We start from the raw sequence: 57,671 nt of genomic DNA on the forward strand, positions 1-57,671 counted from the left end.
GATGCCTCCTGGTGGGCGATGTTTGCTCTGTCGATCCCTGTATTCCTGGCTTCCGGTAACATTTTTCGCACGGTGAAGTGGCCAGCAGGCGCACGGCCGGTCAATCTTGCTCTCGGCATGATGCTGGTCGGGTTTGCAGCACTCGGACTATTTACTGCCATGGCCGGTATCCCCGTTGTGCCCGGCACCTGGTCACTGGAGGCCACTGGCCTGCTGGCAGCCCAAATAACGATATTCGCTTTTCAGTACGGGCTGTATTTTCGCCTGCAGCACACAGCCGGGCCTGTCTATCTCAGCCAGATAGGCTCCGTTGCCGCGGTGATTGGTCTTGGCCTTGGATATCTCGCCTTTGGTGAAGTGCCAAACTTGGCGAAACTGGCGGCCGTCGCAGCTGTCGGGGCAGGGATTGTGCTCGTCAGCAAAGGGCGCGGCGCTGGAGCTAAAAAGTCAGGCTAGTCTTGCCATACCCCTAAGAACCGATCCCGCAACTCGCGGGATCGGTTTGTCGTCTTTGGGTTCCAGGTGATTTCTCACCCCCAGAGCCAGGCTGCTCCCCGCACACCAGAGCTGTCGCCGTGCATAGCCTTGCGGATCGGTGTCTCGAAGGTATCGGAGAAAATGTAAGGCGTCATCGCGGGCGGAAGGTCGGCATAAAGCTCGTCGATATTCGACATGCCACCACCCAGGACGAATACATCCGGATCGAGCAGATTAGCCGACATTGCAAGCGCACGGGCAAGACGGCTGACATAAGCCTCGTAGACGGCGGTTGCCACCACGTCGCCGGAACGTTTCAGCGCCATGATCTCATGGCCTTTCAGCAGCGTTCCGGTCCTGTCCTTGTAGTCAAGCTGAAAACCCGTTCCCGAACACCAGCGATCGATGGCGCCCTTGTGGCCGATCCAGCTGTCGGGACCCGGATACTCCTCCGGCTTTAGCCAGGGCACGGTGATCGCTCCCCATTCGCCACCGATGCCGTTGGCACCAAGATGGGCCTTCGCGTCGATGGCAATGCCCGAGCCGCTGCCTGTACCGATGATGATAGCGTGAACGATATGCGCTCCAGCACCTGCGCCATCGGTCGCTTCGGAAACAGCCAGACAGTTTGCGTCATTCTGGATACGAACCGGGCGGCCAAGGACCCTCTGCAGGTCCTGGTCCAGGGGCTTGCCGTTCATCCAGGTGGAATTGGCGTTCTTGACCAGGCCTGTCTTGGGGGAAAGCGAACCGGGAATTCCAAGACCGAGCGTTCCCGTCTGTCCAGTTGCCTTTTCGGCCGCCTCGACCAGAAAACGGACTGCTTCCAGACAACCTTCATAGTCGTCCCTGGGTGTGTCGACCCGTTGCCGGAACAGTTCCTCGCCCTCGTTGGAAAGAGCGATGATTTCGATCTTGGTTCCACCCCAGTCAATTCCCAGCCGCATTTTCAGTCCATCCGTCTTGGCAGTTCGAAGGCAGCTGTCTGGCCGTCTTCAAGTTCGCTTGTTTGTTTTCCGTAGGTTTTGAATTTTTTCAAGATTACGGTCATTTCCTCCGCATCCAGTATCACAGGTTCACCCAGGATCAGGGCTGATAGATACTGGTCTGCCAGATCTTCCACGCCTTCCGCGGTCGACAGCGCCTTCTGCAAGGTTGCTCCACCGGCGATCTGCCCATGATTTGCAAGCAGGCAGGCGTTTCTGTCGCCAAGTGCTGAAATCATTGCCTCGGACAATCCGCGGGTGCCGAAGGTGGCGTAATGGGCGCATTCGATACGGTCGCCACCGGCAAGCGCCACCATATAGTGAAATGCAGGAATACCGCGCCGGTGACAGGACAGGGCGGTCGCGCGAGGACTATGGCAATGCACCACCGCGCCGCAATCCGGCTTCGCCAGATAGAAGTCAAGATGCATCCGCCATTCGGAAGACGGTAGTGTCTCGCCGCGGTAGCAGCCCTCCCAGTCAAGCGCGACGATCTTGTCTTCAGTCAGATTTTCGTAAGGCGTTCCCGACGGCGTCACCAAAAAACCGGATTCGGTGCGTGCACTGACATTTCCTGACGTGCCCTTGGTCAGTCCGAGACGAGGCAAGGCGCGGGCTGTCTCGATGATCGCACGGCGCAGGTCAGGTGTGTCACCTGGAAAGGTGGGCATTCGGGGCCTCTTTGGTTCTGGTTCGGGTGCGAGCGTTACGTTTGGCTGCGCGACCGTGGAAGCGGCGCTTACATGACAGGTATCCGGTTGCCTTTTCAAGGTATTGGTTTGATAAATCCCGTGCCCTTGACCACTCGGTTGAGGATCGCGGTGTTAAGGGACTGAATGGCAGGTTTCGCAGACAAGCTCAGGCATTTGCTTGGATCGGCTGCAATGTCGGCAGACCGGACGGGCAGGGGAGCGCAATCCAGTTCGAGGCCGGGGCACCGTTCCAGGGGCCCGCGCTGGGCCGAGCCGGACATGGAAACTCTGTCTGAAGGAGGCGAGCCCAGGAGGCCCGGCCTGCCAACCCGCGCGTCCAGATCTCGTAAACGTGCTCAGGTGACGCCGTACTACATCTGGGGAACCCTGGCGTTGCTGGCTGCCGGTTTCGCCGTTGGCGGCCTGTTCCTGCACCTTGCCGGGCAAGGGAGTGAGGAAAGCGTTGCAACCGCCCCCTTGATGCCTGATCCGCTTTCTTCCCTGCAGTCTCCGGCCAAGCAGGTGCTGCTGGCTCCCGAACCGGAACTGTCCGCGGAGCTGAAACGCAGCTTCCTGGGTCAGCCGGATCAGCTATGCGACGAATTACGGTCTCTGGGGCTCGGAAATCCCGGCTGGAGCCGGGCACCTTTCAGTGAAGGCCGCTGGCAATGTGCATCCGACCTGGTGCCCTTGACCACACCCAGCGTCGACTACGGCTCGACAACCCTTTTCTTTCTGCTGCGCGGCCCATCGGAAAAAAGCATCGATTATCTGCGGCTGAAGCTGGTGGTGGAGGATCCGCGCCAGATGCAGATCGGCCTTGATGCGGTCTGGCTGGTGATCGACGCCCTCTCGCTTCGGTATGGCTGGACGGTTCCGGAAGTGTTTCGCGAGGCGGTTTCCGGGTTCAGGCAACTGGAGACGACACACCGGGGCGTGCGGCTGTCGGTTTCGCCGGAAGATCCAAATCTGACGGGGGACCCGCTGGCAAGCCAACGGCTCAACATCATTCTAGACTTTGGCGAGCCGGACCTTATCCGGCCCGCCGACAGGTTCGAAAAAGCACCGCCACTGGAAAGCGGCTGGAGTGTCAGGGCCCCGGACGGTCAGGCAAGGGAATAAACTCTTCCGCATCGCCGGGTACCGTATCGAAACGGCCAAGACGCCAATCTTCCTTGGCCTGCTCGATGCGCTCTTTCGATGAAGACACGAAGTTCCACCAGATATAACGCCGGCCGTCCATCGGTTCGCCGCCAAGCACTACGAAACGGGCCGGCACGGGAGACGTGTTTTCGATCACCAGATGATCACCCGGCTTGAACACCAGCAGCTGGGCCGGATCGAAATTCTGGCCGGCGATGGTGATCTGGCCCGAGACCGTGTAAAGGCCGCGCTCTTCCCACCCGGCATCCAGCGGGATCTTCGCTCCCGGTTCCAGCGTGATATCGGCATAGAACATGTCGGACGCTGTCTTCACCGGTGCCTTGTGGCCATAAAGCTCGCCCGCGATAAGTTTGACTGAAGCGCCCTTGTCGGCAAATTCCGGCTGTTCTTCTGTGCCGTGGTGCTGGAAGGTCGGGTCAGTCTCTTCCAGGTGTTTGGGCAGGGCCACCCAGCTCTGCAGGCCGAACAGGGGACGTTTTTCCTGCAGGCGTTCCGGCCTCTCACGTTCGGAATGCACGATGCCCTTGCCGGCGCTCATCCAGTTCAGAGCACCGGGGGCAATCGCAATCTCCGTTCCAAGGCTGTCACGATGATACATCTCTCCTTCGAAGAGATAGGTAACTGTCGCCAACCCGATGTGAGGATGCGGGCGAACGTCGATACCGCCGCCGACCAAAAGTTCTGCCGGGCCCATCTGGTCGAAGAAGATGAACGGGCCAACCATCCGCCGCCTGGCAGACGGCAAGGCACGTCTTACCGAAAATCCACCGAGGTCGGATGTCCGCGGTACGATGATCGTTTCAATCGGGTCACAGCTTGCAGCATTTCCCGGTACGGGATCAGGGCAATTCAACCAGCTCATCTGCCTCTCCATCAAAGAACATTCTGTCTTGCAAACTAGATAGGGCCAGCGAAGCCGAAGTGTCCATTGAACAGTCTGTTTCGGGTTTTCATCCCCTGCACAATCTGTATAACGACCGGCCCTTCCTTGCTTTTGTTTGGTGCGACATGAAACGCGTGATGATCGTTGGCGGCCCGGGGTCGGGCAAAAGCACGCTTGCCGTTGCCCTTGGGCGGAAAACCGGACTGCCGGTCTATCATATGGACAAGATCCACTACCGCTCCGGTTGGAACGAGCGGACGCGGGAAGAGAAAGACCAGCTGACGCATGAGGTCCATCTGAAGGATGTGTGGATCTTCGAGGGCGGTCATTCAAGCACCTATGCGGAACGTATCGAACGTGCCGACACTTTCATCTGGCTCGATGTTCCGGTAATGCGCCGCATATTTCGAGTGTTGAAACGGTCGGTGAAATACAATGGGCAAAGCCGTCCGGATCTGGCCGAGGGCTGCCCGGAGCAGTTCAACTGGCAAACTGTTGAATTCCTGAGGTTCATCTGGCGAACGAGACACTCCGCCAGAGCCAAGCTGGAGCACATCTACCGCGAACCTCCGGACCATCTGAAAGTCTATCGGTTCAGCACCCTTGCCGAAATCGACGACTTTCTGGCGCGCCCCTGGCAACAAGGATGAAGGCTCATCCTGTCTCTTGACAGGTGCACCTGACGGGCGGCACAACAGGGGTTCACCCGGGGTGCCTCCAGAAGAGGCTGAGATACTGCTGGCGCACTTGCGCAGTGCAGGGACCCGACGAACCTGATCCAGGTCATGCTGGCGAAGGGAAGGTGTTCTCGGCCAGCTGCGTTCGCCACGGCAATGCTCCAACCCGGCCACCTTTCCAAGCCGAATGTCCGAAATGCGGGACCTTTTCCGGTCCTTGCGGAGATCCGTTGAATGCAAGCGGGCTATCAGACATTCCGTGATGTCGAACGACTGACGTCCACCCTGGCAGGTGAGGCGGAATGAAGGTCGGTATCAAAGGGGCGGGTGTCGCCGGTCTGGCACTGGCACATGAGCTTGTCTCGGGCGGTGTGCGGGTGGAGCTGCTGGAAAAACACAAGGATCTCACCGCCAGTGCCTCCTGGCTGGCAGGCGGCATGTTGGCGCCATGGTGTGAGCGGGAAAGTGCCGAGGAAGATGTTCTGCGGCTCGGGCAAGCCTCCATTGGCTGGTGGAGCAAGGTCCTGCCGGGACAGGTCCGGCACAATGGCACGCTGGTTGTTGCCGCGCCGCGCGATACCGGCGAGTTAAGTCGCTTTGCTTCTCGAACCAGCGGCTTTGTCTGGCTCGAAACTGACGCGCTGGGCGCACTCGAGCCGGACCTCGCAGGCCGATTTGCAAAGGGGCTCCATTTTGCCGCGTAAGCCCATCTCGATCCGCGGCAGGCCCTCACGGCATTGCGGGCAAAGGTGTCTGAAAGCGGTGCCAAGGTGAGGTTAGAGGCGCAGCATTTCACCGCGGCGACCGATCTTGTCGCCGATTGTACCGGCATGGCCTCGCCGGATCCGCATTTGCGTCCCGTACGCGGTGAAATGCTGATCCTCCACGCGCCGGATGTCTCCCTCTCGCGGCCGGTGCGTTTTCTGCACCCGCGCATCCCGGTCTATGTGGTGCCTCGTGACAACAGTGTCTTCATGGTCGGGGCAACCATGATCGAAAGCGGTGACCAGGGAGCGGTCAGCGTTCGGTCCACCATGGAACTTCTAAATGCCGCCTACAGCCTGCATCCGGGATTTGCCGAGGCAAAGATCATCGAAACCGGGGTGGGCCTCCGCCCGGCATATCCAAACAATCTTCCTCGTCTCACGTTTACCGGCAACACGTTGTCAATGAACGGATTCTACCGGCACGGCTTCCTGCTTGCTCCGAATTTTGCCATGGAGGCGGCAGACAGGATCATGCAACACCTTCAGGAGAAGTCCCTTGAAGCTAACCATTAACGGCGAACCTCAGGAAGTTGTCAGCGCGACGCTGGCTGCGCTTCTGGACGAACTGGCCTATGACCACGAGTTTCTTGCAACGGCACGCAACGGCGATCTGGTTTGTGCTGAAGAACGAAGCGTTTGCGTCCTTCAAGCTGGCGACCGTATCGAGATCCTGTCGCCGATGCAGGGAGGATGACGCCCATGTTTGAAGTTTATGGCGAAAGCGTTGCGTCGCGTTTCCTGCTTGGAACTGCCCAGTACCCATCACCCCAAATTCTGTCGGACGCGGTGAAGGTATCTGGGGCTGAAATTCTGACGGTGTCCCTTCGGCGCGAAACGGCAGGAAGTGGCGGAGGCGGCCGGTTCTGGGACCTGATCCGGGAACTGAACGTCAAGGTGCTGCCCAACACTGCGGGATGTCATTCGGTGAAGGAAGCCGTCACCACCGCAAAAATGGCACGCGACCTTTTTGGAACCGACTGGATCAAGCTGGAAGTGATCGGTCATCATGACAGCCTGCAGCCGGATGTCTTTGGCCTCGTGGAAGCCGCACGTATCCTGAGCGATGACGGCTTCAAGGTGTTTCCCTATACGACGGACGATATTGTCGTCGGCGAACGGTTGCTTGAGGCGGGGTGCCAGGTGTTGATGCCCTGGTGTGCGCCAATCGGTTCGGCGAAAGGGCCGGTCAATCCGGATGCCCTTCGTGCCTATCGCAGTCACTTCAAAGGCATCCCACTTGTTGTGGATGCCGGTCTTGGCAGACCGTCCCATGCGACCGCTGTTCTGGAACTCGGTTTCGATGCGGTGCTGCTGAATACGGCTGTGGCAAAGGCCGGAGACCCTGTCGCAATGGCTAAAGCCTTTGCAGTTGCAATTGAGGCCGGTCGCCTGGCCTATGAAGCTCAACCCCTGGAACCTCGCGACATGGCGGTTCCTTCTACCCCGGTTCTCGGAATGGCGGTGTTTGAATGAAGCTCGATCCCTTTTACCTCATCGTCGACAGTTCCGACTGGATCGAGCGGCTGGTTCCGCTTGGCGTCAAACTGGTTCAACTGCGCATCAAGGACGCTAGCGACGAAGTCCTGCGCAAGGAAATCGCAGCATCCAAGAGCGCTTGCGAAAAGCACGGCTGCCAACTTGTCGTGAACGACTATTGGCAGCTCGCGATTGAACTGGACTGCGACTTTGTCCACCTTGGTCAGGAAGACCTTGTTGATGCCGATGTGGCGGCCATTCGCAAGGCGGGTCTGAAACTTGGCGTTTCGACCCATGACGGAGAGGAACTGGAAATCGCTCTTTCTATCGAGCCCGATTATGTCGCGCTGGGGCCTGTCTATCCGACGATCCTGAAAGAAATGAAATGGGCGCCCCAAGGCGTTGAAAAGGTCGGTCGGTGGAAGCGGCAGATCGGCGAATTGCCGCTGGTTGCTATTGGCGGCCTCAATCCGGAACGTCTGCCGGGTGTGTTCGAGAACGGCGCAGATATCGCAGCCGTTGTCACCGACATCACCCGGAATGCCGACCCGGAAGCGCGCACCAGGGAATGGATAATGGCGACAGATCCCTGGCGGTAGGTTGGGTGCGTTTCGCCTTCGGCCTGGTTAAACGAAAATCGCTTTATCGCGCGCGACTTGGTCGCGCAGAAAATCCTGTGCCGTGGCAACATGGCGGAGAGGGCGTGAACTTTCATGTGTCACCATCCAGTAGGCCCGGTGAAGCTTTATCTCCGGGAGAACGGCGATCAGGTCGGCATTGTCGCGCGCGATAAAATCGTGAAGGATGCCGATACCGGCGCCGGACCTGACTGCTTCGGTCTGGCCGAGTGCGGAGGCGATTTCAAATCGCGCGGTCCAGTCTTTCAGGATCTCGGTGCCATAGTTCAGCGATGGCGAATAGAGCAGGTCTTCCACGTAGCCAATAAGATCGTGGTCGATCAGATTGCTTGCGGAGGCAGGCGCTCCCCGGCTTTCCAGATAGGTTTTTGACGCATAAAGGCCGAGCGAATAGTCGACGAGCTTGCCGGCAACCAGCCTGCCTGTTTCCGGCCTGTCTATTGTCACGGCGATATCAGCTTCACGGCGCGAGAGCGAGAAGGAGCGGGGTACGGGAACGAGCTGCACCGTCAGTCCGGGATGTTTTTCCGTGAGCTTGCCAAGCCGGGGCGCAAGATACGCAACACCGAAACCATCGGGCGCACCGATGCGAACGGTTCCGGAAATTTCCGGCGTATTGTTTGTCAGGTCGGCTTCCGCTGCCACCGCCTCGGCTTCGATCCGTTCTGCCCGGTCAAAGAAGCGGCTGCCGGCTTCCGTCAGAAGGCAGCCGGATGTTGATCTGTCGAAGAGGCGTGTGCCGATGCTGTCTTCGAGACTCGTCAGCCTGCGCGCCACCGTGGCGTGGTTGAGGCCCAGACGGCGCGCTGCCGCCAGGATTTGTCCTGTTCGAGCGATCGCGAGAAAGATGCGGATGTCGTCCCAGTTCATGTCGATTTGCTTTCCGCGATGACCAGCCACTCCGTTTTGTTTTTTCAGCTGATGTCAGATACCAGGCACGATGGCCGCCGCGTTCATGGTGGTGAGTTCACGCCTTGCTGCACACCGGCTTTTGGTAAAGTTTCAGCCGGGATGACAACCGAGGGGGAATGGACCTATCGTTTGTCTCAAACGCTTCGTGGCGTTTTATTGCATAACTTCGAAAAACGCACAACGGGTCCGGAAATCTGGTTCTTGTTTGTAGCAAAAATAAAAGTCAGAAAGACATCATCTCGGACGCTCGCCCAAAATCCTTTTGGCTGGTGTCAGGACATATTGGGAGAAACGCGACATGCGGAAGATCGGTCATTTTATCGGCGGCAAGTACGTGGAGGGAACCTCCGGCCGCTTTGCAGACGTCTACAACCCGGCAACCGGTGAAGTCGAGGCGCAGGTCGCCCTGGCCAGCCAGGCCGAGATGGACGCGGCAATTGCCAATGCTGCTGCCGCACAGCCTGCCTGGGCTGCCACCAACCCGCAGCGTCGCGCTCGCGTGATGATGAAGTTCGTAGATCTTCTCAACCGCGACATGGACAAGCTGGCTGAAGCTCTTTCCCGCGAACACGGCAAAACGATTCCGGACGCCAAGGGCGACGTTATCCGCGGTCTGGAAGTCGCCGAGTTCTGCATTGGTGCGCCGCATCTCCTGAAGGGTGAATTCACCGAAGGCGCCGGTCCTGGCATCGACATGTACTCCATGCGCCAGCCGCTTGGCGTCGTTGCCGGCATCACGCCGTTCAACTTCCCGGCCATGATCCCGATGTGGAAATTCTGCCCGGCGATCGCTTGTGGCAACGCCTTCATCCTGAAGCCGTCCGAACGCGATCCGTCCGTGCCGATCATGCTTGCTGAACTGATGATCGAAGCCGGTCTGCCGGAAGGTGTTCTGAACGTCGTCAACGGCGACAAGAGCGCGGTCGATGCAATCCTGGACGATGAAACCATCCAGGCTGTCGGCTTCGTCGGTTCCACGCCGATTGCCCAGTATGTCTATGCCCGTGCAACTGCATCCGGCAAACGCGCCCAGTGTTTTGGTGGCGCAAAGAACCACATGATTATCATGCCGGATGCCGACCTTGATCAGGCGGCCGATGCTCTGATCGGTGCCGGTTACGGCGCGGCCGGCGAGCGTTGCATGGCTGTTTCTGTTGCCGTGCCGGTTGGCGAAAGCACTGCAAATGCACTGATCGAGAAGCTTGCGCCGAAGGTGGAAGCACTGAAGATCGGGCCGTACACGGCTGGCAATGACGTCGACTTCGGTCCGCTGGTGACCAAGGAAGCGCTTGCCCGCGTAAAGGGTCTCGTCGATCAGGGCATCAAGGAAGGTGCGAAGCTGGTTGTCGATGGCCGCGATTTCTCCATGCAGGGCTATGAGAACGGCTTCTTCATGGGCGGCTGCCTGTTCGACAACGTCACCAAGGACATGGACATCTACAAGACCGAAATCTTCGGTCCGGTCCTGTCCGTGGTTCGCGCAGAGACCTACGAAGAAGCTCTCGATCTGCCGCTCAGCCACGAATACGGCAACGGCACTGCGATCTTCACCCGTGACGGCGACACCGCCCGCGACTTCGCGTCCCGCATCAACATCGGCATGGTTGGCATCAACGTGCCGATCCCTGTGCCGCTCGCCTACCACACCTTCGGCGGCTGGAAGAAGTCCGGCTTCGGCGATCTCAACCAGCATGGTCCGGACGGGTTCAAGTTCTACACCCGCACCAAGACCGTGACCTCCCGCTGGCCGTCAGGTCTGAAGGACGGGGCCGAGTTCGTGATCCCGACGATGAAGTAATTCCTCCCGGACCAAGTCCGGTCTGGCGCTCCCGGCTTCGCCTGGAGCGCCTCTTTTTTGTCTTGTAAAATGATAAAAGATGAATTTTATTATTTATTATGAAGTGCGCTTGGAGACCTCTCATGCCTCAGATAATTCCGCCTGTCCTTTTCGGCCTGTTCCTGTTGTTGATGGTCCCGGTTACGATATTGTCTCCCGGTTCGCCCATGCTTCCTGCACCGTTCCAGTGGACCGGTTTGGTAGTTGTCGCTCTGGGATTGTTTTTCCTCAAAAAGGGGCATGGCACTTTCCTTTCGCAAGAAACGGAAATCCATACGTTCCGACAACCAACCCGCTTGGTCACCTCCGGCATCTACGCGCTTTCGCGCAATCCGATGTATCTTGGGTTTTTGTTGATGCTGCTCGGGGTCGCTGTCTGCACCAACGAAGCATTGAACGTCCTTTTCGCAATCGTCTTTTTTCTGGCCGCGCAGTTTTGGTATATCCCGATTGAGGAGCGGAACGCCGAGAAGACGTTTGGCCAGCCTTACCTGGACTACAGAAAAAATGTGAGGCGCTGGCTTTAGAAATGGCAAGACCGAAGGTTGAAAACGCCGAAATCCGGGAGAGTCTGCTGCAGGCTGCGGAACACCGCTTGCGGCGGCAAGGTTCGCCGCGCTTTTCCGTGACTGATCTGGCGGCCGATTGTCGGATGTCGCAATCGAATGTCTACCGGTTTTTTCCCAACAAGGCGGCTCTCATGGCCGGCTTGGCGGAACGCTGGTTCGCAGACGTGGAAGTTGCGCTTCAGGTGGAAATTTCAGCTGCGGAAAGCTGGCAATCAAAATTGGCAGCTTTTGTCAGGGTGCAGCTCGTAATCAAGTCAGAAAGGTTTGACGACGATCCGGACCTGTTCCGGGCCTATCTGACACTGGCTGGAGAGCATCCCGAACCTGTCACCATCCATGTGAGCAGATTACGGAAAATGCTGGAAGGGATCCTCGGCGCCGTATTTGAAGGATGCGAGCTGAAAAGGGCGTGCGAATTGGTTGAAGACGCAACGCAACTGTTCAGGGACCCGTTTCTGATTGCCCGCCTTAGGCCAAGGTGCACGGAAGAACGCGCCGAAGCGGTTCTCGCCGCGGTGCTTTCCGAATTGGAGCATCGTCTCGTGCGATAGCTGTCACCGCGAACCTCCGCTAAAGGCACTGGCTGTTAGACGCAGCAGCTGCCTTTTTCGGGCGTTTGTTGGAAACAAGGCCTTCACAAAGCTGTCTTCTGGAGTTTCAGGAGATGATTTCATGAACGAAGATCTCACAAGCGTCCTGAAAACCTCTTGTCAGGATTGTGCATCCGGTGAAAGAAAATAGGCATCTGCTGGCGCAGTACTGCGCCGATACCGGTCGCCCTTGCATGGCATTCCCGTTGCCACCGTGGCAATCTGCCTCTTGAATTTGGGCGGACGGGGCGACACTAAACGGCTGGTGACAATAAAAAGGGAAAAGATCGGGACGGTGGCTGAGGGTGAGGGGCAGGACAACGGAGCAGCAGCTGCTTTCGGCTGGCCGGACAAAGGAGAAAGCCGCAGCTTGAAACGGGCTGGTCGGCTTCTGGCCGTATCCGATCTGCTGTGGATTGCACAGGCCGGATTGATTTCCTGGGCGCTCGGATCGCTCCCCATGATGTTTACCGCCGCAGATGACGGCCAGGTTATCGAAGGCGATCTGACAAGCTTGGCTTTCCAGGCTGCCGCCGGCATCGCACTGGTTGCTGTGTTGAGAGTGTTTCTGCAAAACCGAGCCGAAACGGTTGCCCGGCAAACTGCCCGTGCAATCCAGAGCAGGGCACGTGCAGAGCTGCTTTCCGTTGCCGCCAGAACGTCGCCATCTGCAGAATTCCCATCTTCCGGTGCCTTTGCCGCCCATGTTACCGAACAGGTCGACCTGCTCGGACCGTACTATCGGAATTTCGAACCTCAGAAGGTTCGGCTTCGTCTTGTGCCCCTCGGGATCGTTGCCGCCACTGCCGTGTTCAGTTGGGTCGGCGCGCTGATCCTGGTAGTCTGCGGGCCGCTCATTCCTGTTTTCATGGCGCTGATTGGTATGCGTGCCAAGGCTGCGAGCGAGACGCAACAGGAGGAACTGGTGCGGCTGAGCGGCAGTCTGCTGGACAGGATCAGGGGCCTGGAAACACTGACCTTGTTTGGCGCAATCGAGCGTACCCAGCGGCAAATCGCTGACGCGGGCGAACGGTTCAGAACCGGCACCATGCGCGTCCTGAAGATCGCATTCCTCTCCTCAACCGTTCTGGAACTCTTTTCAGCACTCGGAATAGCCTTCTGCGCGGTCTATGTGGGGTTTTCGCTATTGGGTGAAATCCAGGCTGGAACCTGGGGCGGGGCCCTGACCTTTGCGCAGGGCCTGTTTATTCTGCTGCTCGCACCGGAGTTCTTTGCCCCCTTGCGTGCCTATGCGGCAGCCTATCATGACCGGGCAGGCGGACTTGCCGCGCGGAAGAAGCTGGCGACACTTTTCCCGTCGCAGGAAACCCCCGGAAACCCTAAGCGCGCTGAACGATCAGACGAGCCGGTCGGTTCCATTTCACTTTCAAACCCGCCCGCTATTCAGTTCAGGTCTGTCGGCATTTCCCACGATGAGCGCTGTGTCTTCAAGGAGTTCGATCTGAGGATTGAGCCGGATGAAACGCTTTTGGTCGAAGGGCCGAGCGGCAGCGGCAAGACCACACTGATTGACGGGATACTGGGCTTCCAGGAGCCTGATTCCGGCGAAATTCAGGTGAATGACCTTACTGCAACCGCGATTGCACCGTTGCTGCGTCGAAAGGTTATATGGCTCGGCCAGTCGCCGAGGCTGTTTCACGGCAGTCTCAAGGCCAACCTCCTGAGAGCAGTTGATACATCTGCAGCGGTTACGGAAGACGATCTCTGGCAAGCCCTTCGCCTTGCCGGGGCCGAAGCGCTCGTCCAGCGCTTGCCTCGTGGTCTGGAAACACCTTTGGGAGAAGACGGTTTTGGCCTCTCGGTTGGGGAGATCCGCCGGGTGGCTCTCGCGAGGGCGGCAATGCGCAAGGATGCGGTCCTGCTGCTGGCGGACGAACCAACAGCCTCGCTGGATGAAGAAACAGCGGCGGATGTCATAGACGGATTGCGGAAACTTTGCGATGGCCGGACCGCCGTGATCGCCACACACGACCCGGCCCTTCGGAAAATCGCCTCGCGGCGGATTGACCTGAAGGCGCTCGGTTTCCTCGCCGAAGGGGAGGTGTTCGCGTGAGGTCTGTCTGGCATATCATTCGCACCCAGCACCGGTACGACAGCTTTCATTTCTGGCTTGGCATTCTCGTGGCATTACTGCCTGCGGCTGCCGGGCTTCTTCTGCTCGGCGTTTCCGGCTGGTTCATCACCGCCGCGGCTATTGCGGGTTTAAGTGGCGCGTTCTTGAACATCTTTGCGCCAAGCGCGCTCATTCGCGCTTTTGCGATTGTCCGTACCGCCGGCCGTTACGGTGAAAGGGTCCTGACACATGACGCCACGTTCCGGTTTCTGACTGGGTTCAGAAACCGGCTGTTTGCGGCGATGGCACTAAAGACAAACGACGGTCAGCGATCCGGATTGCTGCTCAATCGTCTGACACTCGACGTTGCTGTCCTCGATACGGTTTATTTGCGTCTGGTTGTTCCTCTGGTGCTGTCGCTGGTTGTTGCTGTCTCGTTGCTTCTGGTCTGGAGCAGCGTATCGCCGCTTTTGTTGCTTACCGGAGCAGTCTTCGTTTTGGCCTGGCTCGGGCTCGCGGTCTGGACCTTTGCACGGTCCGACACCAAAACCGCCCGCCGCTCTGACGCGGCGCTGGATGCCATGCGGCTTCGAGCTGCGGATCTGGCGGCAGGCCGGCGGGATCTTGCGATTTACGGCGGTCTGGAAGCGGCGGCCGACTCGGTCCTTGTCGCCGACACGCGATTGGCGGAAGCCCAGGAAGTTGAGGATCACCGTACCAGCAAGCTGACAGCGGGTTCCACGCTCCTTGGACAGCTGTTTCTTGCCGTCATGCTTCTTGTCTGTCTGCACGAAGTCGGGAATGGCGCGCTGACGGCGGCTTTCAGCGTCGGTCTGATACTGGTGGTGATGGGGCTTCCGGAAATATTTTCGATGAGCTTGCCTGGCCTTTCCAGATTGCCTCGCGTCGCGTTGGCAGCTGGTCGGATCATGCACTTGATGCGTCGCCCCGATGAGGTCGAGCCTTCGCAGAGCCTTTCCGTACCAGAAACCGGACGCCAAGGCGCCGTGCCTGCGCTCGCTTTCGAGGACGTCAGTTTTGGCTATCCCGGTGCTGACAGAAGCGTTCTGGAGGGGCTCTCCTTTCACCTTGCGCAGGGCGAAATTCTCGCATTGGCAGGGCGCAGCGGTTGCGGCAAGTCGACGATTGGGGCATTGGCCGCTCGGTTACGAAAGCCAGGGCAGGGGAAGATACTTCTGGGTGGGCTGGAAATCGACCGTATCTCCGAGAAAGAGCTACGCCGCAAGGTTACCGTCATTGGGCAAAAGGCCTATCTCTTCAACGAGACCGTTGCCGAGAACCTGCGTGTTGCAAACCCGGATGCTGGCGACACGGAGCTTTGGCGTGCGCTTGAACAGGCGGCGCTTGCTGAACGTATTTCTGAAAATCCGAAAGGCCTGCAGACCATTCTCGGTGAGGGGGGGCTCGGATTGTCCGGTGGAGAGCAGAGGCGTCTTGCCCTGGCGCGTGCCTTTCTGACGCGGCCGGCCCTGTTTGTTCTGGACGAGATGACCGAGGGACTGGACGCCGCAACCGCTGCGGATGTTCTGGACCGTTTTTTGTCCTATCGCGGCGATGCGGCCGTCCTGATGATTGCACACCGTCGACAGGAGTTGGAGCGGGCAGACCGCGTACTGGATCTGACGGCACCATGCGGCAGCGGCATTCGGTCGCCGGAAATAATTCTTTCCGAATTTCAATGAGTTCTCCCGCAGTTTTCCGCATCTTGAGGTTGTCGCGTCCTAACTGTCGCATTGACCTTGGGGGGGCGGTGGGCCACGATCAGCCCATAGGAAGACTCGTTTTCCAAGCCGGTTCATTGACGGGATTGGCGGCCGCAATCCGCATTCACTGTGAAGTTGATTGCCGTTGCCGGATCGGGACGAAAACCGGGTTTTCAATCAAGATCGACACAGGCCCGGTCTCCTCCGACAGGGCATTTACCCGTCGATCGTCCTGATGTGCAGACGTGCCTGTTGCGGTTCGATAGAACCTTTGACACGACTGCCGAAATGCTCGGGCCTCTCCGGTCCGTAAAGGGGGAATACGATGGAACTGAACGTCGTTGACCTGTCCCGGCTGCAATTTGCCATGACAGCGCTCTACCACTTCCTGTTTGTGCCTTTGACCATCGGCCTGTCGATCCTGCTGGCCACCATGGAAACAGTCTATGTGATGACCGGCCGAGAGGTCTGGAAACGCATGGTCAAGTTCTGGGGCACCTTGTTCGGGATCAACTTCGTCCTGGGGGTCGCTACCGGTCTGACGATGGAGTTCCAGTTCGGCATGAACTGGGCCTACTTCAGTCAGTATGTCGGCGATGTCTTTGGTGCGCCTCTGGCGATCGAGGGCCTGATGGCTTTCTTTCTGGAAGCCACATTCGTTGGTCTGTTCTTCTTCGGCTGGGACAGGCTCTCCAAGCGCCAGCATCTGGCTGCCACGTGGGCCGTAGCGATTGGAACAAACCTGTCGGCACTCTGGATCCTGATCGCCAACGGCTGGATGCAACACCCTGTCGGGTCCGCATTCAACCCCGACACCATGCGCATGGAAGTCACCAGTTTCTATGAAGTGCTGTTCAATCCGGTGGCGCAGGCCAAGTTCGTGCACACCGTTTCTGCAGGTTATGTCACCGCGTCGATGTTCGTTCTGGGTATCTCTGCCTGGTACATGTTGAAAGGCCGACATATTCCGATCGCCAAACGATCCATGGCCATCGCGTCCGCCTTCGGCTTTGCTTCTGCACTTTCGGTTGTCGTTCTCGGGGATGAAAGCGGCTATGAGGCCAACCTGAACCAGAAGATGAAACTGGCGACGATCGAGGCCATGTGGGAGACCGAGCCGGCTCCGGCCTCGTTTAACGTGATTGCCTGGGCGGATATGGAGAAGCGGGAGAACGTCTTTGCCATCGAAGTGCCCTATGTCATGGGCCTGATCGCAACGCGTTCCCTCGACACGATCATTCCCGGCATCAAGGATCTGGTTGAGCGGACAAAGGACCGCATCCGGCAGGGTGCCATAGCCTGGGATGCGCTGCAGAAAATCCGGCAGGATCCGGCAAATGCAAGTGCGGATGTCCGCGAGACCTTCCTGCAGAACGAGAACTCGCTTGGGTACGCCTATCTGCTGCTGCCGTTCACGGACAATCCGATGGAAGCGACCACCGCTCAGGTAGACGCGGCCGCCTGGTCCACCGTGCCGGAAGTCATGCCGATGTTCTATTCCTTCCGGATCATGGTGGCGTGCGGCTTCTTCTTCATCCTGATGACCACGGTGTTCTTCTACTATTCGTCGTCCGGACGGCTGGACGTTCTCAGAGAAAAGCGTCGTTGGCTGCTGCATGTCGCAGTCTGGTCGATCCCGTTGCCGTGGATCGCCTGCGAAATGGGTTGGTTCGTCGCCGAATATGGCCGCCAGCCCTGGATTATCGAAAGTATGCTGCCGACCTCTGCCGGTGTCTCGAGCCTTAGCGTGACCGAGGTCCTGCTGACGCTTGCCGGCTTTGTTGCACTCTACAGCACGCTTCTGGTGATCGAGATCACGCTGATGATCAAATACATCAAGATCGGTCCGGAAGACGGCGAGAACCCGGATGCGGTTCCGGCCGCGCCAAAGCAGCCGGTCCCGGCCGCAGCCTCTGTACCAGCGGAGTAATCGAAAATGATCCTCTATGAAATGATCGACTACTCCATCCTGAAGATGATCTGGTGGCTGCTGCTCGGCGTCCTTCTGATCGGCTTTGCCGTGATGGACGGTTTCGACATGGGCGTTGGCGCGATGCTGCCCTTTGTTGCCGAGACAGATATCGAACGGCGTGTCGTCATCAACACGATCGGCCCGACCTGGGAAGGAAACCAGGTTTGGTTCATCCTGGGGGGCGGGGCGATCTTTGCTGCCTGGCCGCCACTCTATGCCATCAGCTTCTCGGGGTTCTATCTGGCGATGTTCGTGTTATTGGCCGCGATGATCCTGCGGCCGGTAGCCTTCAAGTATCGGTCCAAGCGGCCGGATCCCTCCTGGCGCAACGCCTGGGACTGGGCACTGTTCACGGGGTCTTTCGTACCGGCGCTTGTCTTCGGTGTTGCCGTCGGCAATGTGTTGCTCGGGGTCCCGTTCTCGCTCGATAACGATCTTCGGATGACATACGAAGGGTCGTTCTTCGCTCTGTTCTCGCCGTTCTCGCTGCTGTGCGGGCTGTTGTCGGTGACGATGCTCGTCACGCATGGGGCTGTCTGGCTGGTGATGCGGGCGTCAGGTGATATTGCTGCGCGCGCCCGGCGGTTCGGCACAGTAACGGCAGGCCTCAGCATCGCTCTGTTCGCTCTAGGCGGGTATCTCGTTGCCAGCGGCTATGTGGAAGGTTTCCGCATTACATCCGAAGTCGATCCGAACATGGCGGCCAATCCACTGGCAAAGCAGGCGATCACCGAAGGTGGGGCGTGGATGTACAACTACACAGTCCACCCCATCCTCTGGCTGGCCCCAGGTCTCGGGTTCCTTGGCCTGTTCGGAACGCTCTTGCTTTTGCAGACACGTTTCGAAATGCCGATCTTCCTCTTCTCGAAGCTGGCGATTTTCGGGATCATCTCGACAGTCGGTGTCTCGATGTTCCCGTTCATCCTGCCGTCATCGATACAGCCCGAAGCCAGCCTGACGGTTTGGGACGCATCTTCCAGCCACCGGACCTTGTTCAACATGCTGGTGGCGACGCTCATCTTCCTGCCGATCATCCTTGTCTACACCGCTTGGGTGTACAAGGTTCTGTGGGGCAAGGTGGATGAAGAAACCATCGAACGTGACAACCACAGCGCTTACTGAGGAGACTGCAACATGTGGTATTTTGCCTGGGTCCTCGGAATGCCTTTGGCCTGCGCCATGGCGATCCTGAACGCGATGTGGCTGGAGCTGAGGTCGGAGGACGAACGCCGCCGTCTGGAAGGCCGCAAGTAGTTCCGACTTTTCTGGAAATCGTGTTGGAAAATGAAAAAGCCCCGGATTGCTCCGGGGCTTTTTGCTGAACCAGGTCCTGGTGGATCAGGCGGCCTGAACTTTTGCAGCGCGCAGCTTTTCCAGGATGTTCTGCGGCGAGGAAACGCCGTAAGGATCGCTTTCGCAGTTGTCGGAGAAGCCTTCTTCTTCGAACCACTGCTCGACGATGCCGTCATTGATGACCGCACCATAGCGCCAGGAGCGCATGCCGAACCCGAGATTGTCCTTGGCAACCAGCATGCCCATCTTGCGGGTGAACTCGCCGGATCCATCTGGAATAACCTTGACGTTCTCGACGCCCTGGGCCTTTGCCCAGGCATTCATCACGAAAGCGTCGTTGACGGAGATGCAGTAGATTTCATCAACGCCTTCAGCCTTGAACTCTTCAAACAGCTTTTCGAAATCCGGAAGCTGATAGGTGGAGCAGGTCGGAGTGAATGCGCCTGGAAGTGAAAACAGAACGACCTTCTTGCCCTGGAAGTAGTCGTCACTGGTCTTGTCTTCCCAGCGGAACGGGTTCGGACCTTCAATGGATTCATCACGGACGCGGGTGCGGAAGGTAACGAACGGAACTTTTTTGCTGAGCATCGCAAACTCCAGAAATTGAATGGTTGCAAACTGTCCAGAGTGCCGAAATCGTGCCTTGCCCGCGGGAGGAGAACCGGGCAGGGCACAAGCGCCCTGAAAGTGGAGGAGAAGTTCGGCCTAGCCCATTTGCTGCAATGCCGCAATCCATTTTGCTCCGCAATAGACAAGAAGCCTGTGCGAAGCACTCAATCGGGGCGATATGCCGCTGGCCGACATTTCCAGGGGCACGGTTGGCGGACTTCTGTGGGTGGTCCGCCTTTTCCGGAAAAAGCACTCAAATCATTGTATACACGCTCAATTTCGGTCATTAAGCTGACCACGTCCCGTGTGGTTCGCCTGTGGCGCAATGCGGGGCTGAGGAGGGGGCTCCAGAAGGTCGGGTCTTGACGCCGTGACCAGAGCGAAATGCGACTTCCAGCAGCAAGAGTGATGAATGCGTAGGGTCTTTCGGGCGGTACACATGCTTTGCATGGGGTTTGCCGCGATCGTCTTTTTCGGCCAGCTGGCCATGGTGCTCATGCGCTATCTGCTTGGCTTCGGTCTTCTGGAAATCCAGGACGCGGTCAACTACGCTTTTGCAGCCCTCGTGGCCCTTTCTGTCGCCGTTTCCTTCGATGCAGACAAGCACGTGCGGGTCGATGTATTTCGCCAGAACTGGAGCGAGCGGACAAACCGGCGTATCGACTGGCTTGGAGACCTCCTGCTCGCGCTGCCGGTCTTTGCAATCATGCTCTGGACGGCATTCCCGCTCGTCAAAAGCTCCTGGGCGATATTGGAAGGCTCTCCGGAAACCGGCGGTCTGCCCGGCCTGTTTCTGGTCAAGACCTGTCTGGTGATCCTGCCTGCGCTGGTGGTGATCTACATCCTTCAAAAGCTGTTCGGCGCGATGCGACGGAAATTTTCATGACTGCCGATATCATCTGGCTCATCATTCTGGCCCTTTCCGTATTTGCCTGTATTCTTTCCGGCGTGCCGGTCCTGCTTGCAATCGCCGGCGCACCGACGATTGTCGCGCTGGTCGCTGCCGCCACCGGGCATTTTGACCTCGTGTTCTTCCAGGCTGTTCCCCAGCGCGTTTATGGCGTGATGACAAATCCGCTCCTGTTGGCGGTGCCGCTTTTCGTGCTGATGGGGTTGCTTCTTGAAAAGTCGCGCCAGGCAGAGCGGATGCTGCAGAGCCTGACGGCCGCAATGGGCGGGCAGCAGTCCGCTCTGGCGCTTTCTGTGGTTCTGGTGAGCGCACTCATTGCCGCCTCGACAGGTATCATCGGGGCAACCATCGTCATGCTGGGCACGATCACACTCCCGGCTCTGTTGGCCGCGGGCGTGAACAAGCACATGAGCAGTGGCCTCATTTGCGCCAGCGGCACGCTCGGTCAGATCATTCCGCCGTCGATCGTTCTGATCCTCCTGGGAGATCAGGTATCCAATGCCTACTTCGAAGCGCAGCAGGAAGCCGGCAACTTCGCGCCCGACCCAGTCACGGTGGGGGATCTCTTTGCCGGTGCGCTGATCCCGGGGCTGCTCCTCGTCGCGCTATATGCGGCATACGTCCTGCTGCGACTGCGCCGGGCCTCTCCGAAAGGACAGGAAGCTAAGACCCCGACACCAAAGCCTCGCGTGTCAGGCCGGGAGTTATTCCGGGATATCGCGCCCACGCTCGGGTTGATCATCGCCGTGCTCGGCAGCATCCTGATTGGCATTGCAACGCCAACGGAAGCCGCAAGTGTCGGTGTCGCAGGGGCTGTCCTGATCGCGGCTGCAGGAAGCGACGGCAAGGTGGCGCGTGTTGCCATGGCCTGCGCTGCCTTTGCTATTGTGCTGTTGATCCTGCGCAGGCTCGGTCTGTTCGGTCTGGAGTTTGAAGGAGGCCGGATCAGCTGGACGATACTGACGATCGTCTCCGTCGCTATGACGGCTGCTGCCCTTGTCATGCTGGCCATCGCAGCAGCTTCTCTGATCCGCGGAGGAGTACTCCTGCCCGCGCTGCGGGAAACCGTCACCATCACCGGAATGATCTTCGGCATCGTGATTGCTGCCAGCATCCTGTCGCTCGTGTTCCGAGGGTTCAACGGTGATGAACATGTGGCCGAGTTGCTGCACGCCTTGCCGGGCGGTGCTTATGGCATGTTGTTGCTGACAATGCTGGTGATCTTCCTGCTCGGATTCATTCTGGAATTCGTGGAGATCATTTTCATTGTTGTTCCGATTGTCGGGCCGATTATCCTGCAAAGCGACATAAGCCCGGTCTGGTTTGCGGTCCTGATTGCGCTTAACCTGCAAACTTCGTTCTTGACGCCGCCATTCGGGTTTGCGCTTTTCTATTTTCGATCGGTTGCACCGGCGGATATCCGCACCTCTGACATTTATGTTTCGGTGATCCCGTTTGTCGCCATCCAGCTTCTGGCGCTCGGTCTGGTCGCCGCCTTTCCGGCTCTGGCAACCCTGTTGCCGGACGTCCTGTTTTGAACATCGAGGGAGACACAAGTATGAAAAGACGTGATTTTCTGAAGGCTGGTGCTGTCGCCGCACCTGCCAGCCTGCTGGCAGCACCGGCAATTGCGCAAGGCAAGATCGAATGGAAGTTGCCGACCTCCTTTCCGGCGAAGGCGCCGGGTGTGGGCACCAACGTGACCGCCTTTGCCGACCGCGTGGCTGCAATGTCCGATGGACAGCTGACTTTCAAGGTCTATTCCAGTGGTGAGCTCGTACCGCCGTTCGGTGTTGAAGATGCCGTGGAGCAGGGCACTGCCGAGATCGGTCATTCGACGCCTTACTATGCCGCGTCCAAGAACACCGCCATGCACTTCTTCTCTGCCGTTCCTTTCGGCATGACCGCGGTCGAAACAACCGCCTGGCTTCGCTATGGCGGCGGACAGGACCTGTGGGACAGCCTTTATGAAGAACGCGGCCTCAAGCCGTTTTATTCCGGCAGTTCGGGCGTACAGGCGGCCGGCTGGTTCAAGAACCCGGTGGAAAGCCTCAACGATCTTGCCGGCCTCAACATGCGCATTGCCGGTCTGGGCGGCGAAGCCATGCGCAAGCTCGGCGTCAACGCTGTCCTGCTGCCGCCTCCGGAAATCTTCCCGGCCTTCCAGTCCGGCGCCATCGATGCGGCCGAGTGGGTTGGTCCCATGCTGGACCAGGCATTCGGCCTGCAGAAGGTTGCCAGCTACTGCTATGTTCCGGCCTTCCACGAGCCGTCAGCCGCGCTGGAAATCGTCGTCAACAAGGAAGCCTACGACAGCTTGCCGGCGAACCTTCAGGCAATCATCGCCTATGCTGCGGAAGCGGCTTCCGTCGAGACCACCGCACAGTTCGATTATTACAACGCGGTTGCCATGAAGAAACTGAAGGAAGACGGCGTTACCTTTGCCAACTTCCCGGATGATGTCCTGGCTGCGCTGAAGACGGCGGTTGCGGAAGTGATGGCGGAAAACGCTGCCGCCAATCCGAAGTTTGCCGAAGTGCAGAAAAGCTATGACGCGTTCCTCGAGCTTGCCAAGGACTACGCGGCACTGGTGAAGGCAACCACTTTCACCCAGCGCATGTAAGCAGAGTTGATCCTGCCGGTGGCATGGGCCACCGGCGGGGCTTCAGGTTTCCAGCTGCCGTTCGCGCAGGACGATGGCGATGCCGCTCGCGATGATGATCGCGGCACCGACATAAGTCGCAATGTCGGGAATTTCCCCCCACAAGAGCCAGCCGAGCAGGGTCGCCCACAAGAGCGCGGTATAATCGAATGGCGCGACAACGGCCGCCGGGGCAAAGCGGAAGGCCTGTGTCATCAGGGTGATACCGGCCGTGCCGAATAGCGCGATGCCAAGAAACAGCCAGATATCCTCCGCGCGTGGCTGCACCCAGACGAAGGGCATCGCAAGGGCACTCATGATTGCGCCGGCCCCCACCAGATAAAGCATCAGGGTCCAGACACTCTCGCGCGGGTCGACAAGGCGGGCGCTGAGCATGAGCGCGGCATAGAAGAAAGCCGTTGCGATTGGGAGGAGCGATGCTGCCTGGAAAGTGCCTGAACCCGGACGGACAACCACCAGAACGCCCAGAAATCCCACGAGCACTGCCGTCCATCGACGCCAGCCCACTTGCTCTCGCAAGACCAGGGCGGAAAGCGCTGTCACAAAAACAGGCATGACAAAAATCAGCGCTGTTGCTTCGGCGAGGCCAAGAAGGCTCAGCCCGGTGAAAAACAGCGTGGCGGCGCAGAGCCACAACACTCCGCGCAGAAGATGGGCTGCCGGGCGGTGCGAGATCAAGGCAGATCTTCCACCCATTTTTAGTGCGATCAGAACCGCAATCGGAAGCGCGATCAAATTGCGCAGAAACAGGATCTGGATGGGGCTGTAGTCAGCCGTCAGTGTTTTGGCAATGGCATCGTTGAGGCATAGGCACACAACACCTGCACACATCATTCCGATTCCGGTGGTCACCTGATTGCGACCGCCGGTCATGGCCGTTTCCATTCCCGTGTCTCCCTGGTTTTGGCGCAGTGAAGCATCGGGGCAGGCAAGGCGGCAAGGCACGATTTCACGAAATCAGGCCTGTCCGGACACCAGGAGAAACTGGAATACGGAAATTGCTGATGCCGCTACGTAATTCGTTTCGAGGCAATAGTGTTTTGCGGTAAGGTGCAATCATCGATTGTTTTCGACGTTCCCAGGTCCACTGTCCGGAAGCCCCGTCCCATGGCATTGACGTCTCCCTATTTCCGCAACGTGCCGCAGCTCACCGCAGCGTCCACCAACAGCCCTTGGCTCGGCAGCGGGTCAAGCGGTCATGGAGTGCATCTGGTTCAGTTCGGGTTGATTGACCTGGGGTTTCCCATGCCAAAATCCGTTGGTGGAACGGGGCTCAGTCCGGATGGGGTCTACGGCAGTGAAACCGTGCAAAAGGTCAAGGAGTTCCAGCGTTCAACGCATGGCGGAGCCCCGATCAAGGACGACGGCGCCGTCGGACGAAATACCATGGCCAAGCTGGACCGGGCGCTCGCGTCCTTCACTCACAAGGTTCGTGTGCACATCTTTGTCGTGGTGACGCCGGATGCTCCGGTGGCAACTGCGGAAACGACCGCGAAGGAGCTTTACGGACATTACGGTATCAACTTCGAGGTTGCTTCCATCCAGTCGCTGGCATTGACCGCTGCCGAGGAGACGGAGTTTTCGCAGCATGGCCTCTTGTTTGCCCGGATGAAGGAACTTGCCGAGGCGCATACGTCCGTCAGGATCCGTCCGAATGAAATCATGGTGTTCTATATCCGTCGCTTCAATCCCGACACGGACCTGGCCCTGTCCAAGGCCAACCACACGGGTGCTGTTACCCGAATCAAGAAGAACGCGGATGCCAGCACACTTGCCCATGAGGTCGCCCATAATCTGATCGACAGCCCGCGGGGTGTGAGCGAGCATGTGGCACACAAGCAGAACATCCTGGCGACACTGCCCCGGACCACGCCCTTTGTGCTGAGTTTCGAACAGATTCAGCAGATGCGGCGCAACATTCGGCTGTTGCGGGCGTGATGCCGGAAAATTGCAGACCAAGGTCATCTGGTCAGCATCGTTAGCGGAGGCTAGCATCCGGCAGTTCAAACTGATCCATCTTTGACAGAGAGACCCGCATGCACGCCTTCCTGCCGTTCAATCTAGACGACATCGTTCCCGAACAAGATGCGCCAGCACCGGAAAAGGTCATTGCGGGCGATCCTAAGTTTACCACCTGGTTGGTTGAAACGACGGACAACGAGACGCTGTTCTCGGGCGTATGGGAAGCAACTCCGGGGGCCTGGAAAATCTCTTATGACGAGTGGGAGTTCTGTTCGATCCTTTCCGGCAGGTCGGTGCTGACCGACAAGGACGGCCTCACCCGGGAAGTTGGCCCCGGAGACAGCTTTGTCCTGCAGCCCGGTTTCTCCGGAACCTGGGAAGTCCTTGAAACCACTCGCAAGCTTTTTGTGATCCGCCTGCCGTCTTGACGACGGGGCATTCCAGGAGCTGTGCAACGTGACTTTTCAGGATTAGCTGCGAACGCATATGAGCACGTACCCTGACCTTTTGGAGTTCGTTAAGGTCAGGGTAGATTGCAGCGCTATTGTTTGGGGTATCTCAACAGCATCGTGCTGCTCGCAAGCTGATGAGGCTTTTGAGGCAGCTGAAGAGAAACCGGGAACGGTGTTACCCGGTTTGCTTTTTTCGGTCAGATTACTTCTGCGACTGAAAACCGGCAGGTTCTGTCAGCAAAAGGATGACGAACACCAGAACGGGTGTCAGCACCACGCTTGCCAGGAAGCAGCCGAACGAACCAAGCCGTGTGTCCCGACCGCGGTAACCGACCAGGACACACAAGAGCAGATAGATGACCAGTGGCGCGACAAACATCAGGCGGCTTCCGACTTCTCTTCCGCGATGTCTTCGCCCTTCTTCACCATCTTCTTGAAATGCTCCTTGTAGGCAGCTGCGTCGAAACTCAGGAAATCTCCACCCGTTTCAAAATGCTGCTGGAATACCTTGCCGACGGCAAAGGTGAAGGCACCAAGCGTAGCGCCTGATCCGACGATACCGAGCGCAGTGCCGAGCACGGGAATGGTTTTCATGAAGCTGGTGGCGATAAAGGTTCCCGCACCGACACCGCCGAGACTTCCCAGAAGCGTGGTTACTGCGGTTCTTGCGCGATTTTCCGAGAATGGCACGTCATAGACGGCTGCCAGCTTGCGGATGAGGTTGAGCTGCGTTCCGATTGCGGCGACGAGATCGAAGATCGGAACTGGAATGAGGCCGGTACCTGTGCCGACGATAACATGGTCCCGAATGATCTTTTCGGCTGCCAGCGTGCGTTCTTCCGGGGTCAGCGGAGCACTTTCGGTCTGAGCCTTGCCATCTGCCAGCTTTTCAGCTGCATCAACAGTGTCCTCAGCTTCTGATTTTGCGGAACTTGTGCGAGTGGACTTCGTTGTCATTTCACAGTTTCCTTCCTTCAGCGTCGCAGCTCCCCGCTGCTTACTCTACGTGAGCGTAGCTTGAGTGCGGTCCGATTTCAATCTTACAATCAGCGCGGTATCAATTGTCAGTTTGCGGCTTTTCCGTGTTTTGATCATTCGAAGCAGGCGCGGTCTCACCTGACGTCGTGCTTTCGCTTGATGTACTGTCGCCGGTCGAATTTTCGTCAGGCCTCAGCTGTGTCTCCTGATCCTGAGATGTATCTGCCTCTGCTGTAGGAGCGTTCGGGAAAAGCTGTGGCAGGTTATCAAAATCAGGCAATCGGTAGCGCTGCGGATTAACCGGAGCGGGCGCTGGTAAATTCGGCTGGTTTGCAATGTCGCTGCCCAGGATGAGCGGAAGCTGATCTTTCCCGCCACCGACGATCACGATCTTGCTGTTGTTGGACTTGGACAGTTCGACGGTCGCTTCAATTCCGCGCCAGGTCAGCAGTTGCGGCGTCAGGGCATCTGCAACAATCGAGTAGAATGTCTGGTAGCCGATGGCGTCGATCCGCTTGCGTTCCGCTTCCTTGCGGGCCTGCTCCAGCACGTATTCATAGGCGAGGGCGTTCTGTTCCTCGGTCAGCTTACGTGAAATCGCTTGATTGATTTCCTTCGGCAGTTCGATCCGGCGAATGATAACCTGGTCGAAGACGATGAGATCCTGATTGTTGGCTTCAATGGTCTCCATGACTTCCTTTTCGAGGCGCGTCATGTCGACCTGATAAAGCTCATGAGGGTCGTATTTGCCGATCACCGAGCGAACCGCTTCCACGGCGGTCGGGCGGACGAAACGGTCGGCGTATTCCGGCCCGATCGCCCGGTGCAGTTTGCCGGCATTATCCGCCTTCGGGTAATACAGAACCGAAATATCGGATGTGATGCGCAAGCCGTCCGCTGCCAGGCCGTGGACCGTTTCATCCTGTTTCTGGATGCGGACTTCGTACCGGTAGATGCGGTTCCACGGCCATTTGATGTTGATGCCTTCGGGATAAACAAACCTGGTTTCGGTGCCGACGGTGAGGGTTCTGAACAGGACGCCGACTTCACCCGGCCCGATGACAAAGAACGTCAGCGGCCACAAGACAATCGAGACGAAACCGAGCAGCAGCAGATAGGCGATGGCCTTGTCGGTCCGGCTCATCCTGTGGATCTTGCGCGGCTTCTTTTTCGGCTTACCAACTTCGACGTCGTCTTCCGCAACGCTCATTCAGCGCTCCCAGGAATTGAAACGGCTCCGCAGCTCGTTAAGGTGACCTAGCGGCCAAGAAACGCATAAAAACAAGAACTCTCAATGCTTTCCGAGTAGTCTTGTCTGCGTCAATTGCAGCACAGTTGCAAGAAAACAACTCTGTGGCAAGCGTGTTTCTTGAGCTAGGCAAGAGCCAAAGAATTTGCTTAAGTTGTGTTGTGTAGCGTTGCGTCACTACAACGTATGGTTAATTTCACGGTTTGTGAAACCAAGATCGAAACAGACTATGGGAGTGGTGAGTGTCAGCCAGCACAGGGTCATTCAGTTTCGATCGCAAGGACCTTAGCCGGTTCCTTTTCGACCTTTACGATTATGAGCCAAGGCTCTTGCGCAAGCTGATCTCCGCCAGGCCCTACGTCTGCCCATTCGAAGAGATGGAGCGGCATGTTCCAGCAAATGCAAAGGTTCTGGATGTAGGCTGCGGCAATGGCGCGTTGCTGGCGATTCTGCTGGCATCCGGGAGGATAAGCGAAGCAACCGGCTGCGATGTCCACGAAGGCGCTCTTGCCTCGGCCCGCAAGGCAGCGGGGAGAACGGGGCACTCAGGGGAAGTATCCTTCCTGCGAATTGGCAGCTTCGCGGAGCTGCCGGACGACTGCTTCGATGTGGTGACCATGGTCGACGTGCTGCACCATGTTGCCGAAGCTGAACGGATGACGGCTGTTGAAGAGGCGATCAAACGGGTCGGTCCCGCAGGAGTGTTCCTTTTCAAGGATATGGTCGAAGCACCTTTCTGGCGCCGCCTGGCCCACAATATAGATGACCTGATTTTTTCCGGTGAATGGGTGAAGCAGGTGAAAACCGCAGAAGTTGAGAAGCAGGTAAGGGCTGCGGGCTTTGAACTGGTCGAGAGTCTCGAAATACCAAGGGTCTTTTACGGCAACACCCTGAGGGTTTTTCGAAAAATTTAGTAAACGTCGAAAAGAGATATGTTGAACGACGAATGTGAATAAAAATTAACTTATCTTCTGCGAAAAATTCGTGAATTGTTTTTTATTGCCGTTAGGTCATGAGAATGAAAAGTGAGTAGGTAGCTAATTTAAACGATCGATTACTTTGCTTAAAACCGGTCTTGGGGGGTGATTTGAGTTCTGGTGTTGCAAATCGTCATATGTTTCTGGCCGGGTATGTTCTGGTGCCTGGAAGCCATTTCGCCGGCATGTGGCGCCACCCGTACAGCGAAACGGATTTCTGTGATCCCGATCTCTTCAAGGATATGGCGGTCACATTGGAACGCGGCGGGTTCGACCTCGCATTCATTCCAGAATCGCTCAGCGTGACAACCGGACTGAACGACAACTACGAAACCTTTTTGAAACACGGTGCGGTTGGTGCCATCCGCCATGACCCGAACCTGCTGGTTTCCCTCATGGCCTCGGTAACGAAGTCGCTCGGTTTTACGGTCACGCTATCGACCACCTACATGGAACCTTATCATCTGGCCCGTACGCTCAGTACGCTGGACCATTTCAGCAGGGGCCGGATCTCGTGGAACGTCGTAACCTCCGCTGGTCCGAGCAACGGGCACAATTTCGGTCATTTCCCAAAGCTCATTTCTCCCGAAGCCTATGACAGGGCGGAAGAGATCCTGGAGATCTGCCGCAAGCTCTGGAAGTCCTGGGAACCGGACGCGCTGGTAAGCGACAAGGCGTCCGGGCTTTACGCGGACACCGGCAAGATCCATCCCATTGATCACGAAGGCGAACGCTTCAAACTTCGAGGTCCCTTGTCACTTCCCGCCGGACCGGACGGTGAACCGATCCTGATGAGTGTCGGCGTTTCTCCGCGGGGTCGTGATTTTTCCGCCAAATGGGTTGATGTCGTTTTCGCCATTCAGGCAGATGCCGAGGGCATGTCGGAACTGCGTGCCGATGTTCGCCGCCGGGCTGCAGAGATGGGGCGCGACCCGGAGAAGATATTCCTGCTGACGGCGGTGCAACCTGTGATCGGTGAAACCGAAGCCATTGCAAAAGCGCGGGCCGAATATCTGGACGAGCTGATCCATCCGGATGTCGCCATCGCCTTTCTGTCGGGCATGATCGGCGTCGACGCGACAGGTTTCGATCCTGATACGCCAATCGACAAGGTGTTGGAGAGTTCTGGCAAGTCGCAAAACAAGGCGGCTGTCGATGGCGGAGCCGCATTTCCCTGGTTGGAGAGGATCCGGGAAGAGGACAGGGGAAGGCTCTGGACGCTTCGCGACATTGCCATTCGGATGGCGCGGAGCACGTCGACGCCGCGTCTTGTCGGAACGCCGGAACAGGTGGCCGATCAGCTTGAGAGCTATTTTACAAGCGGCGCTTGCGACGGCTTCGTGATTACCCCGACCCACTTTCCCGGAAGCTTTGACGAGTTTTCCCGCTCCGTCGTGCCAATTCTCCGCCAGCGAGGGCATGTACGGCCGGCGGGGCACGAACCTTTGACACTCAGGCAGCGCCTCGGGCTGCAAGGCTGACGATATTTCAATTCGGTTTCGGCCGGACAGGCAAAACAGAAACGGCAATTCTTCGACGGAGTTGATCTCAATGACATCCCGCGAAAGTGGTTTCCAGACAGCAAAGGCAAAGGCTGCCTCAGGCAGCATTGCGCGTCCGGATGCCAGCCATTTGCCGTTGGAAGCAACATCGGACAATGAGAACACTTCTGTTCGCGCACTTTTTGCCAGGCAAGTGAAGTCGGGGCCCCGCGAGACCGCACTGATACTGCCGGATAGGGGGCTGACCTTCGAGGAACTGGACCGGAAGGCGAACCGTGTCGCGTGGTACCTCATAGGCCGGGGTATCGGGCCTGGCAAGATCGTGGCACTCGGCTGTGCTGCCGGGCCGGACCTCGTCGTAAGCCTGCTGGGCGTGATCAAGACCGGAGCGTGCTACATGCCGCTCGATCCGACCTATCCTCGACAGCGTCTGATTGACATGCTTCAAGACGCAGAGCCGGATCTGATCCTTGCGGAACAACCGGTCGCCGGCGTCATTGAGGCGGCTGGTCAGACAGCGCGGGCGGTCTTTCTTGGAAACGGTTCGCTGAGCCGGGACATCGCCAGACAGCCAGATATCGCTCCTGTGGGTGGTGATCTTGTTCGTCGGCTGACGGGCCATGATCCTGCCTATCTGGTCTATACGTCCGGTTCCACCGGGCGGCCCAAGGGCGTGCTGGGACGGCAGGCCGCTCTTGCCAACAGGCTGGTCTGGATATCGGAAGCCTTGCCCTTCGCACCGGGTGAGCGGACGCTGTTCAAGACCTCCTTGAACTTCATTGACGGGTCGACCGAGCTGTTGGGCGCCTTGTGCAATGGCTGTGCGGTCGTCCTCGAAAGAGGAAATGTTTCCGCTGACCCAAGGCGACTGGCAGAGACGGTAGCGACGTTTGCCGTCACGCGGTTGACCGTTGTGCCGAGTCTGCTGGCAAGTCTTCTCGAGGACGACTGTTTGCCAGACTTGAAGGGCTGCCGGACCTGGGTCACGAGTGGCGAGCCTCTACCATCAAGTCTCCTGCAAAAATTCTGCGAGAAACTGCCAGACGCCCGCTTGTTCAACTTCTACGGTGCGTCAGAAGCTGCGGGGGACAGCCTCTGGGCGCGATGTGATGCAGACGGGAAAGTTGCCATCGGCAACCCTATACGGGAAACAGTCGTCTACCTGCTCGACGATCTGCTTCAGCCTGTCTCCGACGGAGAGACCGGTGAACTCTGCATAACCGGCACAGGTCTTGCGCTTGGATATCATCGCCAACCGGACAAAACAGCAGAACGCTTCATAGCTTCGCCGTTCGGACCCGCTGGTGCCTTGCTCTACAGAACAGGCGACGTTGCGCGGCGAATGCCTGACGGTGGCTACGAGTATCTGGGGCGTTCCGACCATCAGGTGAAGATACGCGGCGTCCGCGTCGAGCCGGGAGAAGTCGCAGCAGCCTTGGACAGATTGCCGGAAGTTGCCCGTTCGGCTGTCGTTGCGAAGCGACGTGACGACACGGACGTCTATCTTGCTGCCTATGTTGTCTGGGAAGTGGGAGCCGACAAGGATATCGCAAGGCTTATGGCCGCCTTGGCAGAAGCTCTCCCTCCAGCCTTTCTGCCGTCGGCGATCATGGCTCTGGATGCACTTCCGCTCACACCCAATGGCAAGTTGGACAGGGCAGCGTTGCCGGATCCAGTGCGGACGGCTGGGCGGAGCGCAAGCGGAACGCAGAGCGACCTTGAAACCGCAATCTGTGAGACATTTACAGAGCTGCTCGGCGTCCACTCGGTTTCAGTCCATGATAATTTCTTTCTCCTGGGTGGGCATTCACTGCTGGCCGCTCGTCTTGCATATCGACTGAGAGACCGTTTTGGCGTGCAGATTGCGCCGGGCGAGATTTTCGACGCGCCGACACCGGCTGCGCTTGCCCGTCTGATAGGGGCAGAGAAACCATGTTCCCTGAAACTGAAATCCGTTGCGCGACCCGACAAGGTTCCGCTGTCTTCTGCTCAAAAGCGTCTCTGGTTCCTGCAGCGGCTTCACCCGGAAGATACTTCCTACAATCTGGCCTACCGCTTCCGGCTTTCCGGCGCTGTCGATCCGTCCGTTCTCGGGCAAGCCTGGTCAGACGTTATCGAGAGGCACGAGGTCTTGCGGACCGTTTATCCGCAAGACGGGGCCGGAGAGCCGTATCAGGACATCCGTACGGGTTTCGTTTCGGAAGATGTCATACGGATTGTTTCAGTACCGGGAGCTGAAGGCCGGTCAGAACTCTCCCGTCAGTCTTCCAAGCCGTTCGATCTGTGCAAGGAACTGCCGGTGAGAGTGTCGATCGTTACGGACGAAAATTTCGGTCCTGAACCGCAATGCATGATGCAGATCGTCGTGCATCATATCGCGATTGACGGTGGCGCCCTGCGCCCATTGCTTGCCGACTTCGAGACGGCCTTTGCGGCGAGAATGAGCGGCAAGGAACCTGTCTGGCAAAAGCCGGCAGTCCAATATGCCGACTTCGCAAGTTGGCAGCATACTCGGCTGTCCGGGGCAGCAGAACAGGAACTTGCCGCTCGTCTTGCCGAAGCAAGCGAAGACCTCGCAGGCGCTCCGGATTGCGTTGATCTGCCTTGTGCCGAAGGGCAACGAAAGAATACCTATTGGCAAGGCGACGGAGTAGCCGTCGCTATCCCGCCAGAGCTTCATTGCAAGCTTGAGCGACTGGCAATGGAAACTCGGACCAGCCTGTTCATGGTACTGCAGGCTGCGATGGCTGCGACCTTGGCGCGGCTCGGCGCTGGGGACGACATCGTCATCGGAACGCCTGTCGATGGCCGCCCGGACAGCACTTTCGAAGAAACCATAGGTCTCTTCGTCAACATGCTGGCGCTCCGGAGCGATCTTTCCTGCAGACCGACCTTTCGCGAATTATTGGCCGATACGCGCCAGCGGAACCTTGTCGCGTATTCCCGCCGGGACGTGCCGTTTGAGCTCGTGGTCGACAAGGTCGCTCCACGCAGGGACCTGTCCTTTCATCCGGTGATTCAGACCGTTCTGGCGCTCGATATGGCAGGAGCGACTGTTCTTACCTTGCCGGGGTTGACCTGCGAGGTTGAAGACGTGCCTGTCGAAGCCTCAAAGTTCGATCTTTCCTTCGACCTGACTGCTCAACGCGACGAGGTCGGAGGCGCAGGCGGTATCGACGGGCGGATCGAATTCCGGACAGATCTCCTGGATCGGGAGGTTGCGGGCAATATTTCCCGGCGTTTCATCGATCTACTTCGCGCAGCCGTGGAAAATCCGGACAAACGGATCGACCACCTCATGATTGTCGATCCCGACGAAACGTCACGCCTTGCCGCCTTGTGCGAAGGCGAGCAGGTCGAAAAAGCTGCGATCGAAATGTCTTTGCCCGAGCGGTTTCGTCTGCTGGCCAGGGAAAAGGGCGGGAAGGTCGCTCTCTCCAGCCAGACCCGCACGCTTTCCTATGCCGAGCTCGATGCATTGTCGGACCGCGTTGCGCAAAACCTCCTCCGCCGGGGTGTTGCACCCGGGGCGCGGGTCGCGGTCCTGATGGACCGTTCCATTGATCTTGTCGTCGCAACGCTCGCGATCGTGAAGGCAGGTGGGGCATATGTTCCCTTGAACAGGAACGATCCTGCCAACAGGCTTCAACAACTCGTTGCCGACACCCGGGCCCACCTCGTGCTAACTGACGGTGAAGACGCGATATCAGTCAGTTTCAATGATGCACCCTGCGTTCCTTTCAGCCACCTGCAAGTGGCGGCGGGAAAGGAGACCTTACCGAATATCACCAATGGACAGATCGCCTGCGTTCTCTTCACCTCCGGCTCCACAGGCAGGCCGAAGGGGATCGCGATCAGCCACCGCAATATTCAAGCCCTCGCGCTCGACGGATGCTGGCCGGAAGGCTCTCATGAACGGGTCTTGCTGCATTCGCCCTATGCATTTGACGCTTCGACCTATGAAATCTGGACACCGCTCATGTTGGGGCAGGAGCTTTTCGTCGCGCCGCCTGGCATTCTCGATGCTGAAACGATTGCGCGGCTGGTCGAAGAGCACAAGGTATCTGCAGCCTGCATCACGACACGTCTTTTCAACATCATTGCAGGTGAAAAACCCGAAGCATTCAAGCCTTTGAGGTCAGTGCTGATAGGTGGTGAGGCGGCTTCCGCAGAAGCCTTGCGCCGGGCAACGGCAGCCTCGCCAGGGACGCGGTTCGTCAATGGCTATGGCCCGGCAGAGGGCACGACCTTCGTGACTTGGCATGCAATGCACACGCTGGAGAAATCCGCGCACAAGGTTCCCATCGGGTTGCCGCGTGACAATTGTAGCGTCCGAATTCTGGATGACCGCCTGCAACCTGTCGGTATCGGCATGGTGGGCGAGCTTTACCTGGCCGGTGACTGCCTGACGCTTGGCTATCTCGACCGGACCGGTCTGACGGCCGAGCGCTTCGTTGCCGATCCCGCGGGGCCCGCAGGCAGCAGAATGTATCGCACCGGGGATCTGGTGCGCTGGCGCAGCGACGGCTTGCTGACCTTCGTCGGACGTGCCGATCACCAGGTCAAGATCAATGGCTTCCGTATCGAGCCGCAGGAAGTCGAAAACGCTATCGGTAGGCAGTCGGACATAGGCCAGTGCACGGTGATCGTGCGTGAAGACAGGCCCGGGGAAAAGAAACTCGTTGCCTATGTGGTTGGTACGGGGACAGGAGAACCAGATCTTGCAGGCTTGCGAAAAAGACTGTCCGAGACACTCCCTGCATTCATGGTGCCAGCCCATTTTGTTCTTCTGGAACAACTTCCTTTCACGACCAATGGCAAGTTGGACATCAAGCGTCTGCCTGCGCCTGAAATTCACGGCGATGGAGCGAAGGTACCTGCGGGGCAAACCGAGACCGATATCTGCGCATTGTTTGCTGATGTTCTGGGTCTGGAAACCGTAGGGCCTGCCGACAACTTCTTCGCACTTGGCGGCGACAGTATTCTCTCCATTCAACTGGTCAGCCGAGCACGGCGAGCAGGGCTGGTGTTTTCGGCAAGGGATGTCTTCAGCAACAAGACCCCTGCAGAGCTGGCAACGGTTGCGCAAAGGCAGCAATTGCCGGAGATCGGAACTGATCTCAAGTCAGGATGGATCAGCGAGGAAGATCTGAGCATTGTCAGCAGCCGCTACGGCGGTTTGCTATCGACGGTGTGGCCGTTGACGGGCCTTCAGTCGGGTTTGCTGTTTCACGCCTTGATGGACGCTGAGACGGGCGAGGACGCCTACAAGGTGCAGACGGTGGTCAGCTTCGATGGCCCGGTGGATGTGCAGCGTCTTGAGGCGAGCCTTCAGGGTCTCGTTGCCCGGCACGCTCCCCTGCGGGCAGTCTTCTGCCACGAAGGCCTGAGCGATCCCGTCCAGGTGATCCTGTCGAAGGTCGAGCTGCCGTTTGTGCAAGTGGACTTGTCAGAGGACGCAGATCCGGAAGCGGCGCTGGAGCGGTTTCTCTTGGAAGACAGGAAGACCCGTTTCGACCTTGCTCAAGGTCCACTGCTGCGTGTCTGCCTCGTAAAACGTCCGGACGGCGGTGCCTGGCTGGTGTTGACCAATCACCACATTCTTCTCGACGGTTGGTCGCTGCCGGTGCTGATGCGGGAGCTGAAGGAGATTTACGAAGCCGGCGGGGCAGGGGGGCTGCCGCCAGTAACGCCGTTTGACCGGTATCTCGGCTGGCTTCAGCAGCAGGACAAGACGGCTGCGAAAACGGCCTGGCAAGAAGCTCTGTCCGGTCTGGAAGAGCCGACCCGGCTGGCGGCCTCTGTCTATGGCCAGTCTGCAAACAGTTCCACCGGCTCCTCGTCAGGTGAAAGCAGTGCGGTGCTGCGCTTTGACGATCTGCTGAGCGAGGACGCAACCCGGTCATTGGAAGGCCTGGCCCGCACGCTGGACATCACCTTGAACACGGTGCTCCAGGGCGCCTGGTCGGTCGTGCTTGGCCGCATCTGTGGGCGGGATGATCTGGTCTTCGGCACGACGGTCTCCGGCCGACCTGCCGAGATCACCGGCGTCGAAACCATGGCGGGCCTCTTCATCAACACCGTGCCGGTAAGGGCAAAGCCTGTTCCGGCAACACCCGTCACCGCCTTCCTGAAGGAGCTGCAGTTCCGTCAGGCCGCACTTCTGCCGCACCAGCATCTGGGGCTGCCGGAGATCCAGGCAGAAGCGGGACTTGGAGACCTGTTCGACACGCTGGTGGTGTTCGAGAACTATCCCTTCAGCGACGAGACCCATGAGGCTTCGCCGGATGGCCTGCGGATCAGCGGTGTCGAGGTGCATGACCAGACCCATTATCCTTTGAGCCTGATGGTTGTTCCGGGCAAACGGCTGCTGCTGCGGCTGGATTGCCGGGAAGAACGGATCGGCGCAGACCTTGGCCGCAGTCTTCTTGGGCAGTTGTGCAATGTACTGGCGCAGATGGCCTCCCGTCCGGAAGCGCCGCTCGGATCTCTCGAGATGCTGCCGGCTTCTGAAAGAAAGGCTGTGCAGGACCGGTGGAACGCAACACGGCACGCCCTGCCGGAAGGGGATCTGACGGAGCTTGTCTCTGCAACGGCTTCCCGGTTTGGAACGCGGGAAGCGGTTATCGGCAGCACGGAGCGGCTGACCTATGCCGAGCTTGAGGTACGGGCAAACCGGCTGGCGCATCTTCTGATCCGGCGCGGCATTGGTGCTGAGGACCGGGTCGCGATTGCCTTGCCGAGAAACCCGGACATGATCGTGGCGCTGCTGGCGGTGCTGAAAACGGGCGCCACCTATCTGCCGCTGGATCCGGACTATCCGGCAGCCCGCATTGCGATGATGCTGGACGATGCCGCGCCGCGTCTTGTGATCTCCGAGACGGTGACCGCCGCCGCCTTGACGGACGGTGCGCCGACTTCGGCGCTTCTGCTGCTGGATGCCGAGGCGACCGGTGCCGAGCTGGCTGCAATGTCCGCTTCGACCCCGACCGATGCCGACCGGAAACAGCCGATTGATCCCGCGCACCCGGCCTACGTCATCTACACGTCCGGCTCGACCGGTAAGCCGAAAGGTGTCGTCGTTACACGCGAGGGGCTTTCAAATCTCGCCTATGCCCAGATCGAACGGTTTGCGATTTCGGAACAGTCTCGGGTCGCGCAGTTCGCATCCTTCAGTTTCGACGCCGCCTTTTCGGAAATCGCCACGGCCCTGGTCTCCGGTGCGGCTCTTGTGATCTGGGCAAGACAGGCATTCACAGATCCCGCAGCCCTGAAGACATTCATGTATGCGCAACGGGTAACGCATATCACGTTGTCGCCGAGCCTCTTGAGCGTGATGTCGACGACAGACCTTCCCGAAGGTTGTGTGCTGGTAACGGCCGGCGAAGCCATCAGCGTGCCGGAAGTTCGCAGATGGTCTGACCGTTGTTGCCTCGTCAATGCTTACGGCCCTACAGAAGTGACCGTGTGCGGTTCCATGAGCTTGCCGCTGACACCTGTTCAGGAAGTCGATATCGCGCCCATCGGGTTGCCGATCTGGAATTCCAGCCTCTACGTACTTGATCAAACGCTTCAGCCCGTCCCGAACGGTGTGGCTGGAGAATTGTACATCGGCGGTGTCGGTCTTGCACGGGGCTATCAGAACCTGGCGGATCTGACCTCTTCCAGATTTGTCGCCGACCCGTTCGCCGGTGCCGGACGGCGAATGTACCGAACGGGGGATCTCGTCTACCGTGCGGAAGACGGCAACCTCTTTTTCCTGGGCCGCAGTGATGCGCAGGTCAAGGTCAGGGGACGACGTATCGAGCCGGGCGAAATCGAACGTGTGCTTCTGGAACGCAGTGATGTCGCCCAATGTCTCGTGAGCGTCTACAGCGACCGGAAGGGCGCTTCGAGGCTCGTTGCCTACGTGATCGGGCAGGAACGATCGGATCCAAGTGCAGAAGAGCTGCAGCGCTACTGCGCCGACCGTCTGCCGGATTATATGGTTCCGGCACAGATAGACCTCTTACCCTACTTGCCAAGGCTTCCGAACGGCAAGATCGACAGGAAGGCCCTGCCGGCACCCAGCCGCCCGCAAAGAGCTGAAGAAACAAGACGGCAGTCTCCGGCAGAACAGGCGGTAGCCGCCGCTTTTGCCGAAACGCTCGGCATATCGCCTCCCGCGCTCGACGACAGCTTCTTCGGTCTCGGCGGCGACAGCATATCGGCAATCCGGCTTGTTGGACTGTTGCGTCGAAAGGGTCTCAAGGCAACACCGAAAGACGTCTTCGATCACAAGACGGTTGCAAAGCTTGCGAGCGTGGCAAGGACGCTTGAAGGACCGGAAGTCAATGAACTGATGGAGTTTGAGCCAGATACCGTTTTGCCGACGCCAATCCTGCGCTGGTTTGCAGAACTGGGTGGTCCCGTCGACGGCTTTTTCCAGTCGACCTGTCTGATGCTTCCGAAAGGGGCAAATGCCGAATTCCTGCAAACAGCTCTGGGGGCAATCGTCCAGCGGCACGGGATGCTGCGGGCTCGAGCGAACAAGACCATGCCGGCGATGAAGATTGCTCCGGTTGCCGAGTTCACTGACGTTTTCCCTATAAAGCACTTCAGCCTGAGTGAGATCGAAAACGAAAACGGGCTGAAAGATCTTCTGGAAGAAGAGCATGCCGCCGCAGTTGAGGCCTTGTCTCTTTCGCGAGGCAAGGTGTTCAGTGCCATCTGGTTTGACCGTGGCCAGATGGAGCCGGGTCTGCTTCTGCTTGTGGCGCACCATCTGGTGATCGATGGTGTCTCCTGGCGCATCCTGACCGATGATCTCCGGACAGCTTGGGACGATTGGTCGGCCGACCGCCCGATCAGCCTGGAACCTGAAAGCACTTCTTTCCCAGCGTGGAGCAGGCTGCTGCAAGCCGATGCGGCCTCCGATGCGCGCGTATCTGAAGAGGGGTACTGGAGCGCGCTTCTTTCATCCGGCGCTGAGCGCTTTCTGGCAGGTGATCTGGACCGCAAGCAGGATACGGTTCAGACGTTGAAGTCCCTTGCTAGCCTTCTGAGCGCTGAGGAAACCGAGCAGATCCTGACCCGTCTGCCTGCTCTTTACAGCTGCGGACCGCAGGATGTGCTTCTGGCAGCACTTGGCCTTGCCGTTGGGGCTTTCAAAACTTCCAGGTCCGGAAAACCGGGTGGACCGATCCTGTGCGATGTCGAAGGGCATGGACGTGAAGCGATTGGAGACGCGGACCTCAGCCGAACTGTCGGCTGGTTCACTAGCGTCTTTCCGGCACGACTGGAGGTCACGACGGCGGGAAATGGAATTTCCGGTATGTCCGACGCGGACCTCAAGCAGCTCATCATCGAGATCAAGGAGCAAGCCTCCGCACGTCCCGATCATGGCCTTGGTTATGGAATGCTGCGGTATCTCAACAAGGAGTCTTCCGCCAAACTTGCGAGCGAAAACAAGGCGCAGATCGCCTTCAACTATCTCGGTCGTTTTCCGGCGGGCGCTGGTGGTGCTTGGAGCGCGGCACCGTTCTTTGGAGGATTGCGCGGCGGTTTCGATCCGGCAACACCGCTTGCTCACATGCTTTCCATCGATTGTCAGGCGATCGAAGAGGAAAAGGGCTTTTGCCTCCACACCGAGTTCGGGTTTGCCAGCAGACATCTTTCGGAAAAAGAGATCGCTGAATTCAAGACACTCTGGGAAGAAGCTCTGATCCGGCTGGCAGCACACGGCAACTGGTCTAAAGCCGGTGGTCAGTCGCCTTCGGACTTCCCGCTGGCTGCTGTTTCCCAGGACGATGTCGACTTGCTTGTTGAACGCTACGGCGGTTTGCTATCGACGGTGTGGCCATTGACGGGTCTTCAGTCGGGTTTGCTGTTTCACGCCTTGATGGACGCTGAGACGGGCGAGGACGCCTACAAGGTGCAGACGGTGGTCAGCCTCGATGGCCCGGTGGATGCGCAGCGTCTTGAGGCGAGCCTTCAGGGTCTCGTTGCCCGGCACGCACCTCTGCGGGCAGTCTTCTGCCACGAAGGCCTGAGCGATACCGTTCAGGTGATCCTGTCGAAAGTCGAGCTGCCGTTTGTGCAGGTGGACTTGTCCGAGGACGCAGATCCGGAAGCGGCGCTGGAGCGGTTTCTCCTGGAAGACAGGGAGACCGGTTTCGACCTTGCTCAAGGTCCATTGCTGCGTGTCTGCCTTATAAAACGTCCGGACGGCGGTGCCTGGCTGGTGTTGACCAATCACCACATTCTTCTCGACGGCTGGTCGCTGCCGGTGCTGATGCGGGAGCTGAAGGAGATTTATGAAGCCGGCGGGGCAGGGGTTCTGCCGCCCGTAACGCCGTTTGACCGGTATCTCGGCTGGCTGCAGCAGCAGGACAAGACGGCTGCGAAAGCGGCCTGGCAAGAAGGTCTGTCCGGTCTGGAAGAACCGACCCGGCTGGCGGCCTCTGTCTATGGCCAGTCTGCAAACACGTCCTCCGGCTCCTCGTCAGGTGAAAGCAGTGCGGTGCTGCGCTTTGACGATCTGCTGAGCGAGGACGCAACCCGGTCATTGGAAGGCCTGGCCCGCACGCTGGACATCACCTTGAACACGGTGCTCCAGGGCGCCTGGTCGGTCGTGCTTGGCCGCATCTGTGGGCGGGATGATCTGGTCTTCGGCACGACGGTCTCCGGCCGACCTGCCGAGATCACCGGCGTCGAAACCATGGCGGGCCTCTTCATCAACACCGTGCCGGTAAGGGCAAAGCCTGTTCCGGCAACACCCGTCACCGCCTTCCTGAAGGAGCTGCAGTTCCGTCAGGCCGCACTTCTGCCGCACCAGCATCTGGGGCTGCCGGAGATCCAGGCAGAAGCGGGACTTGGAGACCTGTTCGACACGCTGGTGGTGTTCGAGAACTATCCCTTCAGCGACGAGACCCATGAGGCTTCGCCGGATGGCCTGCGGATCAGCGGTGTCGAGGTGCATGACCAGACCCATTATCCTTTGAGCCTGATGGTTGTTCCGGGCAAACGGCTGCTGCTGCGGCTGGATTGCCGGGAAGAACGGATCGGCGCAGACCTTGGCCGCAGTCTTCTTGGGCAGTTGTGCAATGTACTGGCGCAGATGGCCTCCCGTCCGGAAGCGCCGCTCGGATCTCTCGAGATGCTGCCGGCTTCTGAAAGAAAGGCTGTGCAGGACCGGTGGAACGCAACACGGCACGCCTTGCCGGAAGGGGATCTGACGGAGCTTGTCTCTGCAACGGCTTCCCGGTTTGGAACGCGGGAAGCGGTTATCGGCAGCACGGAGCGGCTGACCTATGCCGAGCTTGAGGTACGGGCAAACCGGCTGGCGCATCTTCTGATCCGGCGCGGCATTGGTGCTGAGGACCGGGTCGCGATTGCCTTGCCGAGAAACCCGGACATGATCGTGGCGCTGCTGGCGGTGCTGAAAACGGGCGCCACCTATCTGCCGCTGGATCCGGACTATCCGGCAGCCCGCATTGCGATGATGCTGGACGATGCCGCGCCGCGTCTTGTGATCTCCGAGACGGTGACCGCCGCCGCCTTGACGGACGGTGCGCCGACTTCGGCGCTTCTGCTGCTGGATGCCGAGGCGACCGGTGCCGAGCTGGCTGCAATGTCCGCTTCGACCCCGACCGATGCCGACCGGAAACAGCCGATTGATCCCGCGCACCCGGCCTACGTCATCTACACGTCCGGCTCGACTGGTAAGCCGAAAGGTGTCGTCGTTACACGCGAGGGGCTCAAGAACCTTCTGTGTTGCCTGAGTACCGAGCTTCGCCTTCTGCCGCAGGACAAGGTGCTCAGCGCGACCACGATCGGGTTCGACATTGCCGGGCTTGAGCTCTACGGCCCGCTGCTGGTTGGTGCAGGAGTAGTGCTGTTTGAAGGCAATCAGCGCGAAGCGGACCGCCTCCATGACTGGATCGGCCAGGAAAAACCAACGGTCATGCAGGCAACGCCATCGCTCTGGCGGTCGCTTCTGGAGGTTGGGCCACTGCCGCGTTTGCAGGTTCTTGTGGGCGGTGAGGCTCTGGACGGCGGACTAGCGTCGCAGCTGCAAGCCGCAGGGCCGGTGACGAATGTCTATGGCCCGACCGAGACAACGATCTGGTCTGTGAGCGCCTCTGTTCGCCCTGAAAGTTCGGGCATTCCGTCTATCGGGCAACCTTTGTGGAACTCACAGGTCTACGTACTTGATGAGACCCTTCAGCCTGTCGCCGAAGGTATTTCCGGCGAACTCTACATTGGTGGGCTTGGGCTCGCACGTGGCTATCATGGGCGTTCGGACCTGACGAGCGAACGCTTTGTTGCCGATCCGTTTGCAGGCCATGGAGCGCGCATGTACCGGACCGGGGACACGGTCTATCGCAGAAGCAACGGTGAGCTTGTGTTCCTGGGACGCGGAGACAGCCAGGTCAAGATCCGAGGCCATCGTATCGAGCTTGGCGAGATCGAGGCGACTATCGCATCGATGACAAACATTGCGCAGGCGGTGGTCTTGGACCGGCCGGATGGAGCGCGAGGTTCTTCGCTCGTTGCCTATGTTGTTCCGGAAGAAGGGGCTGAACTTAACACTGAAGAGCTTCGTTCCGTGCTCCAGCGAAACCTGCCTGACTACATGGTGCCTGGCGCTTTTATCGTACTCCCGGAATTGCCGTTGACACCAAATGGAAAGCTGAACCGTCTGGCGCTGCCGGATCCTGTCTGGAAACGGGGAGAAACAAGTCCGGCAACACTCCAGGAAACGTTGTTGTGCAATCTCTTCGCTGAACTGCTGCCCGGCGTAGTGCCGGGACCGGAAGACAGTTTCTTTGATATGGGGGGGCATTCGCTGCTCGCCGCACGCCTGAAGGCACTGATGAAGGAACGCATGGGGCTGGACGTCAGCCTTCGTGATATTTTCGAAACACCGACGGTGCGCGGTCTGCTCTCGCTCCGGCAAGGTCGCAAGACCGGTTTGCTGGAGCCGGTGCTGCAGATCCGGCGGGCAGGATGTCAGGCGCCACTATTTTGCGTTCATCCGGGCTTCGGTCTTGGTTGGACGTATGCCGGCCTTGCTTCCGTCCTGCCAGCCGATGTCCCGATCATCGCCCTTCAGGCGCGCGGCTACATCGGCAAGGCCGATTTGCCTTCAACGCTGAACCAATTGGCGGCCGATTACGTCGCAAGTGTCAACAAGGTGGCCAGCACGGGCCCGGTTCGGTTGCTTGGCTGGTCGTTCGGAGGGCTGGCTGCCTTCGAAATGGCACGTCTTTTGGAAGAAAGCGGCAGAGACGTCGAGTTCCTGATGCTTCTGGACAGTTATCCGATGCACGAAGGAGACCCGTTGCCGGATCTTTCAGATAGTGGAGCGCGCGGTGCGTTCCTTGAAATGATCGGCTTCGATCCGCATGGACGCGTACCCGAAGACATTACCTTTGAGGATGTCCGGAGATTTCTGGAAGACAGTGCCCATCCTCTGGCAGACCTCAGCCCAGTCGACTTCAACAACATGCTGCGGATCGCCCGAAACAACGCGCTGCTCGCACATGGCTATCGGCCCAAGACGTTAAACTGTCCCCTGGTGCATTACGCTTCGAACAATACGAAACGTATGCTGGGTGTTGCGGCCGATCCCTGGGAAAACCGGACAAACGGGCAATTCGAGGCGCACGCACTCGACTGTACACACCATGAAATGACATCGCAGCAGGCCCTTTGCGAAATCGGCGAGGGGCTGAATGCTTTGATGAACCTTGGCGATCAGCCGTTCAGGCAGGCCGTTGCGGAAGGGAGACTAAAGAATGTCGGTTGATATCCTCAATCCCGTGGAACCTGAACACGCTGTACAGCGCGCGATACCCATGACCGGCGCGGAGTTCATCGACAGTCTCCAGGACCAGCGCTGTGTCTATTTCAATGGAGAGCGGGTGACCGACCTGACGGGTCATCCTGCCTTTCGCAACTCGGTACGTTCCCTGGCACGGCTTTACGATGCCCTGCATCAGGACCACGATAGCGGCACCAATGTCCTGACCGCACCTGCCGATGCCGATCCAACCGGTTACACACACCGATATTTCAAGGTGGCCAGATCGGCAGAGGACCTGCTCGGTCAACAGAAGGCGATCGCGGAATGGGCGAAGCTGAGCTACGGCTGGATGGGACGCTCACCGGACTACAAAGCAGCGATCGTCAACACGTTGGACGCCAACGCGGCCTATTATGGGCCTTTCGCAGACAACGCGCGTTGCTGGTATCATCTGGCTCAGCAGCGCACCTATTTCATGAACCATGCTGTGGCCAATCCGCCGATTGACCGGGCGAAGCCTTTCAGCGATGCAAAAGACATCCTGGTTCATGTTGTCAAGGAAACAGACGCGGGGCTTTATCTTTCAGGTGCAAAGGTCGTCGCGACTTCGGCAGCACTGACCCACTACAACTTTCTCAGCCACCACGCGGTCTCGGAAACCAACGAACCGCCTACGGCTTTCATGTTCTTTCTCGACATGTCGACGCCGGGCATCAAGCTGATCTGCCGGAACTCCTACGAATATGCGGCGAGCCAATCCTCGACGCCGTTCGACAGTCCGCTGTCTTCCCGCTTCGACGAAAACGACGCCATTCTCGTTCTCGACAACGTTTTCGTGCCCTGGGAGAACGTGCTGGTCTATGGGCCTGCACACAAGCCGATCGACTTCCTGATGGACACGGGCTACCTGCAAGGCACCTGTTTCCACGGATGCACCCGGTTTGCGGTGAAGCTGGACTTTCTCGCCGGTCTGCTGACCAGGGCTTTGCACATCACCAGCGGTGACGAGTTTCGCGGAAATCAGGTTCTGCAAGGGGAGGTGATCGCCCTGCGTCACCTGTTCTGGTCGTTGTCGGATGCAATGGCCCGGACACCAGAAACCTTTGCAGACGGCGCTTTCCTGCCGGGACTATCGGCCGCGCAGGCCTATCGCGCGCTGGCGCCCGATGCCTACGGTCGTGTGAAGGAGATTGTCCAAAAGATCGTCGCGTCCGCGCTGATCTATCTGCCGTCTTCCGCAAAGGATTTCCAGAACCCTGAAATCGACGGTTATCTGGAACGGTACGTGCGCGGCTCCAACGGCGTCGGCTACAAGGACCGTATCAAGCTGATGAAGCTGCTGTGGGACGCCACGGGCTCGGAATTTGCAGGGCGTCACGAGCTTTACGAGCGCAATTATGCCGGCAATCATGAAGAGGTGAAACTGCAGCTTCCTGCAATCGCACGGCGCGACGGTTCAATGGACCAAATGCTGTCGCTTGTTGACCAGTGCCTTGATGATTATGATGAATTCGGCTGGTGCAACACGGCGTGGAAAGACTGACGCGCAAGGTTGGGAGAGACGGCGATGACAAATCCATTCGACGATCCGGACGGCATTTTCCATGTGCTGGTGAATGACGAGGAGCAGCATTCTCTCTGGCCCGAATTCGTGCCGATCCCCGATGGCTGGCGGTCGGTCTTCGGCCCCGGCAAGCGGCAGGACTGCGTGGACTACGTCAACGCCAACTGGACCGACATCCGCCCGAAAAGCCTTCGGGATGCTGCCCTGAACTGACATATTTCTCAAACGGTGATGATCCACCTGGAGCGCCTGGTCTTCGATGAATTTCTTTCGTCTCTTGTATCGTGAAGCGGGCGACAGCAAACGCACCTTCCTGCTGCTTTCCCTGGTGCCCGGGCTGGTCATGGGGCTGATCATCGCCGTCATCAACGCGGTGACGAACTATCAGCAGAACACCGGTCTGCAGTGGCAGTATCTCGGTCTCTTCGTGCTTGGCTGCGCGACCGTTCTCTTCACGATGAATCGCGCCCTCAACATGGCAACCGCAATCATCGCCGATTATCTGTGTCGCTTGCGGATCCGGGTGACCGCGCAAGTCCGCAGTCTGAACCTCGCAACCGTAGAAGAAATCGGCCTGACGCGTATCAGGGCAGCAGTTGGTCGTGACCATCAGACAATTGAGGAAACAGCGCCTGCGCTTGTCGGCCTGATCTATTTCGTCATGCAGTTGGTCATGTCGGCGCTCTACATCTGCTATCTCTCGCCGCTTGCCTTTATCGTCACCCTGGCGTTTCTGGCCGGCGCCATCTTCTTCTATCGCAAGAGCTACCGCGATGCGGAGGAACTGATGCGCCAGGCAAGCCTGAGCGAACAGGCCTTTCACAACAGCTTCGAGAATATTCTCAGCGGCTTCAAGGAAGTGAAACTGAACGCGCAGCGCAGCGACGATCTCTTCCACAACTACATCATTCCGCGATCAGAGCAGGTCGAGGATCTACGTGTGGAATCCGGCCGCTCCTTCAACTATGGCCAGTCTGTCAGTGATGTCTTCTTCTATACGCTCATGGGAACGCTGGTCTTTGCGATACCGTTTTATGTGTCGGACCTCTCGATCCCGGGCAAGATTGTCACGGTGATCGTCTTTGCCAGCGGCGCAATCACTTCGATCATCCGCATGTTGCCGGTGGTTTCGCGTGCCAATCTGGCGGTGTCCAATATCGAGGAATTGAGAGAGCTTCTGGAAAAACACAGCGAAGCCATGGATGAGCGCAGCGAAGTGCGGCAGGCAAGGCTTTCCAAAGGTATATCCCTGAAGAAGATTGCCTACACCTATCATAGCGAAGATGGCGACCGCCCGTTTTCGATCGGGCCGTGTGACCTGGAAATTGCATCGGGCGAAATGGTCTTCATCGTTGGTGGCAACGGCAGCGGCAAGTCGACCCTCGCGAAGATCCTGACAGGTCTCTATGAGCCGGATGGTGGTCATCTGTCATGGGACGACAAGGTCGTCAAACCTGAAAACATCGACCGGTATCGCAGCCTGTTTTCGGTCATCTTTTCCGATTTCCACCTCTTCGACCGGCTTTATGGTGTGGATCTGACGGACGAGCAGAAGCTTTACGACCTGCTGGAAGACATGAAACTGGACGAGAAGGTTCACTACCGGAACAACCGGTTCAGCACGACGAACCTGTCCACTGGCCAGAGAAAGCGGCTCGCCATGGTCGTTGCCCTGCTGGAAGACAGGGATGTCTACCTCTTTGACGAATGGGCCGCCGATCAGGATCCGGAGTATCGGCGCTGGTTCTATACAGATTTCCTGATGAAACTGAAGAAAGAGGGTCGCACAGTTATCGCGATCACGCATGATGACCGGTATTTCGATGTTGCAGACAAGATCGTCTGGATGGAAGAAGGCAGGATCAGCAAGGTGTCCAGTCCGGCTGATGCCACGGTCTGAAGCCGCCGGATGAGTTCTTGACGGTAGGGCCTGGCCACTGTCCAGGTCACTTTTCAACAGGGTGAAACAGTCTGCCCTCCGATTACCATCTCCAGAGTTCCGGGAGTTAACTTGCCAGGCACCAAGGCGATCATTCTGGAGACGGCCAGCTGCAGCTCCGAGGATCTCGAATCTGCGTTGGAAATTCTCTCGGAGGACGAACTTCAGCGGTTTCGCGCGTTTCATTTCGATCAGGACCGGAAGGACTACGCGCTTGCACATGCGTTGCTGCGGAAAACCCTGAGTGATCTGGAACCCGGTACGGCACCGCGCGACTGGCAGTTCGCGCCAATGGCTACGGGAAAGCCGGCAGTCGCCGGTCGGTCAGACCTCGACTTCAGCCTGACGCATACACGTGGCCTGGTTGCGTGCGCCGTGACAAGGGAAGGCGTGATCGGCATTGATGCGGAAACGGATCAGCGCGCGGTCGAAGTAGACATGTTGATGCGCGACGTTTGCTCACCCGGAGAAAGACAAGAGCTGGCGAAGGTTGAAGGAGCTCACAAGACCTCCAGGTTTCTGGATTTCTGGACGCTGAAAGAGGCGTATCTGAAAGCTGTCGGCCTGGGCATTACAGCCGATCTGACCACCGTCAGCTTCACCTTGGCTGACGATCAGTGTATCGCAATTTCCGCGCCGCCCGACCTCCGCCGTCCGGCCAGTTCCTTCCAGATCAGCCGGCGTCCAGGGCACTGGCGTGTCGCGCTGGCGGTCTTTGGGGGAATAGACGCAAGGGACGTTGAAATCATCCTTTGTGAAAAGCGGAGCTTTTGAAAAGCCGCGAAATTTGTTATTTCGCGTCTACTAAAGTCGATCGACACGAGAACAAAGTTGGATAACGCACCTCGCGGCCTGTCCATCCTGGACGGTGGACGTCCGGAGCCAGTTCCTTGCAGTTGAAGAAAAATGCAACAGTATCAAGAGCATAAGTTTTCCATTGCGCCCATGATGGAGTGGACGGATCGCCACTGCCGCGCGTTTCACCGGCAACTGACGCGGCATGCGCTGCTCTATACGGAGATGGTGACGACTGGAGCGGTGATCCATGGCGACCGGCAGCATCTGCTAGGCTTTTCCGATATTGAGCACCCGGTTGCCTGTCAGTTGGGCGGATCCGATCCGAAGGACATGGCGGAAGCTGCGCGGATCGTTGCCGATTTTGGCTATGACGAGGTCAATATCAACGTCGGTTGCCCGTCCGACCGGGTTCAGTCCGGCCGCTTCGGCGCGTGCCTGATGGAAGAACCGGCATTGGTGGCGGCATGTGTCGAAGCCATGAAGGCCGCCGTCGATATTCCCGTAACCGTGAAATGCCGGATCGGTGTCGACGAACAGGACCCTGAAGCGGCGCTTGACGCCATGGCGGATGCCGTTTTTGCTGCGGGCGCAGATGCCTTGTGGGTGCACGCGCGCAAGGCCTGGCTCAAGGGACTCAGCCCAAAGGAAAACCGGGACATTCCGCCGCTCGACTATGAGCGGGTTCTGCGCCTGAAGCAGCGTCTGCCGGACAGGTTCATCGGCCTCAACGGTGGCTTGCAGACGCTGGACCAGGCGGAACCATTCCTGGAGACCCTGGATGGCCTGATGTTTGGCCGCGCTGCCTATCACACTCCGCAGATCATGGGAGAGGTCGACCGGCGGCTCTATGGCGCCAGCGGACCGGACGTCTCGCCCTGGGATGCGGTGAAGGCGCATATGGCTTATCTGGAAGAGCAATTGGGCAAGGGCGTAAAACTGGCACATATGACGCGGCACATGCTGGGCTTGTTCCACGGGCGTCCGGGGGCGAGGTCCTGGCGGCGCATTCTGACAGTGGAGGCGATCAAGCCCGGTGCTGGTCTGGAAGTGGTCGAAAAGGCGCTTGCAGCGGTCAGTCCTGCAGGAGCCGAACTGGCGGCAGCCGAGTAGGACTATCGCGCAGTTCCCGATCCGCTCAAGGCGTCATGATCAGCTTGTCGCCTTCGATGCGCCAACTGCGCAGATGATCAAGTGCGGTCATGCCGAAAAGGCTGGAATCGAGCGTCCCCTGGCGCCCGACGAAACCGCGGATGTTGCGCAGCGTGTGATCGCCGATGGTGATCGTGTCGATCTTCACCGGCGCGACCAGTGCACGGCCGTTGGCGGTGGAAACCGGTACCGAAAATGTCAGGTCTTGTGGGCGATAGCCGGCACGCAGCGCGTCTTCATAGGTCAGGACAACGGCACTGGCGCCAGTATCAAGCAGAAACTCCGCACGGGCACCGTTGATGCGTCCATCCAGTACAAAATGCCCGCCAGCATCGCGGACAATCAGAATGGTGCCGTCGGGCTGGGTCACGGCAAGTCCGGGTGCCAGTGCCCCAAGAACGCGGTAACCCGCCTGAACCAGTTCCGCCTTGTAGACATAGCCGACAACGAGCAGGGCACAGAACCCACCCCAGAAAACCGTGCCGTGCAGGATTTCGCGGGCTTTCGGCTGGCCAAACAGGAAACTGGCCAGAAAAACGAAGGCGAGTGCGGAAAGGGCAACAACCCGGGGGCCAGTGTCATCGAAATTGACATTCGCCGGGTCGGTCGGGTCACCAAAAAACGCATAGAAAGCGGCAACGGCCATGACCAGCACCAGAATGACAACCATCAGACCGCGGTAGTTTCTGGGATTGTTCATCCGCGCACTCCGGGCTCAGTGGTCGGCTGAGGCCGGTTCGCCAATTCTGCGAGGATCTGGTTGCGCTTGGCCTCACTGTAACTCGCCCAGGACGCGATTTCGTCAAGAGTGCGCAGGCAGCCTGTGCAAAGGCCTGATTTGGTGTCGATCTGGCAGATGTTGATACAAGGTGACTTCATGAAGCGCATATGGCCGCAGATTGTGGCGTTGCCAAGACTGTATTGGGCGGAAAACAGCGAATAATGACCGGATCAATAGCCGCCTGACGCATAGGTGAACGGCGCGGTGATGACCTTGATCGGCAAGGTAACTGCTGCCTGTGCCGTCGTGCCCACAAAGGACCCCAGGTCATCGCCAAGATTGGCGCCACGGTTGTGGTCGGCACCGGACCCGAGTGCGGAGCTGCCGAGTGCCTTGCGCAAGTCAGGCTGCAGCTGTGCAAGCTGTGCAAATTTCGAATGGTTCGTGCTGTCCAGCGATTCAAGCTCGGTCACATCGATAACGACAGCACCGAGTTCCGCCAGTTCCTGATCGTTGGAGAAAGCCCCGACACGTTCCTTGCCACCTGCGATGGTGCGCGAGATGCGCAGGGCCTTGTCGTCACGCGAAACGATAACGGTAAAGGGTCGGGGCATCGGGCCAATTCGCTTGAGCTGGGTCTTGAAGAGGTCGATATCGATGTCGGGCGCCGCCAGAATGATGTCGTTGACATGCTTTGCGACAAGCCGGCGGTTTTCCGGTCGTGCCTGTACCGCGGTTTCCATCAACAGCCAATTGCCCATGGAGTGGGCGAGAATGGTGATGTTGTCGGCATTGGTCTTGGCAAGTTCCACAAGCGTTTCTTCAAGGGCTCCACGAGCAATCGCGGCGCTGTTGAGGTCGTAGACGTAATCCTGAAGCTTGCCGCGTGAGGCCCAGGTAAACAGAACCGGGACGCCCTGGAACTGACTGTCGTTGACAATCTGCGCGAACCGGTAAAGCCCTTCCGGAAAGCGCGTGTTGTAGCCGTGAATGAACAGCATTATGTCGCGTTCGCCGCGCGGCAAACTGGCAAGCCTGGCGTTGACGGAACGCCGGAAGGCGGCCTTGTCGGCAATGTAGTCGGCCTTGCGCGCAACAAAGTCGGTCTTGGGGTTACCCGGCAGACTTTCGGGCCACTCGATCTGGCCGGGTTTGTGAGAAGGCGGTACCGAAATCGAGGCTTCCGCGTAATTGACCGCGGCTGAACGCTCACCGCTGAAATAGGTGTCGGGGCGGTCGTCCCGCTGGCGGGTGGTGACGATCAGGATATCATTTACCCTGGCACCAACGACCGGGTCTTCGTTGAGCGCGAGCGCTCCGACTTCCGGCCGTCCGGAACAGGCGGACAAGATGGCAAAAACGATCAACAGGGTTGCTGCGCGCAAACCTGTTGCTTCTCGTCTAACTGAATTGCCCGATACTGACATGTGAGCTATTCCCGCCACCAAGGCCTCTATCCGCTACTCACGGCACCATAAGCATCCCTGCAAGAAAGCCAAGACCAGTGAGTTGTTGAACTGCGCCTAAAACATCGCCAGTGGCTCCGCCAATCTTGGACACGGCAAGCCGACCGGTCGCATGTGCCGCGGCGATGGCGATGACAAGAGCCAGCAGCAAGGCCGGCAGGGAGAGCAGGAAGAACGCAGGCAGCATCGCGGGCAACGTCACAAGAAAAGCTTGTTGCACGGTTGACCGGGACGGCTTTCCAAAGCGAGCTCCGAGCCCTTCAGGTCTTGCAGATGGCAGGCATTGCCACTGCCAGACAAGCAGCAACCGACTGAGAGCTTCTCCGGCAAGAAAAAGCAGCGCCGCATCAGCTGGTCCGAATTTTTGCCAAAGCGCTGCAAGCAGGACGGCGCGCAGGAGTACCGAGATCATCAGGGCGAGAGCCCCAAAGGCTCCGATGCGGCTGTCCTTCATGATGTCGAGCCGTCTTTCGCGGGTTGCACCGCCGAAGAAGCCGTCGGCTACGTCGCTCAAACCATCTTCGTGAAGAGCTCCGGTCGTTGCCGCAAGAACCGCGGTCAGGAGAACCGCAACGGCCAGAAGCGGCAGTTGAGTGAAACCGAGCGCAACACCGATGCCGGCCGCGGGCAGGGCAATGATTGCACCTGCCAGAGGCGCTGCACGGGCGATCCGAACAAAGTCCGGAGGGGACATCGGGTCGTCTTCGGTGTTGACTGCAGGCAGCGGCAGCCGGGAGAAGAATCGTACGCAAGCTGCCGTGTCCGCGGCGAGTGCCTTGCCCCCGTCCAGCCAGACCTGGTGTTGATCCCGTGTTTTCCTGGACCGCGTTTCAACCTGTGAATCAGGCTCTTGGTCGGTTTCAGAGCTCATCAGGCCGGTCCCGTGCTTGAGTTTTTACCGGGCGAAGTTATAGAACAGCGGCTAAGCGAGACCAAGTGGCCACTCGACGGCCGCGAACAACCGGAACCAAAAGAACATGTCCCTCTCCGAGACCGCGCTGCCCTTTGACGATATCCGTAATCTGGTGAAATCCATGCCGGGGCCGGACGAGGATGCGCTCGCGAGGGTGAAGGCCCGGGATGCGGAGTTGACCAAACCTGCCGGTTCGCTCGGAAGGCTTGAGGAAATTGCCGAATGGCTGGCCGCCTGGTCCGGCAAGGCTCCGCCCAAGATCACGCGGCCGATGGTCGGCATCTTCGCGACCGCCCATGGGGTTGCGGATGAAGGCGTGTCCGCATTTCCGAGTGCGGTCAACCGGCAGATGGTCGAGAACTTCGCGGCTGGCGGCGCTGCAATCAACCAGATCTGCCGGGCTTACGACATCGGCCTGAAGGTGTTCGACCTGGCGGTCGACATGCCGACCCCCAGCATAACGCGGGAAGACGCGATGGACGAAGCCAATTGCGCTGCGACCATGGCATACGGCATGGAAGCGCTTGCCGGCGGGATTGACCTGATCTGTCTTGGCGAAATGGGGATCGGCAACACCACAGTCGCTGCTGCGGTTATCAATGCGCTGTTCGGCGGCAAGGCTGAAGACTGGATTGGTCGCGGCACCGGTGTTGACGACGAGGGCCTTGCCCGCAAGCGCGAAGCTGTCGAAAAAGCGGTTGCTCGATTGAACGGCGAACGTGATCCGCTGGAGATCCTGCGTCGCATCGGTGGCCGCGAGATTGCAGCCATGACCGGCCTCATCATTGCCGCACGCCTGCAGCGCGTTCCGGTGATTGTCGATGGCTTTGTCACGACGGCTGCTGCTGCTGTTGTTTATGCGATGGACCCGGCCGGTCTCGACCACTGCCTCTTCGCCCATGTTTCGGCAGAGCAGGCCCATGCGAAGGTGCTCGAGCACATGGGCAAGGATGCGCTGCTCGATTTTGGCATGCGTCTGGGTGAAGGCTCCGGTGCTGCACTCGCTGCAGGTATTGCCAAGGCCGCCGCCGAAATGCACTCCGGCATGGCCACCTTCGCAGACGCTGGTGTGTCCGAAAAAGACGACTGAAGCTCTTTTTGAAATTGAAGCGGCCTTAAACCGCTGATGCGGATCAGGCCGATCTTGCCTTGCCGGAGGGGACGCCGCTGTCCTTGTCGTTCGGGTCCACCCAGATGACATCCGGCGAATAGTTCATGATCCTGGCTCTCGGCAGGGTGACGATCACCTCCGTGCCATCGCCGGGCCTGGACTTCAGCGAGAACTTGCCGTCGTGCATGTTGATCAGCGCCTGGACGATGGACAGGCCAAGACCTGTCCCCGGTTCTGCCGTCTTGATGGCATGAGACCCTTGACCGAAAGCTTCCAGTACGGTCGGAATTTCGTCTTCCGGAATGCCGGGGCCCGTATCCTTTATCGAGACGTATTGTCCGCCATCTGACGTCGGTCCGACCTTGATCCAGACTTCGCCGTTCACCGGTGTGAACTTCACGGCGTTGGACAGGAGGTTGAGCACCACCTGACGCAGGGCTCGCTCGTCCGCCCAAACGCGCGGCAGGTCAGGCTCGTGGGTGTGGTGAAGCGAAATCGTCTTGGCCTTTGCCCGAACCTTCATCATGGTCCCGCATTCCTCGACGATATCGTCCAGGAAGATCGGTTCCTCATGCAATTCGTGCCGACCGGCCTCGATGCGGGACAGGTCGAGAATTTCGTTGATCAGGTTGAGCAGATGTTGTCCCGAGCCGTGAATGTCTTCGGCATAGGACTGGTAGTTCTTGTTGTGCATCTTGCCGAGCACTTCATCCTTCATGATTTCGGAGAATCCGAGGATGGCGTTGAGCGGTGTCCGCAGTTCATGGCTCATCGTGGCCAGGAAGCGGGACTTGGCAAGGTTGGCAGCTTCTGCGCGGCGACGTGCTTCGTCGGACATCGCGTTCGCAGTTTCCAACTCGGCGATCAGGTGATCCTTGTCGGCCCGGTATTCCAGCATGGTGTTGGCGTTCTTCAGAAGCTGGTTGCCCAGGATCAGGAAGAAACCCTGCGCGCCGATCGCCATGGCGGCGAGCGTATAGTGGATCGGGTTCACCTGCTGCAGGAAGCTGACGGTGACGATCAGTGTCATGGGCAAGGTGCTGGCAAGCAGGCATTTCGGCAGGGTGGCCGACTGCATCGTGTTCATGGCAACCACGATCAGCAGCGTCGCGAAATGAAAGATGACAAATCCGTCGCCGGATTCACTGGTCTGAGGCAGCAAAAAGAAGCTGGCCCAGCTGCAGCCGTAGACGAAGTCACCAAAGGCGAACCTGCTCCGCCAGTAGATGCGAGCTTTCTGGTCGGAAGGAGCCTTCTCGTAGGAATGGCTGGTAATCACCATCAGGAAGTGGGTGCAAAGCGTCGCCGTAAACCAGGCGCCGATGAAGAGCGGGTTGATCCACAGAACGGAGATCGCGGCAACGATCAGGGCGAGAAGGGGGACCGCGTAGGCAGCGTTGATGCGGGTGTCGGCAAACAGATGCTGCCGTTCCAGATCGAAAGACGTGTACCAGTTTTCAGGCGTACCAAGGCGGCTGCGCACATCGTTGGCCGAGCGCGCCATCTCACGACGGCGCTTGGCGCGCTGTTCGTTGATGGTGACTTTGTCGTCGCCGGTTTCTGACGCAACCGATGCCATTTGCTGCCCAAAGTTTTGATTTTGTTATCGCGCTGCCGCGTGTTTATTCAACCTGACTCACCATTCCTTAAGATCGTCCTCAAGATCGTGGTAAGGGAAGTGTTAACAGGCTGTGCCAAGGTGCAACTCATTGTCAGAAAAGACGAATTCGAAAACTCTGGACAGACTTGCCGCTGACGTGCGGTCGTGCCGGATCTGCGTCGAGAACCCTGAAAAGTCGGCGTTACCGCATGAGCCCAGACCAGTTCTGCAAGTATCTGGAACAGCAAGGCTTTGTGTCTGCGGACAAGCGCCAGGCACACGCGTTCACCAGAGCGGCAGACCGTTCACCGATCCTTCAGGTGACCGGTTGAGAAACTGGATGGGCATCGACGAGGATATTTTCTACGACGCCGGTAAACTGGCCATCGTGCCGATGGGGTTTTGTTTTCCTGGACTGGACGCAAAAGGGGGCGATCTGCCGCCGCGCACCGAATGCCGCAAGGCCTGGCATGACCGCTTGTTTGCTGCCATGCCGCAGATCAAACTGGTGCTGGTTATCGGCCAATACGCCCAAGCCTATCATCTCGGGTCAAACCGGCAGAAATCCCTTACCGAGACAGTGTCGAACTGGCGTCAGCATTTCGCTCGGCAGATGGACGGCAAACCGGCGGTCCTGCCGTTGCCGCATCCTTCCTGGCGCAACAATGCGTGGCTGAGAAAGAACCCGTGGTTTGAAACCGAGCTGCTGCCGGTTCTGAGAGGCGAGGTTCAGCGCCTTACAATGGTGCCCTAATTGCTGGAATTCGAAAATAATTCTCATTTCGGTGAGAATTGACATTTTCATTGAAACTCAGTTACGAGTTTTTATCTTCAATGAAAATGATTTCCCAACATGTTGCGGTCTGCGCGGTCGGGAATCTCTGTTGCTCCTGGCCGGATCTTGAATTCATGATTGATCGTATCGACCGTCGCATCCTGTCCATTCTCCAGGAAGATTGTACCGTTCCGGTGGCTGAAATCGGCCGCAGGGTGGGGCTGTCGACCACGCCGTGCTGGCGGCGCATCCAGAAAATGGAAGAGGACGGTGTCATCACCGGCCGCGTCGCCTTGCTGGACCCGGCAAAGGTCAATGCGAAGGTAACGGCCTTCGTCGCCATTACCACGAGCCAGCACTCCGAAGACTGGCTGAAGAAATTCGCCGATGTCATCCGGGAGTTTCCCGAAGTGGTCGAATTCTACAGGATGGCAGGTCAGGTCGATTATCTGCTGCGTGTCGCCGTGCCGGACATCGAGGCCTATGACGCCTTTTACAAGAAGCTGATTTCCCGGATCGACATTTCGGATGTCTCGACCACCTTCGCCATGGAGCAGATCAAGAACACCACGGCCTTGCCGCTCAGCTATGTGGCACCGGAAAAGCCTAAACCCGACCGGGACAAGTGAACTGGCCGGCAACACGATCCGTTCCGGCCAGCGAACCCCTGAGGTTCATTCGGTCTTCTGGTTGGTTCACGTGGGCGTTTTGGGCCAATAGGTGCCGATGCTCCAGATATTTCCTTCAGGATCCTGGCAAATGAATTCCCGGCTGCCGTAGTCCCGGTTCGTCAACCCCTCCAGGATTGTCGCCCCAGCCGCAGTGGCGCGGTCGAACAGTTTGTCGGCATTCTCCACCGCCAGGTAAATTGCCTTGCCGCAAGGGCCGTCCGGATGCCCGATGATCTTTGCAAAAGCGTCGTCGCGGGCCTGACCGACCATGATCATGGCTGATCCGAAAGCCAGCTCTGCATGCACCACAGTGCCGTGGTCGTCCCTGTACACTTCGTGTTCGACAAACCCGAATGAATCTGCGAGCCACTTGATCATGGCATTGGCATTGCCGAACCGGAAAACGGGATAAATTCTGCTTGCTTCATGAGACATGTCGTACCTCCTTTGATGAAGGAGGTGATAGCTCTTCGCGATTTTGCGGGATTGAAGTTTTGTTACCTACTAGGTGTTGGCAGTGCCATTCAGCAGCCGTGCGCGCCAGACTTCCGGTGACTGACCGGAAAACTCGGAAAAGTCCCGAATGAGATGGGCCTGATCGGCGTAACCACAATCGACCGCCAAGCCGGCCCAGTCGATGTCGAAGCAGTTCTGAGCATGTTTGAGCACCTTGCCGAAGCGGATCACCCGGGCAACCGTCTTGGGTCGAAGGCCGATATCCTTCCGAAATTTTTGTGCCAGGTGCTTTCGGCTCCAGCCAATCTCCTTAGCCAACGATGTGACTGAGACCTGGCCTCCGGTTTCAAGTAGCCGTCGCAACACATGGTCCGCCGGGGTCAGTTGAACAGTGTCTTGCCGTAGGCGTTTGATGACGTAGGCAAGGGCATGATCAAGCCGCGCATTCCAGCTTGTCAGATCCTCGATCCGGCGGACAAATTCAGCCAGTTCCGGTTCCGCGACATCGGCAAACGGCAACATCTGGTCCGTCAGCAGGTCCATTGGGAACCGGAAAAAATGACGGGCACCGATCGGTGTAAAGTTGATCTGCAGGCATTTGGCACGGCCATTTGACTGAATGAAAACCGGAGAACTGCTGAGCCCAGCCAGAAAGGTGGGACGCTCGTTTTCAGCGGTTGGATGCTG

At 58.5% G+C, this 57,671-nt stretch carries 46 protein-coding genes, 1 pseudogene and 1 riboswitch (2 of these 48 running past the window's edge); of the genes and pseudogenes, 31 read left to right on the top strand and 16 right to left on the bottom strand.

All coding sequences use genetic code 11. The features are described from left to right. Positions 1-456, top strand: partial view of a DMT family transporter gene (locus ACVDG9_RS10385; protein WP_447237908.1) — the 3' end only. It extends 696 nt beyond the left edge of the window; the window shows 456 of its 1,152 coding nt (coding positions 697-1,152); the start codon falls outside the window, past its left edge; the stop codon is at positions 454-456. Positions 457-530: 74 nt separating this feature from the next. Here ACVDG9_RS10385 and ACVDG9_RS10390 read toward each other — a convergent pair whose 3' ends face one another. Beyond that, complete coding sequence (locus ACVDG9_RS10390) at positions 531-1,424, bottom strand: ROK family protein (protein WP_023004088.1); 894 nt, start codon at positions 1,422-1,424, stop codon at positions 531-533. A gap of 2 nt (positions 1,425-1,426) precedes the next feature. Beyond that, positions 1,427-2,134: a class II aldolase/adducin family protein gene (locus tag ACVDG9_RS10395; protein WP_023004089.1), complete on the bottom strand. Its 708-nt coding sequence runs from the start codon at positions 2,132-2,134 to the stop codon at positions 1,427-1,429. Positions 2,135-2,434: 300 nt separating this feature from the next. On the opposite strand from ACVDG9_RS10395, the gene ACVDG9_RS10400 reads away from it, so the two are divergent. Beyond that, on the top strand, positions 2,435-3,277 hold the full coding sequence (locus ACVDG9_RS10400; protein WP_152506886.1) for a DUF6030 family protein: 843 nt from the start codon (positions 2,435-2,437) through the stop codon (positions 3,275-3,277). Here the strand turns inward: ACVDG9_RS10400 and ACVDG9_RS10405 are convergent. Next, a complete protein-coding gene (locus ACVDG9_RS10405; protein WP_031270780.1) occupies positions 3,246-4,181 on the bottom strand; it encodes a pirin family protein in 936 nt (311 codons plus the stop codon). The genes ACVDG9_RS10400 and ACVDG9_RS10405 overlap by 32 nt on opposite strands. 146 nt (positions 4,182-4,327) lie before the next feature. Here ACVDG9_RS10405 and ACVDG9_RS10410 point away from each other — a divergent pair, with 146 nt between their 5' ends. The 5 genes and pseudogenes from ACVDG9_RS10410 to ACVDG9_RS10430 all read left to right on the top strand — a co-directional run bounded on the left by ACVDG9_RS10410 (position 4,328) and on the right by ACVDG9_RS10430 (position 7,721). Further along, entirely contained in the window at positions 4,328-4,852 is a 525-nt protein-coding gene (locus ACVDG9_RS10410) for a P-loop NTPase family protein (protein WP_447237909.1), read from the top strand. Between the two features lie 47 nt (positions 4,853-4,899). Continuing rightward, positions 4,900-5,020: riboswitch (TPP riboswitch) on the top strand. Positions 5,021-5,181: 161 nt separating this feature from the next. Then, a pseudogene (gene thiO, locus ACVDG9_RS10415) lies at positions 5,182-6,159 on the top strand (glycine oxidase ThiO). Further along, a complete protein-coding gene (gene thiS, locus ACVDG9_RS10420) occupies positions 6,143-6,340 on the top strand; it encodes a sulfur carrier protein ThiS (protein WP_447237910.1) in 198 nt (65 codons plus the stop codon). Before thiO ends, thiS begins: the two are co-directional and overlap by 17 nt. Before the next feature lie 5 nt (positions 6,341-6,345). Next, entirely contained in the window at positions 6,346-7,119 is a 774-nt protein-coding gene (locus ACVDG9_RS10425; RefSeq protein ID WP_031270781.1) for a thiazole synthase, read from the top strand. After that, positions 7,116-7,721, top strand: coding sequence for a thiamine phosphate synthase (locus tag ACVDG9_RS10430; RefSeq protein ID WP_447237911.1), 606 nt, complete (start codon positions 7,116-7,118; stop codon positions 7,719-7,721). The genes ACVDG9_RS10425 and ACVDG9_RS10430 overlap by 4 nt, the downstream gene beginning before the upstream one ends. A gap of 27 nt (positions 7,722-7,748) precedes the next feature. Here the strand turns inward: ACVDG9_RS10430 and ACVDG9_RS10435 are convergent, their stop codons facing one another. Beyond that, positions 7,749-8,630, bottom strand: coding sequence for a LysR family transcriptional regulator (locus ACVDG9_RS10435; protein ID WP_447237912.1), 882 nt, complete (start codon positions 8,628-8,630; stop codon positions 7,749-7,751). Between the two features lie 340 nt (positions 8,631-8,970). Between ACVDG9_RS10435 and ACVDG9_RS10440 the strand changes: the two genes are divergently transcribed. From ACVDG9_RS10440 to cydX, 8 genes are all read left to right on the top strand, one after another. Continuing rightward, entirely contained in the window at positions 8,971-10,470 is a 1,500-nt protein-coding gene (locus tag ACVDG9_RS10440; RefSeq protein WP_023004098.1) for a CoA-acylating methylmalonate-semialdehyde dehydrogenase, read from the top strand. A gap of 122 nt (positions 10,471-10,592) precedes the next feature. Further along, entirely contained in the window at positions 10,593-11,036 is a 444-nt protein-coding gene (locus tag ACVDG9_RS10445; protein WP_447237913.1) for a methyltransferase family protein, read from the top strand. 2 nt (positions 11,037-11,038) lie between these two features. Then, on the top strand, positions 11,039-11,629 hold the full coding sequence (locus ACVDG9_RS10450; RefSeq protein ID WP_206906270.1) for a TetR/AcrR family transcriptional regulator: 591 nt from the start codon (positions 11,039-11,041) through the stop codon (positions 11,627-11,629). A 409-nt stretch (positions 11,630-12,038) separates the two neighbouring features. Further along, the gene (cydD, locus tag ACVDG9_RS10455; RefSeq protein WP_447237915.1) at positions 12,039-13,742 is read left to right on the top strand and encodes a thiol reductant ABC exporter subunit CydD; all 1,704 of its coding nucleotides are present in this window, start codon (positions 12,039-12,041) and stop codon (positions 13,740-13,742) included. Beyond that, positions 13,739-15,445: a thiol reductant ABC exporter subunit CydC gene (cydC, locus tag ACVDG9_RS10460; protein ID WP_447237916.1), complete on the top strand. Its 1,707-nt coding sequence runs from the start codon at positions 13,739-13,741 to the stop codon at positions 15,443-15,445. The genes cydD and cydC overlap by 4 nt, the downstream gene beginning before the upstream one ends. Before the next feature lie 346 nt (positions 15,446-15,791). Continuing rightward, positions 15,792-17,396 carry a cytochrome ubiquinol oxidase subunit I gene (locus ACVDG9_RS10465; protein ID WP_055653799.1) on the top strand — a complete coding sequence of 535 codons (1,605 nt, stop codon included), beginning with the start codon at positions 15,792-15,794 and terminating at the stop codon, positions 17,394-17,396. A gap of 6 nt (positions 17,397-17,402) precedes the next feature. Next, on the top strand, positions 17,403-18,560 hold the full coding sequence (gene cydB, locus ACVDG9_RS10470; RefSeq protein WP_447237917.1) for a cytochrome d ubiquinol oxidase subunit II: 1,158 nt from the start codon (positions 17,403-17,405) through the stop codon (positions 18,558-18,560). 12 nt (positions 18,561-18,572) lie between these two features. Continuing rightward, positions 18,573-18,692, top strand: a complete 120-nt coding sequence (gene cydX / locus ACVDG9_RS10475; protein ID WP_031270783.1) for a cytochrome bd-I oxidase subunit CydX — start codon at positions 18,573-18,575, stop codon at positions 18,690-18,692. Positions 18,693-18,776: 84 nt separating this feature from the next. Here cydX and ACVDG9_RS10480 read toward each other — a convergent pair whose 3' ends face one another. After that, positions 18,777-19,319 carry a peroxiredoxin gene (locus ACVDG9_RS10480; RefSeq protein ID WP_447237918.1) on the bottom strand — a complete coding sequence of 181 codons (543 nt, stop codon included), beginning with the start codon at positions 19,317-19,319 and terminating at the stop codon, positions 18,777-18,779. A gap of 433 nt (positions 19,320-19,752) precedes the next feature. On the opposite strand from ACVDG9_RS10480, the gene ACVDG9_RS10485 reads away from it, so the two are divergent. The 3 genes from ACVDG9_RS10485 to ACVDG9_RS10495 are packed head-to-tail and all read left to right on the top strand — an operon-like array spanning position 19,753 to position 22,873. Then, the gene (locus tag ACVDG9_RS10485; protein WP_208984142.1) at positions 19,753-20,226 is read left to right on the top strand and encodes a TRAP transporter small permease subunit; all 474 of its coding nucleotides are present in this window, start codon (positions 19,753-19,755) and stop codon (positions 20,224-20,226) included. Continuing rightward, the gene (locus tag ACVDG9_RS10490; RefSeq protein ID WP_447237920.1) at positions 20,223-21,788 is read left to right on the top strand and encodes a TRAP transporter large permease; all 1,566 of its coding nucleotides are present in this window, start codon (positions 20,223-20,225) and stop codon (positions 21,786-21,788) included. Before ACVDG9_RS10485 ends, ACVDG9_RS10490 begins: the two co-directional genes overlap by 4 nt. Before the next feature lie 20 nt (positions 21,789-21,808). Beyond that, entirely contained in the window at positions 21,809-22,873 is a 1,065-nt protein-coding gene (locus ACVDG9_RS10495) for a TRAP transporter substrate-binding protein (protein WP_023004109.1), read from the top strand. Between the two features lie 42 nt (positions 22,874-22,915). Here the strand turns inward: ACVDG9_RS10495 and ACVDG9_RS10500 are convergent, their stop codons facing one another. Next, positions 22,916-23,797 (bottom strand): DMT family transporter, encoded by an 882-nt coding sequence (locus ACVDG9_RS10500; protein ID WP_062488972.1) that lies wholly within the window; start codon positions 23,795-23,797, stop codon positions 22,916-22,918. A 222-nt stretch (positions 23,798-24,019) separates the two neighbouring features. Between ACVDG9_RS10500 and ACVDG9_RS10505 the strand changes: the two genes are divergently transcribed. After that, a complete protein-coding gene (locus ACVDG9_RS10505) occupies positions 24,020-24,850 on the top strand; it encodes a peptidoglycan-binding domain-containing protein (protein ID WP_023004111.1) in 831 nt (276 codons plus the stop codon). Positions 24,851-24,948: 98 nt separating this feature from the next. Continuing rightward, entirely contained in the window at positions 24,949-25,302 is a 354-nt protein-coding gene (locus ACVDG9_RS10510) for a cupin domain-containing protein (protein ID WP_370199061.1), read from the top strand. A gap of 226 nt (positions 25,303-25,528) precedes the next feature. Here the strand turns inward: ACVDG9_RS10510 and ACVDG9_RS10515 are convergent, their stop codons facing one another. From ACVDG9_RS10515 to ACVDG9_RS10525, 3 genes are all read right to left on the bottom strand, one after another. Next, complete coding sequence (locus ACVDG9_RS10515) at positions 25,529-25,705, bottom strand: hypothetical protein (RefSeq protein WP_023004113.1); 177 nt, start codon at positions 25,703-25,705, stop codon at positions 25,529-25,531. Further along, positions 25,705-26,283: a YcjF family protein gene (locus ACVDG9_RS10520; RefSeq protein WP_023004114.1), complete on the bottom strand. Its 579-nt coding sequence runs from the start codon at positions 26,281-26,283 to the stop codon at positions 25,705-25,707. Before ACVDG9_RS10520 ends, ACVDG9_RS10515 begins: the two co-directional genes overlap by 1 nt. Before the next feature lie 100 nt (positions 26,284-26,383). Then, positions 26,384-27,514, bottom strand: coding sequence for a prohibitin family protein (locus ACVDG9_RS10525; RefSeq protein ID WP_023004115.1), 1,131 nt, complete (start codon positions 27,512-27,514; stop codon positions 26,384-26,386). Positions 27,515-27,795: 281 nt separating this feature from the next. On the opposite strand from ACVDG9_RS10525, the gene ACVDG9_RS10530 reads away from it, so the two are divergent. The 8 genes from ACVDG9_RS10530 (at position 27,796) to dusA (ending at position 49,232) form a co-directional block, all read left to right on the top strand. After that, the gene (locus ACVDG9_RS10530; RefSeq protein ID WP_447237921.1) at positions 27,796-28,467 is read left to right on the top strand and encodes a class I SAM-dependent methyltransferase; all 672 of its coding nucleotides are present in this window, start codon (positions 27,796-27,798) and stop codon (positions 28,465-28,467) included. Between the two features lie 173 nt (positions 28,468-28,640). Further along, positions 28,641-30,011, top strand: a complete 1,371-nt coding sequence (locus ACVDG9_RS10535; RefSeq protein WP_447237922.1) for an NtaA/DmoA family FMN-dependent monooxygenase — start codon at positions 28,641-28,643, stop codon at positions 30,009-30,011. 70 nt (positions 30,012-30,081) lie between these two features. Next, positions 30,082-43,824 (top strand): non-ribosomal peptide synthetase, encoded by a 13,743-nt coding sequence (locus ACVDG9_RS10540; protein WP_447237923.1) that lies wholly within the window; start codon positions 30,082-30,084, stop codon positions 43,822-43,824. After that, a complete protein-coding gene (locus ACVDG9_RS10545; protein WP_022999503.1) occupies positions 43,814-45,364 on the top strand; it encodes a 4-hydroxyphenylacetate 3-hydroxylase N-terminal domain-containing protein in 1,551 nt (516 codons plus the stop codon). The genes ACVDG9_RS10540 and ACVDG9_RS10545 overlap by 11 nt, the downstream gene beginning before the upstream one ends. A 24-nt stretch (positions 45,365-45,388) precedes the next feature. After that, positions 45,389-45,598, top strand: a complete 210-nt coding sequence (locus ACVDG9_RS10550; RefSeq protein WP_022999502.1) for an MbtH family protein — start codon at positions 45,389-45,391, stop codon at positions 45,596-45,598. A 46-nt stretch (positions 45,599-45,644) separates the two neighbouring features. Then, complete coding sequence (locus ACVDG9_RS10555; RefSeq protein WP_055653825.1) at positions 45,645-47,285, top strand: cyclic peptide export ABC transporter; 1,641 nt, start codon at positions 45,645-45,647, stop codon at positions 47,283-47,285. A gap of 111 nt (positions 47,286-47,396) precedes the next feature. After that, positions 47,397-48,098 (top strand): 4'-phosphopantetheinyl transferase family protein, encoded by a 702-nt coding sequence (locus ACVDG9_RS10560; protein WP_447237924.1) that lies wholly within the window; start codon positions 47,397-47,399, stop codon positions 48,096-48,098. Between the two features lie 132 nt (positions 48,099-48,230). Then, positions 48,231-49,232 (top strand): tRNA dihydrouridine(20/20a) synthase DusA, encoded by a 1,002-nt coding sequence (dusA, locus tag ACVDG9_RS10565; protein WP_447237925.1) that lies wholly within the window; start codon positions 48,231-48,233, stop codon positions 49,230-49,232. Between the two features lie 25 nt (positions 49,233-49,257). Here the strand turns inward: dusA and ACVDG9_RS10570 are convergent, their stop codons facing one another. The 4 genes from ACVDG9_RS10570 to cobS form a co-directional block, all read right to left on the bottom strand. Beyond that, a complete protein-coding gene (locus tag ACVDG9_RS10570; RefSeq protein WP_062488963.1) occupies positions 49,258-49,971 on the bottom strand; it encodes a retropepsin-like aspartic protease family protein in 714 nt (237 codons plus the stop codon). Beyond that, positions 49,968-50,159, bottom strand: coding sequence for a DUF1289 domain-containing protein (locus ACVDG9_RS10575; RefSeq protein ID WP_055653833.1), 192 nt, complete (start codon positions 50,157-50,159; stop codon positions 49,968-49,970). Before ACVDG9_RS10575 ends, ACVDG9_RS10570 begins: the two co-directional genes overlap by 4 nt. Positions 50,160-50,222: 63 nt before the next feature. Continuing rightward, complete coding sequence (locus ACVDG9_RS10580; RefSeq protein WP_208992404.1) at positions 50,223-51,377, bottom strand: alpha/beta hydrolase; 1,155 nt, start codon at positions 51,375-51,377, stop codon at positions 50,223-50,225. A 79-nt stretch (positions 51,378-51,456) separates the two neighbouring features. Further along, positions 51,457-52,329 (bottom strand): adenosylcobinamide-GDP ribazoletransferase, encoded by an 873-nt coding sequence (gene cobS / locus ACVDG9_RS10585; protein WP_447237926.1) that lies wholly within the window; start codon positions 52,327-52,329, stop codon positions 51,457-51,459. A gap of 106 nt (positions 52,330-52,435) precedes the next feature. Here cobS and cobT point away from each other — a divergent pair, with 106 nt between their 5' ends. Next, entirely contained in the window at positions 52,436-53,461 is a 1,026-nt protein-coding gene (gene cobT / locus ACVDG9_RS10590) for a nicotinate-nucleotide--dimethylbenzimidazole phosphoribosyltransferase (protein WP_168693211.1), read from the top strand. A 43-nt stretch (positions 53,462-53,504) separates the two neighbouring features. Here the strand turns inward: cobT and ACVDG9_RS10595 are convergent, their stop codons facing one another. Continuing rightward, a complete protein-coding gene (locus tag ACVDG9_RS10595) occupies positions 53,505-55,061 on the bottom strand; it encodes a sensor histidine kinase (protein ID WP_447237927.1) in 1,557 nt (518 codons plus the stop codon). Between the two features lie 130 nt (positions 55,062-55,191). Between ACVDG9_RS10595 and ACVDG9_RS10600 the strand changes: the two genes are divergently transcribed. Together ACVDG9_RS10600 and ACVDG9_RS10605 are read left to right on the top strand one after the other, a co-directional pair. Beyond that, positions 55,192-55,836 carry a uracil-DNA glycosylase family protein gene (locus ACVDG9_RS10600; RefSeq protein ID WP_447237928.1) on the top strand — a complete coding sequence of 215 codons (645 nt, stop codon included), beginning with the start codon at positions 55,192-55,194 and terminating at the stop codon, positions 55,834-55,836. A 158-nt stretch (positions 55,837-55,994) separates the two neighbouring features. Continuing rightward, complete coding sequence (locus ACVDG9_RS10605) at positions 55,995-56,486, top strand: Lrp/AsnC family transcriptional regulator (RefSeq protein ID WP_031268819.1); 492 nt, start codon at positions 55,995-55,997, stop codon at positions 56,484-56,486. Positions 56,487-56,552: 66 nt separating this feature from the next. Here ACVDG9_RS10605 and ACVDG9_RS10610 read toward each other — a convergent pair whose 3' ends face one another. Both ACVDG9_RS10610 and ACVDG9_RS10615 read right to left on the bottom strand, forming a co-directional pair. Next, a complete protein-coding gene (locus ACVDG9_RS10610) occupies positions 56,553-56,963 on the bottom strand; it encodes a VOC family protein (protein WP_447237929.1) in 411 nt (136 codons plus the stop codon). Positions 56,964-57,032: 69 nt separating this feature from the next. Then, positions 57,033-57,671, bottom strand: partial view of a helix-turn-helix domain-containing protein gene (locus ACVDG9_RS10615; protein WP_447237930.1) — the 3' portion only. 222 nt of this gene lie beyond the right edge of the window; only the last 639 of its 861 coding nucleotides appear in the window; its start codon lies beyond the right edge, outside the window — the gene reads right to left on this strand; its stop codon occupies positions 57,033-57,035.

Source organism: Roseibium sp. RP-7 (assembly GCF_053005225.1).

Bases quoted from the DNA above. Each gene is read 5' to 3' on its own strand.
- ACVDG9_RS10500 (WP_062488972.1), bottom strand. From the start codon at position 23,797: ATGGAAACGGCCATGACCGGCGGTCGCAATCAGGTGACCACCGGAATC.
- ACVDG9_RS10510 (WP_370199061.1), top strand. From the start codon at position 24,949: ATGCACGCCTTCCTGCCGTTCAATCTAGACGACATCGTTCCCGAACAA.
- ACVDG9_RS10445 (WP_447237913.1), top strand. From the start codon at position 10,593: ATGCCTCAGATAATTCCGCCTGTCCTTTTCGGCCTGTTCCTGTTGTTG.
- ACVDG9_RS10610 (WP_447237929.1), bottom strand. From the start codon at position 56,963: ATGTCTCATGAAGCAAGCAGAATTTATCCCGTTTTCCGGTTCGGCAAT.
- cydB (WP_447237917.1), top strand. From the start codon at position 17,403: ATGATCCTCTATGAAATGATCGACTACTCCATCCTGAAGATGATCTGG.
- ACVDG9_RS10525 (WP_023004115.1), bottom strand. From the start codon at position 27,514: ATGAGCGTTGCGGAAGACGACGTCGAAGTTGGTAAGCCGAAAAAGAAG.
- ACVDG9_RS10515 (WP_023004113.1), bottom strand. From the start codon at position 25,705: ATGTTTGTCGCGCCACTGGTCATCTATCTGCTCTTGTGTGTCCTGGTC.
- ACVDG9_RS10495 (WP_023004109.1), top strand. From the start codon at position 21,809: ATGAAAAGACGTGATTTTCTGAAGGCTGGTGCTGTCGCCGCACCTGCC.
- cydX (WP_031270783.1), top strand. From the start codon at position 18,573: ATGTGGTATTTTGCCTGGGTCCTCGGAATGCCTTTGGCCTGCGCCATG.
- ACVDG9_RS10400 (WP_152506886.1), top strand. From the start codon at position 2,435: ATGGAAACTCTGTCTGAAGGAGGCGAGCCCAGGAGGCCCGGCCTGCCA.
- ACVDG9_RS10555 (WP_055653825.1), top strand. From the start codon at position 45,645: ATGAATTTCTTTCGTCTCTTGTATCGTGAAGCGGGCGACAGCAAACGC.
- ACVDG9_RS10450 (WP_206906270.1), top strand. From the start codon at position 11,039: ATGGCAAGACCGAAGGTTGAAAACGCCGAAATCCGGGAGAGTCTGCTG.
- ACVDG9_RS10545 (WP_022999503.1), top strand. From the start codon at position 43,814: ATGTCGGTTGATATCCTCAATCCCGTGGAACCTGAACACGCTGTACAG.
- ACVDG9_RS10480 (WP_447237918.1), bottom strand. From the start codon at position 19,319: ATGCTCAGCAAAAAAGTTCCGTTCGTTACCTTCCGCACCCGCGTCCGT.
- ACVDG9_RS10485 (WP_208984142.1), top strand. From the start codon at position 19,753: ATGCGTAGGGTCTTTCGGGCGGTACACATGCTTTGCATGGGGTTTGCC.
- ACVDG9_RS10570 (WP_062488963.1), bottom strand. From the start codon at position 49,971: ATGAACAATCCCAGAAACTACCGCGGTCTGATGGTTGTCATTCTGGTG.
- ACVDG9_RS10550 (WP_022999502.1), top strand. From the start codon at position 45,389: ATGACAAATCCATTCGACGATCCGGACGGCATTTTCCATGTGCTGGTG.
- ACVDG9_RS10505 (WP_023004111.1), top strand. From the start codon at position 24,020: ATGGCATTGACGTCTCCCTATTTCCGCAACGTGCCGCAGCTCACCGCA.
- ACVDG9_RS10440 (WP_023004098.1), top strand. From the start codon at position 8,971: ATGCGGAAGATCGGTCATTTTATCGGCGGCAAGTACGTGGAGGGAACC.
- ACVDG9_RS10435 (WP_447237912.1), bottom strand. From the start codon at position 8,630: ATGAACTGGGACGACATCCGCATCTTTCTCGCGATCGCTCGAACAGGA.
- cobS (WP_447237926.1), bottom strand. From the start codon at position 52,329: ATGAGCTCTGAAACCGACCAAGAGCCTGATTCACAGGTTGAAACGCGG.
- ACVDG9_RS10405 (WP_031270780.1), bottom strand. From the start codon at position 4,181: ATGAGCTGGTTGAATTGCCCTGATCCCGTACCGGGAAATGCTGCAAGC.
- ACVDG9_RS10430 (WP_447237911.1), top strand. From the start codon at position 7,116: ATGAAGCTCGATCCCTTTTACCTCATCGTCGACAGTTCCGACTGGATC.
- ACVDG9_RS10390 (WP_023004088.1), bottom strand. From the start codon at position 1,424: ATGCGGCTGGGAATTGACTGGGGTGGAACCAAGATCGAAATCATCGCT.
- ACVDG9_RS10540 (WP_447237923.1), top strand. From the start codon at position 30,082: ATGACATCCCGCGAAAGTGGTTTCCAGACAGCAAAGGCAAAGGCTGCC.
- ACVDG9_RS10575 (WP_055653833.1), bottom strand. From the start codon at position 50,159: ATGCGCTTCATGAAGTCACCTTGTATCAACATCTGCCAGATCGACACC.
- ACVDG9_RS10425 (WP_031270781.1), top strand. From the start codon at position 6,346: ATGTTTGAAGTTTATGGCGAAAGCGTTGCGTCGCGTTTCCTGCTTGGA.
- ACVDG9_RS10595 (WP_447237927.1), bottom strand. From the start codon at position 55,061: ATGGCATCGGTTGCGTCAGAAACCGGCGACGACAAAGTCACCATCAAC.
- ACVDG9_RS10490 (WP_447237920.1), top strand. From the start codon at position 20,223: ATGACTGCCGATATCATCTGGCTCATCATTCTGGCCCTTTCCGTATTT.
- ACVDG9_RS10520 (WP_023004114.1), bottom strand. From the start codon at position 26,283: ATGACAACGAAGTCCACTCGCACAAGTTCCGCAAAATCAGAAGCTGAG.
- ACVDG9_RS10410 (WP_447237909.1), top strand. From the start codon at position 4,328: ATGAAACGCGTGATGATCGTTGGCGGCCCGGGGTCGGGCAAAAGCACG.
- ACVDG9_RS10465 (WP_055653799.1), top strand. From the start codon at position 15,792: ATGGAACTGAACGTCGTTGACCTGTCCCGGCTGCAATTTGCCATGACA.
- dusA (WP_447237925.1), top strand. From the start codon at position 48,231: ATGCAACAGTATCAAGAGCATAAGTTTTCCATTGCGCCCATGATGGAG.
- cobT (WP_168693211.1), top strand. From the start codon at position 52,436: ATGTCCCTCTCCGAGACCGCGCTGCCCTTTGACGATATCCGTAATCTG.
- ACVDG9_RS10395 (WP_023004089.1), bottom strand. From the start codon at position 2,134: ATGCCCACCTTTCCAGGTGACACACCTGACCTGCGCCGTGCGATCATC.